Here is a 56,652-nt window from a genome sequence, read left to right as displayed (position 1 = left end):
CCGAGGTCGTGGCCGGCACGCTGGGCATCCGGGACGACGGGGCGCCGCCCGGCCGGCCCGCCCCCCTGGCCACGGACCGGCTGGCGGCGGCCCTGCGCGACCGTAGGACCCTGCTGATTCTGGACAACTGCGAGCAGGCCGTCGAAGCCGTCGCCGACCTCGCCGACCGGCTGCTGCGGGCCGCCCCCGGCCTGCGGCTGCTGGCCACGAGCCAGGAGCCGCTCGGCGTCGCGGCCGAGGTCGTGCGGCCGGTCGAGCCGCTGGCCGGCGACGACGCGGTGCGGCTGTTCGCGGCCCGCGCCGCGGCCGCCGACCCGGGCTTCGCCCTGGACGCGTCCACCAGGGACGCCGTCGAGGTGATCTGCCGGCGGCTGGACGGGCTCCCGCTCGCCCTGGAGCTGGCCGCCACGCGCGTACGCGCGCTGGGCGTGCGGCAGTTGGCGGACCGCCTCGACGACCGCTTCCGGGTCCTCTCGGGCAGCCGCCGGGGGGCTCCCGCACGCCAGCGGACCCTGCGGGCGGTCATCGACTGGAGCTGGGAGCTGCTGACCGCCCCGGAGCGCATCGTGCTGCGGCGCCTGGCCGTGCACACCGACGGCTGCACGCTGCGGGCGGCCGAGGCCGTCTGCGCGGGCGCCGGGGTGCCGCCGGGGGACGTGCTCGACCTGCTGGCCCGCCTCGTCGACCGGTCCCTCGTCGTGATGTCCGACGGCCCGCTCGGCCCCCGCTACCGCCTGCTGGAATCGGTCGCCGCCTACGCCACCGAGCGGCTGCACGAGATGGCGGACGAGGCCGCCGTGCGCGAGCGCCACCTGCGGTACTACACCGCCCTCGCCGAGCGCGCCCGCCCCGCCCTGCGGGGCCCCGGCCAGCACGAATGGCTGCGGCGCCTCGACGCGGACGGCGGCAATCTGCGCACCGCCCTCGAGACGGCGGTGCGCGGCGGGAGGCCGGAGGAGGCGCTGCGGCTGGTGGCGGCCCTGTCCTGGTACTGGCTGCTGCGCGGCCGCCTGGGCGAGGCCCGGCGCTGGGCGGAGGCCGCGCTGTCGACGAGCGATACGGGATCGGCCGGGCGTACGCCCCGGGCGGACGCCGGCGATCCGCGGGACGGCGACCTGGAGGACCTACGCGCCGAAGTACGCGCCCTGCACCAGGGTTTCGCACTGCTGACCGGCCGTCCCGCGCCCCTCGCGGCGCCCGCCGGCCCGGAGCCGGCGGACCCCGGCGTCCGGGCCAGGACGCGGTGGTTCCGGGCCTACGCCCTCTTCCACACCGGCAGCACGACGGCCGCCGAGGAGCTCACCGGCCGGGCCCTGGCCGGGTTCGAGGAGATCGACGACCGCTGGGGCGTCGCGGCGGCCCTCGGCCTGCGGGCCACCCACGCGCTGATCCGCGGCGAGCTGCCCGCCGTGCGGTCCGACGGCGAACGCAGCACCGCCCTCTTCCGCGAACTGGGCGACGGCTGGGGCACGTTGCAGAGCGTCGGCCCGCTGGCCACCCTCGCCGAGATCAGCGGCGACTACGCTCACGCCGAACGGCTCCTCCGCGACGCCCTGGAGCTGGCCGAGGGCCTCCATCTGGCCACGGAGATCAGCCGGTTGCTCTCCCGCCTGGGACGGATCGCGCTGCTCACCGGCGACCGGGACCGGTCGCGGGAGCTGCACGAGAGGGCCCGGAGCGGCGCCGTGGAGCAGGGCTTCAGGTTCGGGGAGATCCACGCCGAGCTGGGCCTGGCCCTGACGGCCCGCCGGTCCGGGGACCTCGCCACCGCCGAGGCGCTGCTGCTGCGCATCCGCGACTGGTACGCCGAGGTCTCCTCCGAGCCGGGCAACTCCCTGGTCCTCGCGGAGCTGGGGTTCGTCGCCGAGCTGCGCGGCGACGCGGAGGCCGCCGGCGCCCGCCACCGGCAGGCGCTGGCGATAGCCGCCGTCGGGGGCGACCCCCGGGAGATGGCCCTGCCGCTCGAGGGCCTGGCCGGCGCGGAGTCCCTCGCCGGCCGTCCGGAGCGGGCCGCGCTCCTGCTGGGCGCGGCCGCCGCTGCCCGTGCCGCGGTGGGCGCCCCGCTGGCGGCGGGCGAGCGAGGCGACGTCGACCGTGTGACGGAGGCGGCGCGCGCGGCCCTGGGCGAGCGCGGGTTCGACACGGCCTTCGGCCGGGGCGCCGGGCTGGGACCACGGGAGGCGGCGGAGGCGGCGGAGGCGCTGGAAGCGGGCCTGCCGGCGGGCCGGACGACGGCAGGGGGCTGAGCACCGTCGGCCACCCGCCGCATACGATTACCGCACATTCTTACGAATAGAGGTCGCCTTACATGAAGTTGTCCCGGATCACGGCGGTGGCCGCCGCTGCCGTCATAGCCCCGGCCGCTTTCCTGGCCGCCCCTGCCACCGCCGCCACGGGCACCGCCGCCGACGTCCAGAAGCCCGCCGTGACGGCCCCGGACGCCACGACCCCGGACCCGGCCACCGGCCCGGCCGCCCCCGCCGACGGCACGAAGAAGACCGACCAGGCCCCGGTCAAGGCCACCGTCAAACTGCTGGAGTACCCCCGGTCGTTCACCGCGGGCGGCGACTGGACCGAGTTCGGCTTCATCGTCGACAACACCGCCGGCAGCCAGGCGATCGAGCCCCTCCGCCTGACGTTCATGCTCAGCGGCAACGGCAAGAAGAAGATCAAGAGCACCCAGCGGATCGAGTACCGGGCCAAGGACGGGTCCTGGGTCCGCATCGACGACAAGACCCCGGGCTCGACGTTCGTCGGCAACGTCACGAGCGGCAAGGTCGAGAAGGGTCAGTCGGCCACCGTCGAGCTGCGCGTCAAGCTCGCCGCCGACTACCCCACGGGCCCGGCCCACGCCCTGGTCGACATCTCGGGCACCACGGTGCGTCAGCTCTCCCCGATCGAGGTCGTGGCCAAGGGCGGTGCCGCCAAGCCCTCGCCGTCCACCGGCACGGACAAGAAGTCCCCGTCCCCGACCGGCAGCGCCAAGCCGTCCCCCTCCACCAAGCCGAGCGCGAGCACCACGGCCCGGCCCTCGGCCCCGGCCTCGGCGCGGGCGTCCGCCGCGCCCTCCGCCTCCACCTCGTCGCCGGCGGCCGCCGTCGCCAACACCACCGCCCAGGGCGGCGGCGACGCGCTCGCCACCACCGGTGCCGGCAACTCCACCCCCTGGGTCGTCGGCGCCGCCGCCCTCGCCGTCGCCGCGGGCGCGGGCCTGGTCGTCATGACCCGCCGCCGCCTGTCCTCCGGCCGCTGAGCAACCCCCGGGCCCGGACCGGGTCCGGGGGCCGGGGGCCGGGCGGCAGCGAGCGGTCCGGCCCCCGCCCACGGGGTGAAGTGGCGTCAGGTCGGGTACAGTGACCGCCACCAGCAGTGCCACGACCGAGGAGGTGAGACCCATTACCGCTGCAGCAGGCTGGGTGCTCTCACCGCACGGTCGTACGGTCCCTCAGGCGTAGGTGACCGCGAGAGCACCCTTCGGTAACCCGAAAGGCTCTCTCCATGTCGGCATCACCCTCCCTCGCCTCCTCCTTCACCACCGTCGTCACCACGCTCCGCGCCGCCGGCTGCGTCTTCGCCGAGGACGAGGCGGAGCTGCTCCTGTCCACGGCCCGCACCCCGGACGAACTCGACACCATGGTCGGCCGGCGCGTCGCCGGACTCCCCCTCGAACACGTCGTGGGCTGGGCCCTGTTCTGCGGCCTGCGAATAGCCGTGGACCCCGGGGTCTTCGTCCCCCGCCCCCGCACCGAATTCCTGGTCCGCCAGGCCACCGCCCTGGCCGGCCCGCGCCCGGTCGTCCTCGACCTGTGCTGCGGCTCGGGCGCGGTGGGCGCCGCGCTGGCCACGACCCTGGACCGGCCCGAGCTGTACGCCGCCGACATCGACCCGGCCGCCGTCCGCTGCGCCCGCCGCAACCTGGCCGGCACCGGCGGCCTGGTGTTCGAGGGCGACCTCTACGATCCGCTGCCCGCGACCCTGCGGGGCCGCGTCGGCATACTGGTCGCCAACGCCCCGTACGTCCCCACCGAGGCCATCGGCCTGCTGCCCCCCGAGGCCCGCGTCCACGAGGCGCGCGTCGCGCTCGACGGCGGCGCGGACGGCCTGGACGTACAGCGCCGGGTGACCGCCGAGGCCCCCCGGTGGCTGGCCCCGGGCGGACACCTCCTGGTCGAGACCAGCGAACGTCAGGCCCCGCTGACCGCCGCCGCGTTCGCCCGCAGCGGCCTGGTCCCCCAGGTGATCGCCTGCGAGGACCTGGACGCCACGGTCGTCGTCGGCACCCTGCCCGCCTCTGCCGACGCCGACGCCTGACGCCTGACGCCTGATGCCTGACGCCTGATGCCTGACGAGGTTCCGGGGCTGCCGGGCTCTGCCCCTACTCGGCTACTCGGCTACTCGGCTACTCGGCCGCTTCGAGGGCGGCGCGCCACACCGGGCTGTCCACGTAGTGGTTGTCGAAGCGCTCGGACGACTCCTTGATCTCCTGCGGGCTCGCCTCGCCGCGCATCACGCGGTTGAGCAGCCGCAGGTAGTCGAAGCGCGGCATGCCGGGCGTGAAGACGAACAGCACGTCGGCCTCGGCACCGGGCGCCGCCGCGAAGGCGTGCGGCGTGTGCGGGGGCACGAGCAGGAAGTCACCCTCGTTCAGGATCTTCACCTCGTCGTCGACGAGCACCTGCAGGGAGCCGCCGATGACGAAGAAGAGCTCGGACGCCCGGGTGTGGAAGTGGGCCGGGGCGCCCACCGCCCCCTTGGCGAAGGACGAGCGGTAGCTGGTGATCGAGCTGCCGTCGGTGCCGCAGTCGGCGAGCAGGGTCATGACGCTGCTCGGGTCGCTGACGGTCTCGGCGTCGGCGGCACGGGTCAGAACCGGCTTGAGTGCGGTGGCGTCCATGGTGTGCTCCCCGTCGTGTGCGGCGGCCGTTGGGCTTCTGCCCCGGCTCGTTGATCACGACTCTATGGCGCCGATAGACCGAGCGAGAGGTGCAATTCCGCAGAGAAACGAGAGGTCAATTCGCGGGCTTCTTCCGAGGCCCGCGACTTGAGGCGGAGTGGAGTGAGGGGGCCTGGGATCGGCGACCGGTCAGCGGCGTCCCGACCGCTTCCAGATGATCACCATGCCGCCGGCGAGGACGAGCAGGGCGGCGACCACGATGCCCACCTTGCAGAGGTAGTCGAACAGCAGGTGGTGGACGAGTTCGTCGTCCCCGGCGAGGAGGTTCATCGCCGGGTCCCCCGCTTGCGTGCGGCCCGCGCGGCCAGCACCCGGACGCCCTCGCGGACGAGGGGTTCGGCCCGGCGCCTGGCCTCGTCGAGCCTGCCCCGGCGCTTGAGGTTGAGCGCGACGGCGAAGACGACGAGGGCGAGGATCACCAGGCCGCCGACGATCACCGCGAAGCGGATCAGCAGGAAGGTGAGGGCGGTCTCCATGGCACGGCCTCCCGGACGCAGTTTTATGTCACAGTCGAGATAAAAACCAATGTATCACGCCCGTGATAAAAAGAATGGGTGCCCAAACTCGTGGACCCCGCCGCCCGCCGCCTCGAAGTCGTCGACGCCGTCTTCCGCGTCGTCGTCCGGGACGGCCTCGCACAGGCCTCCCTGCGCAACGTCGCCGACGAGGCCGGCCTGAACATCGGCTCCGTGCGGCACTACTTCGCGGGACACCAGGAGCTGATGCTGTTCGCGATGCGTTCGATGCTCGACCGGGTCTCGCACCGTCTGGCCCGGCACATCGAAGAGGCACCCGACCTCGCGACGGCTTCCGGCGCCGAGCGCCGCGCCGTCATGGACGGACTGCTGTGCGAACTGCTGCCCCTGGACGACGTCCGGCGTGCCGAGGTGACCGTCTTCGTCGAGTTCATGACCGCCGCCAGAACCGACTCCGCTCTCGGCGACCTCGCACGGGAGGCGGCCGAGGGCAGCCGCGGCCTGATCACCCGGATCCTGTACCGGCTCTCGGCCCGCGGTGATCTACGGCCCGGCCTCGACCCGGACACCGAAGCCGTACGCCTGTGGGGCCTGATCGACGGACTGTGCCTCAACTCCGTACTGCATCCCGACCTGCTGAGCCCCGACGCCTGTGTGACGGCACTGCGCGGCCACCTCGCACAGATCACGACGGACTCTGACGCGGACGGCCATTCCACCCGGGGGCGGTGACGCTGCACCTCGACGGTTTCGTCGGCCCCCGTCGGGGCCGGGGTGTGCTTTAGAGGCTGCGGGCGGTGATGTCGCCGTAGGCGGTGGTGGCGTGGATGTTGAGGGTGGTGGTGTTGTTGGTGTTGGTGAGTGCGTTGTGGATGCGGCCGTAGGTGGTGCCGGCGTCGAGGGTGGCGGAGGCTCCGCGGGCGGCGCCGATGGTGATGTGGCCGTGTTCGGTGCGCAGTTCGACGGTGCCGTGGGTGGCTTCGGTGATGTGGAGGTCGCCCTTTTGCGTGCTGAGGTGGGCGGGGCCGTCCAGGAGGCCGATCTTGATGTCGCCGGCCTGGAGGGTGAGGTGGGCGCCGGCGGTTTCGTCGAGCTTGACGGTGCCCTGTGCGGCCTCGAAGGTGACGTCGCCGAGGCGTCCGACGCCGCGGAGTTCGGCGCTGGCGGTCTTGGCCTGGATGTGGGAGCCGGCGGGCAGCTGAACGGTCACCTCGACCGAGCCGGAGCTGCCGAGGATGCGGTTCTTGGCCGGTGCGGCCTCGATCCGCAGGACGCCGTCGGTGTAGGCGACCGTGGTCTGCTCCGCCGCCTTGACGTCACGGCCGCTCGAGGCGTTGACGGGCAGGACCTCGACGGTGGTGTCGGCGCGGTCGGCGGCGATGAAGCGGATGCGTCCGGCGGGGACGTCCAGGACGGCGGCGATGGGGGCGGTGGTGGTGAACTTCTGCATTGCGCTCTCCTTGAGCTCGTCGTTTCCGATGAGCGAAAAGCTACGTTGCATTCATAGATCCATCAACACACCCGTTGCACAGAATCGGCATTACTGCAGGTCAGACTCGTAAAATCGTTGCAACCGGCCTCTGGGTTAACGCAACGTCAGGCGCCTGTTCGTTGCAATGAGTTGAGGATGAACGCTATGCTGAAGACCTCAACGGGAGAACAAAGGAGATCGCGATGCCGGGAGGCAGGCTCACCCAGCCCGAACGTCAGCAGATCGCGCTGGGGCTGGCCGACGGCCTCGCCTACGCGGAGATCGCCAGACGTCTGGACCGCCCCACCTCGACGGTCACGCGTGAAGTGATGCGCAACGGCGGCCCCACCGCCTACCGCGCCGACCTGGCCCACCGCGCCACCGAGCGCCGCGCCCACCGCAGCAGGCAGACCGCACCCCGGGGCCCCAAGGCCCCCTCGCAGGCCTACGGACGCGACCCCGAGGCCGTGCGCGAGTACGAGGAGACGTTCACCACCGTCCTGATGGCTTCGGGCGTGCCCAAGATGATGTCCCGGGTGCTGGCCTGCCTCACCCTCACCGACACCGGCAGCCTCACCGCCTCCGAACTCGTCCAGCACCTCCAGGTCAGCCCGGCGTCCGTCTCCAAGGCGGTCGCGTTCCTCGAGAGCCAGGGGCTCGTCCGCCGGGAACGCGACGACCGCCGCCGCGAGCGCTACGTCGTCGACGACGACGTCTGGTACCAGTCGATGATGGCCAGCGTCCGCGCCACCGCCCACCTCGTCGAGATCGCACGGCAGGGCGTCGGCGTCCTCGGCCGCGACACCCCGGCCGCCACCCGCCTCGAGAACATCGCCCGCTTCTCCGACTTCGTCAGCGAGAGCATCGCCCGCGCCGCCGAGCAGGCCCGCGACATCCTCCACACGAAGGCCAAGACGCCCTCGGACGGCACCGCCGAGCCGAGTTCGGACCGCTAGAAGCGGGTAGCCGGTCACGGTCACCGCCTCGGCGGCAGCCCCCCGCATCCAAGAATGGCTACTTTTGCAAGCAGCTGCTTGCAAAAGTTAGCAGCCTCGGGCAGGATCGCGGCATGGCATCACTCAACGTCGGCAATCTCGGCGAGTACCTGCGGGAGCAGCGGCGCACCGCGCAGCTGACGCTTCGGCAGCTCGCCGACGCCGCCGGAGTGTCCAACCCGTACCTCAGTCAGATCGAGCGCGGCCTGCGCAAGCCGAGCGCCGAGATCCTGCAGCAGCTGGCCAAGGCGCTGCGGATCTCGGCCGAGACGCTCTACGTACAGGCCGGGATCCTCGACGAGCGGGACCGGGACGAGGCGGAGGTCCGCAGCGTGATCCTCGCCGACCCCTCGATCAACGAGCGGCAGAAACAGGTGCTGCTCCAGATCTACGAGTCCTTCCGCAAGGAGAACGGGCTCGCGACGGACGAGACGGACAAGACGAACGACCGCAGCACACCTTCGAGCTGATCCGGGAGACCATCGCATGGCCATCACTCAGGACATCCGCAAGGCCGCCACCGACACCGCCTACGCCGCGGCCGGCGCCGCCGACCTCACCGCGGAGAAGATCGGGCAGCTCGTCGTCGAGGCCCCCGAGCGCTTCGAGAAGCTGCGCAACACCGACCCGAAGGCCCTCGGCGAGCGGTTCACCCAGCAGGCCAAGCAGGTCCAGACGCAGGTGACCACGAAGTTCGGCGAGATCGTCGGCACCCTCGACGCCGACGCCAAGAAGCTGGGGCAGGCCGCGCAGGACCTGACGCTGCAGGGCGTCGGGCAGGCCGTCGCGCTCGCGGCGCAGGCGGGCGAGAAGTTCGAGGCGCTGGCCGACCGCGGCCGCGAGGCCGTGAAGACGTGGCGCGGGGAGGCCGCCGAGGAGCTCTCCGAGATCGCCGTCGCCGTCGAGCCGGACAGCGACGAGCAGGCGGCACGGGACAAGCAGGCCGCCGAGCAGGACAAGGCCGACCAGGACAAGAGCGAGCAGGACAAGGGCGGGCAGGCGGCCGAGGGTGACGCCGACGCCAAGCCGGCCGCCCGCAAGACCCCCGCCCGCAAGCCGGCCACCGCGAAGAAGGCGGACGCGAAGACCGGCGAGTGACCGCCGGCTCCTAGCGAGTACGAGCCCCCGTTCCGGGCACGGATGTTCCGGGCACGCCCGGCGTGCCCGGAACGTTCTCCCGGTACGGTGGGCGAGAGGCAATCCGACAGAAGGTGAGCGGCATGCTGGTAGAAGGCTTCGGCGAGGTCCTTTCCTGGGTGTCCGTCGGCTTGCTGCTGTTCACCCTGTTCGCGCTGATCGACGCCGCCGTCCGCCGCGAGGACGCCTATCGGGCTGCCGACAAGCAGACCAAGGCCTTCTGGCTGATCATCCTCGCCATCGCGGCCGCGGTGAACATCTTCTTCGGGATCCTGAGCTTCCTGCCGGTCCTGGGCCTGATCGCCACGATCGTCTACGTGGTCGACGTGCGCCCCGCCCTGCGCCAGGTCTCCGGCCGCGGCGGCCCCCGCCGGCGCGGCGGCTCCAGCTCGGACGGCCCGTACGGCCCGTACAACGGCGGCCGCTAGGGACCTGTCCGGCAGACGGGCCGAAGCCGGCCGGCGACGCCGGCCGAAGGGCCCGGGGTCAACGCCCAAGGACCAACCGCACCGCCCCGGGTCAGCCCCGCTCGAGGAGCAGCACGGCGAGGTCGTCGGTCAGCTCCTCGCCGTTGAGCGCCCGCACCTCCGCCACGGCCGCCTCCAGCAGGCCCTCTCCCCGCAGCCCCTCCTTCACCTGGCGCGTGATCATCTCGATCATGCCCTCCTGGCCCAGCCGCCGGTTGCCCGCGCCGATCCTGCCCTCGATCAGGCCGTCGGTGTACATCAGCAGGCTCCAGGCGTCGCCGAGCTCCACCTCCCGGCGCGGCCAGCGGGCCCCCGGCAGCAGGCCCAGCGCCGGGCCGCCGTCGTCCTGCGGCAGCAGGGCGGGTGCCTGTCCGGGGCGTACCAGCAGCGGGGCCGGGTGGCCGGCCAGGCACAGGGCCGCCGAGCGGCCGTCGGGCGATATGTCGACCGTGCACAGCGTCGCGAAGATCTCCTCGTCCGCCCGCTCGTGCTCCAGCACCTGCTGCAGGGTGTCGAGCAGCTCGTCGCCGCTCAGCCCGGACAGGGTCAGGGCGCGCCAGGCGATGCGCAGCGAGACGCCGAGGGCCGCCTCGTCGGGGCCGTGCCCGCAGACGTCGCCGATCATGGCGTGGACCGTGCCGTCGGGCGTGCGGACGGTGTCGTAGAAGTCCCCGCCGAGCAGGGCGCGGCTGCGGCCGGGGCGGTAGCGGGCGGCGAAGCGCAGGTCGGATCCGGCCAGCAGCGGGTGGGGCAGCAGGCCGCGCTCGAGGCGGGCGTTCTCCTGGGCCCGCAGCCGGGTCTCGGTGAGCTGGCGCTGCGCGAGGTCGGCGCGCTTGCGCTCGACGGCGTAGCGGATGGCCCGGCTGAGGACCCGCCCGTCGAGCTCGTCGCGGAAGAGGTAGTCCTGCGCCCCGACCCGTACCGCCTCCGCGGCCCGCTCGGCGTCCGCCTCGGCGGTCAGGGCGAGCACGGCGTGGCGCGGCGCGAGCCGCAGCACCCGCCGCAGCGTCTCCAGCTCGTCGGCCGGCGTCTCCTTCTCCTCGCACGGCCCGCCGGTCCGTGCGCCGGGGGCCTGCTCGAGGGGCGGCAGCTCCAGGTCCAGGAGGATGCACTGGACGTCGTCGGTGAGCAGCCGGGCGGCCTCGGTGAGGTTACGGGCGGTGCGGATGCGTACGGGCTTGCCCGCCGCTCCCGTCATGGCCGCCATGTCGGGGCCCGACAGCGTGCCGCCGGGGTCGTCCTCGATCACCAGCAGGGTCAGCCCGCCGTCGGGCAGGGCGACGGGCTGCTCCGCCGGCCTGGGCGCGGGTACGGGCATCACTTCGGTTTCCTTCCTCCCCCAGCGTTCCGCTGGGCGGGACCCCATCCCCCCGAGAGCACGGCGGCTCACCGGCAGGCGAGTACCGAGGGTGACCCTAGCGCCAGAGCCCGGCGAAACGGAATGGTACGGAGCCACCCGCCTCTGTCATATGCCCTAGCCGCAAAGGGAATTGACATGAAAAGCGACCCGGATGGGCGAACGCGCGATGACATACATCACGCCCTACGGTCCTATCGTCCTAACCGGCCGCACGAGCCCCTCCGGCGGCGGCTACCCGGGCCGTACGATCCCCAGGATCGGCATCGAGCCGGCCCCCGCGAGGGTCACCTGCCGCCCCGGCCGGGGCGCGTGGACGATCATGCCGTCGCCCGCGTACACCCCGACGTGGCTGGCGTCCGAGAAGTAGATCACCAGGTCGCCCGGGCGCATGTCCTTGACGTCGATCTTCGGCAGCTGCCGCCACTGCTCCTGCGAGGTGCGCGGGATCGCGCGCCCGGCCGCCGCCCACGCCTTGAGCGTGAGCCCCGAGCAGTCGTAGGTGTCCGGGCCCTCGGCGCCCCAGACGTAGTTCTTGCCGATCTGGGCGGACGCGAAGTCGACCGCGCGCTTGCCGTCGCCGGTGGCGGCCGAGCCCTTGTCGTTCATGACGCCCTTGCCGGCGGAGCTGGAGAGCCAGGTCGCCTGCGCCTGACGGGCCCGCTCCTCCTCCAGCTGCCGCAGCCGCTCGCGCTCCTTGTCGGCCAGCTTCGACTCGAGCTTCTTCGCGGCCTCCAGCCGGCTCTCGATCTCCTTCTTCGCCGCTTCCTTCTTCTTGCGGTCGCCCTCGAGCGTCTTGCGGCGGTCCTCGGCGGCCTTGGCGTAGCGCCCGAGGTCCGCGCGCGTGGCCGTGAGCTGCGTCAGCAGGTCCCGGGTGGCCTGCTCGCCCTTGCGGGCGAGACTGACGCCGTTGAGGAAGGTCTCGGGCGAGTCGCTGAAGAACAGCTGCGTCGGCGGGGTGAGCGCGCCGCTGCGGTACTGGGCGCGGGCGAGGGCGCCGGTCCTGCCGCGGAGCAGGTCCAGGCGCTGCTGGGTGTCCTTCACCCGGCGGGTGAGCTCCGCGACCGCCTTCTCCTGCAGGCGCTGCTGCTCGTTCGCCGCGTTGTAGGCGTCGGTGGCGGCCTCGGCCTTGCGGTAGAGGCTCTCCACCTGCTTGTGGACCTCCTCCAGGGAGCTGGCGGCCGGCGCCGCGGACGACGCGGCAGGCTGCGGGGGGCCGGGATCCGCGTGGGCGACGGCCGGGACGGCGAGCGCGCCCGCGCCCAGGGCGCAGACGAGCGCGACCGCGAGGGCGAGGCGCCGCGCGCCCGGGCCCGTAGCGCCGAAGGGACGCTTGACGTCCAGCGGGCCCGTAGCGCCGGCCAAACCGGCCGTATCGGCTCTTACGGCGCCAAAAGAACCCCGGGCCTCCCCGGCCACACCACTCGCGCCGTATGCGGGGCCTCCCCCGCCGGACGTGCCACCGTTCCGCCTCACAGAACCCCTCCGCGACTCCGCCCCCGCGCCTGACGTGCCGTCACGCGCGTTCGGATGCTGCCACGGCTGCCCGTAAATCGACAGAGACCTGCGTCACACTGGGGGCTGGAATCCGGCCGTCCGGAGAGCTACCACACCGACGGGTGAGGTTCACCCTCCGTTCACTCTGCCCCATCGACCGCTTCACCTGATCTGCCTAATTTCAGCCGTGGAGGGTGGGAGTCACACCATCCGGGTGAACCACCCGCCACCCGCCCCGCCCCACGGCGGAACAGCTCCACCGACCTCTCGCACGCCGCCCGAGCGGCGGCTCCCGGAAGGAACCCCCGAAAGTGAAGCTTCAGCGCAAGAACCGGCTTCGCACAGTCGCCCTCGGCGCCATCGCCGTCTCCGGTGCCCTGGTCCTCACGGCGTGCGGCTCGGACGACAACAGCGGCGGTGCCTCGGGCGGCAACGGCTCGACCAAGGCCGCCGGCAACATCAAGTGCGAGGGCAAGGGCCAGCTGCTGGCCTCCGGCTCTTCCGCGCAGAAGAACGCCATGGACCTGTGGGTGAAGAACTTCTCCCAGGCCTGCAAGGACATCCAGGTCAACTACAAGGCCACGGGCTCCGGCGCCGGCATCCAGGAGTTCCTCCAGGGCAAGACCGCCTTCGCCGGCTCCGACTCCGCGCTCAAGCCGGAGGAGGTCGCCAAGTCCAAGGACGTCGTCAAGGGCGGTCAGGGCATCAACCTGCCCCTGCTCGGCGGCCCGATCGCCATCGGCTACCACGTCCCGGGCGTGGACAACCTGGTGCTGGACGCCGACACCCTCGCCAAGATCTTCGACTCGAAGATCGAGAAGTGGAACGACGAGGCGATCAAGAAGCTCAACCCGGACGCCAAGCTGCCGGACCTCAAGATCCAGGCGTTCCACCGCTCCGACGAGTCCGGCACCACGGACAACTTCACCAAGTACCTCAAGGCGGCGGCCGACAAGTCCTGGCCGTACGAGCCCGCCAAGGCCTGGAAGGCCAAGGGCGGCCAGTCCGCCGACGGCTCGGCCGGTGTCTCCTCGCAGGTCAAGCAGACCGCGGGCGCCATCTCCTACTTCGAGCTGTCCTACGCCACCGCCAACTCGATCAAGACGGTGAAGCTCAACACCGGCGCCTCCGCCCCGGTCGAGGCCACCTCCGACAACGCCTCCAAGGCCATCTCCGAGGCGAAGATCGTGGGCACCGACAAGGACCTCGCCCTCAAGCTCAACTACACCACCAAGGCCGACGGCGCCTACCCGATCACCCTGGTGACGTACGAGATCGTCGGGGACAAGGGCAACAAGGCCGAGACGCTGCCGGCCACGAAGTCCTTCCTCACCTACATCGCGAGCGAGGACGGCCAGTCGGTCCTGAAGGAGCTCGGCTACGCGCCGCTGCCCGCCGAGATCGCCAAGAAGGTCCGCGAGACCGTCGCGACCCTCTCCTGACACGGATGCGGCCGGCCCCGGCCCACTGACCAGGGGCCGGCCGCACCGTCCGGTGCACCGCCGCGCCAGGAGCCCCGCCGCCGCCGAGAGGCGGCACCCGGCAGGACTCCGCAGACCGGAGAAACCCCATGGACATAACCCCAGCCACCGCAGCAAGCCCGCCGCCCCTCGCCGGCGGCCCGGCACCCGCCGAGCAGAAGGCCACCACGCGGCCCGGCGACCGGATCTTCCTCGCGCTCTCGCGCGGATCCGGCATCCTGCTCCTGGTGATCATGGCCGCCATCGCGGTCTTCCTCACCGTGCGGGCCACCAACGCCCTCTCCCACAACGAGGGCAACTTCTTCACGACCTTCGAGTGGAGCGCCAACTCCACCCCGCCGGTCTTCGGCATCGCCGTGCTGGCCTTCGGCACGGTCGTCAGCTCGCTGATCGCCATGCTCATCGCCGTGCCGGTCGCCATCGGCATCGCGCTGTTCATCTCCCACTACGCACCGCGCAGGCTGTCGACGCCGCTGTCGTACGTCATCGACCTGCTCGCCGCCGTGCCGTCCATCGTCTACGGCCTGTGGGGCGCCCTGTTCCTGGTGCCGCACCTGGGCGGGCTCTACGGCTGGCTGAACGACTACTTCGGCTGGACCGGGATCTTCGAGTACCACGACGGCGCCGCCCGCTCGCTCTTCACCATCGGCATCCTGCTGGCGATCATGATCCTGCCGATCGTCACCAGCGTCAGCCGCGAGGTCTTCCTGCAGGCCCCGAAGATGCACGAGGAGGCCGCCCTCGCGCTCGGCGCGACCCGCTGGGAAGTCATCCGGATGTCGGTACTCCCCTTCGGCCGTTCGGGTGTCATCAGCGCCTCGATGCTGGGCCTGGGCCGTGCGCTCGGCGAGACGATGGCCGTCGCGACGGTCCTCTCCCCCAGCTTCGAGATCGGCACGAGCCTGCTGGACCCCGGAGGCGGCACGTTCGCCCAGAACATCGCGAGCAGCTTCAAGGAGTCCGGCGAGATAGGCAAGGACGCCCTGATCGCCTCCGGCCTCGTGCTGTTCGTCCTGACCCTCCTGGTCAACGGCGCCGCCCGGCTGATCATCGCGCGCCGCAAGGAGTACACGGCATGAGCGGAGTGACCATGAACAAGCCCCTGGTCGCCGACAGCGCCCCGAAGGCCCCCTCCGGCCTGCACCAGCCCCGCCTGCCCCGCTGGGCCCCCGCGGCCCTCGCGCTCGGCGCGGCCGCCGTGGGCACCGGGATCGGCATCGGCGCCGGGCTCGGCAGCCACGTCCAGTGGGGCCTGCTCGCCGCCGTCCTCTACGTCGCCGGGATGTTCGCCCTCGCCGCCCGCGTCGAGGGCCGCCGGCAGGCCAAGGACCGCCTCGCCACCAGCCTCGTCTGGGTCTGCTTCCTGATCGCCGTCGTCCCGCTGGTCTCCCTGGTCTGGGAGACGATCGCGCGCGGCATCAAGGTGCTCGACGGCAACTTCCTCTCCCACTCCATGGCCGGCGTCCTGACCATCCAGCCCGGCGGCGGCGTCTACCACGCCATCATCGGCACCCTGGAGCAGGTCGGCATCGCCACCGCCATCGCGGCCCCCATCGGCCTGCTGACGGCGATCTACCTGGTGGAGTACGGGCGCGGGCGCCTGGCCAAGGCCGTGACCTTCTTCGTCGACGTCATGACGGGCATCCCGTCGATCGTCGCCGGCCTGTTCGTCCTCAGCTTCTGGATCCTGATGATGGACAACGGCTACTCCGGATTCGCCGGCTCCATGGCCCTGGCGATCCTGATGATGCCGGTCGTCGTCCGCTCCACCGAGGAGATGCTCAAGCTCGTCCCCAACGAGCTGCGCGAGGCCTCCCTGGCACTGGGCGTGCCCAAGTGGCGCACGATCCTCAAGGTCGTCCTGCCCACCGCCATCGGCGGCATCGCCACCGGCGTGATGCTCGCGGTCGCCCGCATCGCCGGCGAGTCCGCCCCGATCGTCCTGCTGGTCTTCGGGTCGCAGCTGATCAACAACAACCCCTTCGAAGGCGCCCAGTCCTCCCTGCCGTACTACATCTACGAGCAGTGGGCGGCCGGCAACGAGGCCAGCTACGACCGCGCCTGGGCCGCGGCCCTGGTCCTCATCGCCTTCGTCATGATCCTCAACCTGGTGGCCCGCGGCATCGCCCGCTGGAAGGCCCCCAAGGCCGGCCGCTGACGCGGTTTGATTCCTCGAAAGAAGTAGTGATCCCCATGGCCAAGCGAATCGACGTCAGCGGCCTGAACGCCTACTACGGCAGCCACAAGGCGATCGACGACATCTCGATGACCGTCGAGCCCCGCTCCGTGACCGCCTTCATCGGCCCCTCCGGCTGCGGCAAGTCCACCTTCCTGCGCACCCTGAACCGCATGCACGAGGTCACCCCCGGCGGCCGCGTCGAGGGCAAGGTGATGCTGGACGACGAGAACCTCTACGGTCCCGGCGTCGACCCGGTCTCCGTGCGCCGCACGGTCGGCATGGTCTTCCAGCGGCCGAACCCCTTCCCCACCATGTCGATCTACGACAACGTGGCCGCCGGCGTCCGCCTCAACGGCGACCGGGTCCGCAAGGCCGAGCTGGACGGCATCGTGGAGAAGTCCCTCAAGGGCGCCAACCTCTGGAACGAGGTCAAGGACCGCCTGAACAAGCCGGGCGCCGGCCTCTCCGGCGGCCAGCAGCAGCGTCTGTGCATCGCGCGGGCGATCGCGGTCGAGCCGCAGGTCCTGCTGATGGACGAGCCCTGCTCGGCGCTCGACCCGATCTCCACGCTCGCCATCGAGGACCTGATAGGCGAGCTGAAGGAGCACTTCACGATCGTCATCGTGACCCACAACATGCAGCAGGCGGCCCGCGTCTCGGACCGCACCGCCTTCTTCAACCTGGCGGGCGTCGGCCAGCCGGGCAAGCTGGTGGAGATCGACGACACGGAGCGCATCTTCTCCAACCCCTCGGTGCAGGCCACCGAGGACTACATCTCGGGCCGCTTCGGCTGAGCCCGCCCGGAAACCCGTCTCGCGGTGCTGCATGGCGGTGCCACCGCAAGGCGAAGGGCCCGCCCCCTGTTCGTACCAGGGGGCGGGCCCATCCGTTTACGGCTGCGCGCTAGCCGAACGCGAGGTTCACCAGCCAGAAGCTGAACGCGGCCACGATCGCCGCGGCCGGCATGGTGATGAACCAGCCCATCACGATGTTCTTCGCGACGCCCCAGCGCACCGCGCGCGTGCCCTTGGTGGAGCCCACGCCCATGATGGCGGAGGTGATCACGTGCGTGGTGGAGATCGGCGCGTGGAACATGAACGACGCCGTGTACATGACCGAGGCGGCCGTGGTCTCGGCGGCGAAGCCCTGCGGCGGGTCCAGCTCGATGATGCGGCGGCCGAGCGTCCGCATGATCCGCCAGCCACCCGCGTACGTACCGAGCGAGAGCGTGATCGCACAGGCGAGCTTGACCCACAGCGGGATCGCCTCGTTCTTGCCCTGCACATCGCCGATGACCAGGGCCATCACCACGATGCCCATGGTCTTCTGGGCGTCCTGCAGACCGTGGCCGAGCGCCATGCCGGCGGCCGAGACGGTCTGGGCGATGCGGAAGCCGCGCTTGGCCTTGTGCGGGTTGGCCCTGCGGAACATCCACATGATCGCGACCATCACGAGATAGCCGAGGATCAGGCCGACGAACGGCGAGAGGAACATCGGGATGACGACCTTCTCGACGACGCCCGACCAGATGACGGTCGTGCCGCCGGCGAGCGCCGCGCCCACCATGCCGCCGAACAGGGCGTGCGAGGAGGACGAGGGCAGGCCGAAGTACCAGGTGACCATGTTCCAGACGATCGCGCCGACCAGCGCGGCGAAGAGGATGCCCATCCCCTTGTCGCCCACCGGCGTCTCGATCAGGCCCTTGCTGACGGTCTTGGCGACTCCGCTGCCGAGGAACGCACCGGCGAGGTTCATCACCGCCGCCATCGCGAGGGCCGCGCGCGGGGTCAGCGCCCGCGTGGAGACCGAGGTCGCGATGGCGTTCGCGGAGTCGTGGAAGCCGTTGGTATAGGTGAATCCGAGCGCGACCACGATGGTCACGACAAGAGCGAAGGTGTCCACCGGAGGTCAGGACTCCTTGACGGCGATGGTCTCGACCGTGTTCGCCACGTGCTCGAACGCGTCGGCGGCCTCCTCGAGCACATCGACGATCTGCTTGAGCTTGAGCACCTCGATGGCGTCGTACTTGCCGTTGAAGAGGTGGGCGAGGAGCTTGCGGTGAATCTGGTCGGCCTGGTTCTCGAGGCGGTTGACCTCGATCCAGTACTCCGTGAGGTTGGTCATCGTCCGCAGGTTCGGCATCGCCTCGGCGGTCAGCTCGGCGGCCCGCGCGAGAACCTCGATCTGCTGCTCGACGCCCTTCGGCAATTCCTCGACCTGGTAGAGGACGACCAGGTCGACGGCCTCTTCCATGAAATCCATGATGTCGTCGAGCGAACCGGCGAGGGAGTAGATGTCCTCGCGGTCGAACGGCGTGATGAAAGAGGAGTTCAGCTGGTGGAAGATCGCGTGCGTCGCGTCGTCCCCGGCGTGCTCCGCTGCCCGCATACGCTCGGCGATCTCGGCCCGGGCGGAGCTCTCCGCTCCGAGCAGTTCCATCAGGAGCTTGGAGCCCGTGACGATGTTGTCCGCGGAGGCGGCGAACATGTCGTAGAAGCTCGTCTCCCTGGGGGTCAGACGAAAGCGCACGTGGGATCCTCGGGGTGCAGCGGATTCGGTCTCGTTGATGCTAGGCGCATCATCCAGCCACAGCTAACTGGCATTCCCTCAGTGTCGCCCATCGGGCAGAGTGCTCATGAAGGCGGTACGGGCCTCCGGCGGAGATTTTGGGTACGATATACCCGCCCGGGGTATGGGAAAAGGGTATCGCCGACATGCGGACCCCGGCGGACCCCGGTGCCGCCCGTACGCTCATCATCCCGCTGATTCCAGCGGCCCGGCGGCACGGGCAGGAACCCGCAGGACAACGGAGGACGCCATGACGGCCACGGATGCCACAGTGACCAGCACCACTGAGCCCCCCGCGGCCTCCTGCCACGGCGAGGCGTCCGCGCCCGGGGAGCACCCCGGACCGCACGGTTACAGCAAGCAGAAGGACCAGCACCTCAAGCGACTGCGCCGGATCGAGGGCCAGATCCGCGGCCTCCAGCGCATGGTCGAGGAGGACGTCTACTGCATCGACATACTCACCCAGGTCTCGGCGAGCACGAAGGCCCTCCAGTCCTTCGCCCTCCAGCTCCTCCAGGAGCACCTGCGCCACTGCGTGGCCGACGCGGCCCTCAAGGGCGGCGCGGAGATCGACGCGAAGGTGGAGGAGGCCAGCGCGGCGATCGCGCGGCTGCTGCGGACGTAGGCCTCTGCGGACATGGGCCTTTGTGGACATGGGCCTTTGTGGACGTGGGCCTCTGCGGACGTAGCCCTTTGCGGACGCAGGCCTCAGCCGTCCGCGTCCCCTTCCGGCCCGGACGGCCGGCGCCGGACGACCCGCAGCACCTCGTCGATCCGGTCGAAGCTGAGGCGTTCCTCCACCGCGCTGGACGCGGCGATCATCAGCTCGCCGTAGAGATCGATCTCGATGAGGGCCGCGGGGTCCGGCCCGCCGGACGAACCGCGTCGCGAAACCACGTGATTCACCTCCTCGGGGCTTCTCGGGACCGCTTTCCAGCGTAGTGATCGGTACACACGCCGCGCATGGCACAGAAGGACCATTTCCATGGCCAACTACGCCCTGCCGCGCTATTTCTGCGGCGAAGCGACCGTGCCCGCATAGATTTCGGCGGGTGCGGGCAGGGAGATGTCCGGCCGGAATCCGAACGAGAAGAGCTCGACCGTGGAGACCACGGTCATCGGCGACGGCGGGGCCGAAACGGTGGCCGCGGCCGTCGCCGGCGCGGCGGACACGGCGGCGGAGGACGCGGCGGACGCGGACGCCGCCGAGGCCATCGGCCGGTGGGCGACGCCCGCCTCGGCCCGCCCGGCCCCCTCCCGGTCCGCCACCCCGAAGCGGTAGCGCAGCAGCCGCGGCCGGCCCTGCCGGTCGAGATACGCGTCGAACGCGACGGTCCCACTGGAGAACCCTTTCGCCGCCGCCGTCAGCGCCGCCCTGTCCCGCGCGGGCGCGGCCCGCGCCGCCCGGGACAGGTCGACCGTGCCCCAGTAGTGATCCACCCGGTCCCCGCCGAGCCGCTCCTCGCCCGCGTACGCCGCCTCGCGCGCGCCGCCCAGCAGCTCGGCCGCCGCGAGGGGATCGGTGGCGCCGCTGGTGAGCAGGTCGCCGTCGGCGAGGGTGCCCGTGTCGAGGCGCACCCACTTGCCGGCGGGCACGCCCGCCCCGCGGTTCTTCATGTACAGCGCGCCCGGCGCGAACACCTCGGTGATCGGCCGGTGCCCGGCGCTGCCCGCACCGCCCTCGGGCAGCATCACCGTCAGCCGCCCGACGGGCCGCGCGAAGTCGTAGGCGCCCCGGCCGTGAATGGTCAGCCGCGTGCCGCCGCTGACGGTCTCCATGGACGTACGGACCTTCGCGCCGCCCGCCCGGGCCAGCGCGGCGGAGGCGTGCCGCACGGCGGCGAGCGCCCGGACGGGGTCCGCGGCGGCGGGAACGACGGCCTCGTGGGCCTGCCGGACCAGGCTGCTGCCGCCCGCGCCGGAGGCCGCGCCCTCCCCGGCCGTCTCCTTCTCGGCGCAGCCGGACATCACGAGCAGACCAAAGGCGAGGCCGCCCGCCACCGCACCGGCGACGACCGCGCTCCCGCGCCTGTGCCTGGGCACAGCCATGTCCGTAAGCCCCCTGCCGCACGCTAGTGGAACCCGTTCCTTCAACGACCGCCCAGGGGTGGCCGTCACGGCCCGGTAGCGTGGACCCGTGTCCGATCCATCCACCGCGCCGCACCGCGCGGACCACACCACCAGCACCAGCGAGCGCGGTTCCTTCTGCACGGCCCGCTGCAGCTGCGGCTGGTACGGCCCCGCCCGCCGGGCGCGCTCCCTGGCGCGCGCCGACGCCGACGCGCACCTGCACGACACCTCGGCCACCGGCTAGTCCCCCCCTGGTCCCCGCCCCGTCGCCCCCGGCCGGAACCGCCCGCCCCGCCGAGCCATCTGTTTGATCAACGGGGACTCGGGTCAGGCGCATCAGCGCACACGCGACAAACGGCACCAGGGGCGGAACGGCATGACCATCGGCAGGCGCACACTTCTGGCAGCGGGCACCGGACTGGCGGCGGGCGCCGCCCTGGGTGCCACGGCGACGACGGGCACGGCGACGGCGGCCACCAGAAAGGCCGGCAAGAGCGACTGGACCGCCCTCGGCAAGGGCCTCGCCGGCGGCCTCGTACGCCCCGGCGACGCCGACTACACCGCCGCCCGGCAGCTGTACAACACCCGCTTCGACGCGCTGCGCCCCGCGGCGATCGCCTACGTCGCCGGCACGGCGGACATCTCCGCGGCCCTGGCCTTCGCCCGCCGCTACTCCATACCCGTCTCCATACGCAACGGCGGTCACAGCTACGCCGGCTGGTCCAGCGGCAACGACCGGCTCGTCATCGACGTCTCGCGGCTGAGCAGCGTCCGGACGCCGTCCGCGTCCACCGCCGTCATAGGCGCCGGCGCCAAGCTCGTCGACGTCTACACCAGCCTGGCCGCGCACGGCGTGACCATCCCGGCCGGCTCCTGCCCCACCGTCGGCGTCTCCGGGCTCACCCTGGGCGGCGGCCACGGCATCCTCTCCCGCGCCTACGGCCTCACCTGCGACAGCCTCACCGGCGCCACCCTCGTCACCGCCGACGGCAAGACCGTCGTCTGCGACGCCACCCGCGAGGCGGACCTCTTCTGGGCCCTGCGCGGCGCCGGCAACGGCAACTTCGGCGTCGTCACCGAACTCCGCTTCCGCACCCGCGCCGTGGGCGAGGGGGTGACCGGCTACGTCTCCTTCCCCTGGTCCAAGGCCGCGGCCGTGGTGCGGGCGTGGCAGGAGTGGGGGCCGAGCCGGCCGGACGAGATCTGGTCGGCCTGCGACCTGTCGGCCGCGGGGGGCGGCTCGCCCCGCATATCCGTCGCCGCGTTCACGATCGGCTCGTACGGGGACCTGGAGAACGCCTTCGACGAGCTGACCGGCAAGGTGGCCAAGGCGACCGGCGGCAGCGCCGGCATCGGCACCGTGCGACTGCGGCGCCACTCCTACCTCGACACCGTGCGCGCCTACGCCGGCTGCGGCGACAAGTCCACCGAGCAGTGCCACCTACCGGGCGCCACGCCCGGCCGCGAGGCCTCCGGCAAGCTGGGGCGCGAGACGTACGCGGCGCGCTCGGACTTCTTCGACCGCTCTCTGGACGCGGCGGGCGTGCGGGCGCTGCTCGACCAGCTGGAACGTTTCGGGCGCGGGGTCAAGGGCGGCGGCGCCTCGGTGCAGCTGACGGCCCTGGGCGGCGCGGTCAACCGCGTGCAGCCGCTGGCGACGGCCTTCGTGCACCGGCGGTCGCGGATGCTGGCGCAGTACCTGACGTCGTGGGCGGCGGGCGGTGCGGGCACGGCGCAGACGGCCTGGCTGGACGGCGCGCACACGGCGATGCGCCGGTACGCCTCGGGCGCCGCGTACCAGAACTACACGGACCCGGGCCTGAAGGACTGGCGCAAGGCCTACTACGGGGACGCGGCGGACCGCCTCACGAAGCTGAAGCGGCGCTACGACCCGAAGCGCGTCTTCGACTTCCCGCAGGCGCTCTGAGTCCGATACGCCGACCGGCACGCGGTCGGCTGCCAGGCGGCCTGCTGTCAGGCGGCCAGGTCGCGGTCGTGGTGGCGCGGGCGGCCGGCGGTGCCGGGGCCGGTGAGGGCGGCGCCGTCGTCGGCGCCTTCACCGGCCCCGGCGGCGGGCACCACGGCCACGGGCGCGCCGGCAGACCGGACGAGCCGGCCCGCCCGCGTCCCGGCGATCCTCCGCGTCAGCGGCGTGAGCAGCATCATCGCGAGCGGGGCGAGGAGCAGGGTGACGGCGGTGCCGAGGGCGAAGCCTCCGATGACGTCCGTGGGGTAGTGCACGCCCATGTAGACCCGGCAGAAGCCCTCGAGCAGCGCCAGGCCGATGCCGACGAGCCCGTACTTCCGGTTGGCCACGAACAGGCCCACGCCCAGGGCCATGGTCAGCGTCGCGTGGTCGCTGACGAAGGAGAAGTCGGTCTTCCCCTTGACCAGGACCTCGAGCCCCTGGTGATCGAGGAAGGGCCGGGGGCGGCGGACGAAGCCGCGGATGGGGATGTTGACCAGGAGCGCGATGCCGGCCGCGACCGGCGCCCACAGCAGGGCCGCAGTCCCGGCGGGCGCGTCGTCGCTCCTGCGGACGCTCCACCACGCGCACAGCATCAGCACGGCGAAGCCGAAGACGATCCCGTACTCGCCGATGAACTCCATCGCGCGGTCCGCCCAGTGCGGCGCGGACTTCGCGAGACCGTTGATCTCGTAGAGCAGTCTGTCGTCGGGGTTCGAACCGCCCCCGGCCGCCGGCATGGAGTCTCCCGTCACGAGTCCAGCCATTGCCCCGGCCCCTATCTGTCGCCTGTCGCCACGTCCAGCTACCGACCCCCGTGGTCCGTGCGCCGCAGCCTGCGGCGCTGCTCACCCACTTCATTGGAACGCCCTACTCCAGTAGAGCGTTCCACTCTCTACCCAATGATCACTAGGACGTTATCGAAGGGTGACCCATCGTCCCAGCCCGGGCTGTTCCGGTCAGGCGGACTTGGGTTTGGGGAGCGCTTTTGCGCCATCCTGCGTCACCCGTGTCGCACCGATGTAATCCGGTGAATCAATCTTGTCGAACCTGATCACAGCTCCGGTGTACGGCGCGTTGATCATGTACCCTCCGCCCACGTAGAGGCCCACGTGGTGGATGCTGCGCGGATCCTTCAAGTCGTGCGCGAAGAAGACCAGGTCGCCGGGCAGGAGTTCGTCCCGCTTGGGGTGCGGCCCCGCGTTCCACTGGTCGTTGGCCACGCGCGGCAGTTCGATGCCCACGGACTCGTACGCCGCCTTCGTCAGGCCCGAGCAGTCGAAACGCCCGTTGTCCTCCTTGGTGCCGTCACCGCCCCAGAGGTAGGGCGTGCCCAGCTTCTCCTGGGCGAAGTAGATCGCCCCGGCCGCCGCCTGCGACGGCGCAACCCTGCCGACCGGCCGCGCGAAGCTCTTCTCCAGACTGCGGATCGACTTCACATAGCCCTGCGTCTCGTTGTACGGCGGAATGCCGCCCGCCCTGATGACGGCGTACGAACCGGCGTTGTACGAAGCGAGCATGTTGTCCGTGATGTCGCCGGGGACGTTCTTGACGTACTTGGCGAGGTCGCAGTCATAGGTGGCGGCGGAGGGAATCGCGTCCTGAGGATCCCAGATGTCCCGCTTTCCATCGCCGTTGCCGTCGACCGCGTGCCCGGCCCAGGTCTCCGGGATGAACTGCGCTATCCCCCGGGCATCGGCGGGACTGACGGCCCTGGGGTTCCAGTTGCTCTCGGTGTAGAGCTGCGCGGCGAGGATCGCCGGGTTGAGGGCGGGGCAGAGGTTGCCCCACTGGGCGACGAGCGCCTGGTACTGATCCGGAACCGCCCCCTTGGCCAGCCCGACCGTCCCCCTGCCCCCGCCGCCGCCCACGATGTTCCCCGCGGCCACGTACACACCGACAAAGAGCAGCCCGACGAAACTCAGGCACAAGCCGATACCGGCACCCACGCCCAACCAGAGCTTCCGCACCCCGCAATCCTCCCCCAAGGGCCCACCGCGTATCCGGACTTCCGTACGGTCCGTCAGCCTCCGTCGTCCCCCGACGCTTTAGCCTGCATCACCCTACGAGCGGGAACCAGACGGCCTCGCCCCGCCACCGGCCCGGACCCGGCGGCGCGACGCTAGGGTGAGCGCCGGCGTTCATCCGAACATCCCATCTCAGGAGGGGGCGGCACGTGCCCGAGATTCCCGCCGGTCTCAAGTGGATCCCGGCCACCGACGACGAGAAGATGACCGAGTATTTGGAGGTCGCCTTCGGGAACGACGGCAACGTCTACATCCGGGAGAACATCAACCCCGAGAAGGTCGTGGTGACGACCGACGCCAAGTGGGACGCGTTCGTCCTCGGCGTCCAGGCGGGCGAGTTCGACCACTTCGTCGAGGGCATCGAGGACTGACCCTCCACGCCCCGGCCGCCCGGCAGCCGCCGTCTGTCAGCCGTCACCGTGCCGGCCGTCGTCCCGTCAGTCGTCGTCCCGCTCGCGCGGCTTCTTCGGCTTGCCCGCCGAGGACGAGGGCCGGGGCGAGGACGACGAGGACGGGCGCGCCGAGCCGTCCGCCGGCCCCGCGGACTTCGCCGGCTTCGGCGACTTCCCGGACTTCGGCGAGCGGGTGGCCTTCGCGGTCCGCGAGGGCACGGCGTCGACGTCGACGCCCGGAGGCTTCGCGTCCCCGTCCTGGCTCGCCTCGGCAGCGGGGACGGCCGACGGCGAGGAACCGCCCTTGCCGCCACCGCCACTTCCGGACTCGAACATGCTGACCCCGATCAGGGCCGCGACCACGAAGGCGGCCGCCCCGGCGACGACGCCGAGCAGCGTCTTCCGCTTCCGCGCGGGCGGTGGCACCGCGGCATAGGTGGTCGTGCTCTCCCGCTGCGGGCCGAACCGGCCGGGCGACGGGGGCGGCACGAACGGCGGCGGCGGAGCGCCCGGAGCCGGCGGGACGGCGGCCGACACGGCCGTCGGAGCCATGCCTGCGGGGCCCATGCCGGGAGCACCCATTCCGTTGGGGCCCATGCGGTTGGCTCCCGTGCCGTGCGGGCCCCCGGCCATCGGGCCCATGGCGTGGGGAGCCGTGGCGTTCGGCAGCGGCTGCGCCCGGTCCTCCCAGGAGCCGTCGGCGAAGAAGTCCGCGACCTCCTGGGCCGACGGCCGCTCCTCCGGCTGCTTGGCCAGCATGCGCAGCAGGAAGGCCTCGAACGCGTACGGGATCTCGCCCCGCTGCAGCCGCGGCGGCTCGGGCGTGCTGTCCACGTGCATGTAGAGCAGCGTCGTCGGGCTCTCGGACCAGAAGGGCGGCCGGCCGATCAGCAGCTGGTACAGCACGCACCCCAGGGCGTACACGTCCGACTCCGGGCCGGCCGTCCGCCCCAGCGCCCGCTCGGGGGCGAGGTAGGTGCTCGTACCGACGATCTGCCCGGCCCGGGTCAGCTGGGCCGAGGTCTCGTCGACGAACCGCGCGATGCCGAAGTCGCCGATCTTCAGGGCGCTGCTCGCGGCGTCCACCATCAGGTTTCCGGGCTTCACATCGCGGTGGACCACCCCCTGCGCGTGCGCGGCAGCCAGGCCGGACGCCGTCTGGGCGGCGATGTCGGCCACGCGGCGCACGGCGAGCGTCCCCTGGGCCGCGAGCTCGCCCTGCAGGCTCGGCCCCTGGACAAGTTCCATGACGAGATAGAAGCGGCCGTCCCACTCGCCGAAGTCGTACACGGCGACGACCTGAGGGTGATTCAGGCGCGCGGCCGTCTGGGCCTCCATCCGGAAGCGCATAGCGGAGGACTCGTCGGAGTCGTCCCCCAGGAGCAGCTTGACCGCCACCTGACGGCCCAGCACCTCGTCGTGCCCCTGCCAGACTTCGCCCATTCCCCCACGGCCGAGCGGCTCCCCCAACCGGTAACGACCGGCAACCAGCACGCGTACCACCCTTGATCTCGAACCGTGCGCGGCTCCATGCGCAGATCAGGAAGAGTACCCACCGAACACACTGTCGTTTGAACATCTCCGCGCCCCCCTGTATCGCCGCTCATTGCTCGGCGTCCATACGCGTGATACACAGAGTCACCCTAGGACCCCCCACTGACAACGGGGCTTCGCCGCAGGTCAGGGCGGCACCACCGCTCACTCGTACGGGTTCCGGCAAAAAATGCCGCCAAATCGACATGCGGGGCGGCATCGTCGGCGAAGATAGGTCCTGACCTTTGCCGTGCGGCGGAGGGGATACAACTACCCATAAGGGGCGGTGAGTTAGAAATGTTTTTGGCTGCCGGCAACAAGGGCGACATCAACACCATCATTGGCGGAATCGCCCCGAAATGGGGCCCGTTCGGTGAACTCGGGCGCGAAGCACGCGTGATGATCGAGGTCATCATGGCGGCGGCGATCCTGCTCTGCCTGGCGATCGCGATCTGGGGCGCGGCAAAGCAGCGCATCGGCGCGACGGCACTCCGGGACACGTTCAGCGCCGAGCAGGGCAAGGGCCTGATCGTGGCGGGCCTGACGGGGGTGTTCATCATCGGCTCGCTCGGCACGCTGTTCACGATCGTCTACGGCATGGCCGTCTGAGCCCCCCTTACGCGCCCCCAGTCCGCCCCTTCCGCTTCCGTCCGTTTCCGTCCGGTCCCGCCGCGCATCACTCCCGCGCAGACCCTCTCGTCCCCGAGTCCCCCCGCACCGAGGCTGCCACCTGATGCCCCCTCACACCCCTTCGCCCACCCCCCGGATTCCCTTCCCACCGCTACCGTCATATACGGGCGGCAAGCCGGCCACGACGTATGAGGGAGCAGGCGGAGCATGAGTCTCGGCGACGACGGCTACGGCAGCGGCCAGGGCGACTACGGCGACAACCGCCACCACGGGACGCGCACGCGCCTCCCGGAGGGCGAGGTCGACCCGTACGCCCCACCCCGGCGCGGCAGCGGCCGCGCCGGCCGCACGGGCCGCCCCTCCGGCCGGAACCTGATCACTGTCGTGGGCGTCGTGGTGCTGCTCATCGCCGCCATCGCCTTCGCCAACCGCGGCGGCGACTCCGGTTCCTCCTCCGACAACGGCGACGGCTCCCACCGCACCCCCACCGGCGGCCAGGCGACGGCCCCCACCGGCACCAAGCCGGTCGACGGCAAGACCGGCCAGATCGCCTCGGGGTTCGCCCATTCGGAGCAGGGGGCGCAGAGCGCCGCGGCGAATTTCGCGGTGGCGTTGGGGGGTGACGGGATGTTCAAGGCGGACAGTCGTCACGCGATCGTGGATGCGATCTACACCACTGACGCCGCTGCCAAACTCAAGGGCCCGCAGGACCAGGCGTACTCGGCAGACTTCCTGAAGAGGCTCGGCCTCGACGCGGCAGGCAACCCGCCAAAGGACAAGACCTTCATCTCACGCACTATCCCAGTGGGCACCAAGGTGGTGGCGTTCAACGCTGACAGCGCCAAGGTCGCCGTCTGGTACACCGGCTTGATCGGCATGGCAGGAACCGGTTCGACCGACCCCGTGCGTACGGATTGGAAGACCTGGACCTTCGAACTGAAGTGGGTCGGTGCCGACTGGAAGATCGAAGACGATTCCCAGACGGACGGCCCAGCACCTGTCGCCGGCGACATCCCTGCTTCCGGTTCCGAGGACATCACAAAAGCCGTCAAGGAGTACGGAGGCTTCACTTATGCCCGGTAGGCCGCGCCGACGTGCCCTTACCCTCGCCGGTGCCCTGGCGGGCGTTCAAACAGCCGTCGTTCTCCTGGCCACACGTGTGGCTGCCGCTCCTACGCCGACACCGGGCGGAAGCACCACCCCGACGCCGGCTGGAAGCGCCACCCCGACCCCCGGCGCGACCGGATCACCCACGCCGACGGCAAGTCCCAGCAACAATCCCTGCGACTTGCTCATCGGCCCGGCAAAGAAGTACTGCGACGGCAGCAAAGCCGGAAGCGGCGCCGGAGGCGGTAGCACCACCCCCGCCGACCCCCCCAACGCCCTGGACCCCCTGGCCTCACTGGCAAAGGGTTGCGCCGAGGCCGGTTCGTGGATCATCAACAAGCTGTCCGACGCCGTCCAGAACACCGGCAACGTCGACTTCACCAACGCGCCCTTCCTCCGCCAGTACGCGGTGGTCTTCGCCGCGTCCACCATCCTCACGCTCATCCTGTGGCTGCTGGCCGTCGCCAAGCGGGCGGTGCGGGGCGTGCCGTTCTCGGAGGCGGTCACCGAGGCGGTCGGGTTCCTGTGGCTGACGGTCCTGGCATCGGCGTTCACGCCGCTGATCCTCTACACGGTCGTCTCGGCCACCGATGCCGTGACCGAGGTGATCGCCGCCGGTTCGGGGGCCAACAACGACGCGTTCTTCGGCGGGTTCGCCGACGCGCTCAAGAAGGGCAACGGCATCGGCGGCGGGCCGATCATGCTGATCGTGGTCTCGCTCGTGTCGGTGCTCGCCGCGGGCGTGCTGTGGCTGGAGCTGGTGATCCGGGCCGCGCTGCTGTACGTCGGGGCCATCCTCGGCACGGCGGTGTACGCGGGGCTGGTCGACAAGAACATGTGGGGGCACGTCCGCCGCTGGGCGGGCATCATGATCGCCGTCATCCTGGTCAAGCCGATCATCGTGATCGTCCTCGGCCTGGCCGGCGCGCTGTCCAACGGGACCGGCCCGACCGCCTTCTCCGCCGTCGTGTCCGGCCTCGCCATCATCATTCTCGCGATCTTCGCCAGTGCGATGATCTACCGCTTCGTGCCCGGCTTCGGCGACGAGATCGTCAGCAGCCGCGCCGCCAGCAACGACGCGGCCTCCCGGCAGGCCGCCGCAGTGATCTCCTCGCCTGCCGCCCTGGTCAAGCAGGGCATCACCACCCACAGCGCCCGCGGCAACGGCGGCGGAGGGTCGTCTCACCAGGCCCGTCCCGCCAGTGCCATGTCCGGCGGTGTGGCCGCCCACAGCGCACGCCCCGCGGCCCCGAGCGGCGGCGGCAACGGAAGCGCTCCCTCCGCAGCACCGGGCCCGGCGCCCCGCGCGCAGAACAACAGCAAGAGCAATACATCCGGAGGTGAGCGGAGTTGACGATCCCGGCCCAGTCCCAGCCGATCGCGGCCCGCCGTACGTATCTGATCGGCCGCGCGCGCCCCAACGCGGTCGTGGGCAAGAACCGGGAGACCGGCGAGATCGCCCTGATCATCGCCGGGGCGTTCCTGGGCATGATGTGCGGCCTCCTGGTGCCCTTCCTCCCGCTGCGGATCGTCACCCTCACCGGCTTCCCCGCGCTCTCCCTCGCGGCCGTCTACGTGCCGTACAAGAACCGCACCTTCTACAAGTGGTTCGAGATCAACCGCTCGTACAAGCGCACCCTCCGCCGCGGCGCCACGTACCGCTCCTCGGCGACCGAGGCCGGCACCCGCCTGGACGGGCGGGAGGTCGAGGTGGGCCCGCCGCCGGGCATCGGGCGGATCAACTGGCTCTCCGCGCCCTTCGGGCCGGACGAGATCGCCGTGCTGCTGCACGCGGACCGCCGCACCGTGACGGCCGCGATCGAGATCGAGGGGCCGGGCGTCGGGCTGCGCGACTCGGAGGACCAGGAGGCGCTGGTCGAGCGGTTCGGCACGCTGCTCAAGCACGTCGCCAACGGCGACGGCTACGTCACCCGCATCCAGATGCTCGCCCGTACGCTGCCCGCCGACCCCGACGCGCACGCCAAGGACGTCGAGCGGCGCGGCGACGACAGCGCCCCGGACTGGCTGAAGGAGTCGTACGACCAGCTGCAGTCGATGGTCTCGACGTCGTCCGAGCAGCACCGCGCGTACCTCGTGGCGTGCATGCACTACAGCCGCGAGCTGGCCGCCGAGGCGCAGGCCATCTCCCGGGCCTCCCGGCACGAGGGCGGCGGCAGGCAGCGGCTGGACCGGGACGCGGGCCTGGCCGTGGTCATGGCGCGCGAACTGACGGACATCTGCGCCCGGCTCGCCGAGGCCGACATCCGGGTGCGGCAGCCGCTCGGTCAGGGGCGGCTGGCGTCGCTCGTGCACTCGATGTACGACCCGGACCACCCGATCGACCACATCCAGGCGATGACCAAGCGCAACGCCTGGCCGGCCGAGCTGGACGCCATGGAGCCCACCTACCTCCAGGCGAAGACCCGGGAGTCGTCCACGCGCGCGCCCTGGTGTCACGCGACGGCGTGGGTGAAGGAGTGGCCGATGACGCCCGTGGGCGTCAACTTCCTCGCCCCGCTCCTCGTGCACACCCCGGACGTGATCCGTACGGTCGCGGTCTGCATGGACCTGGAGCCGACCGACGTGGCCATCGAGCGGATGCTGACCGAGAAGACGAACGACGACGCGGACGCCTCGCGCGCCGCCAAGATGAACCGGGTCGTCGACCCCCGCGACGTCGCCCACCACTCCCGCGTCGACCAGCGCGGCGAGGACCTCGCCAGCGGCGCGGCGGGCGTCAACCTGGTCGGTTACATCACCGTCTCGTCGCGCTCGCCGGAGGCGCTGGCGCGCGACAAGCGGACCATAAGAGCTTCGGCGGGCAAGAGCTACCTCAAGCTCGAGTGGTGCGACCGCGAGCACCACCGGGCGTTCGTCAACACGCTGCCGTTCGCGACCGGCATCCGACGATAGGGGCAATGCCGTGCTCGATCCCCTGGCCACCCTCACCGACGCCTTCACCAGTTTCCTCTTCGGGAAGGTGGAGACGACCCGGTTGCCCGTACGGACCTCCACCGGTCAGGCGCAGGCCGTCTACCTCCCCACCGCGGCCCCCGGCCTCGGCGACTCGGGCGTGGTCATCGGGCGCGAGGTGTACTCCGGCAAGGGCTACATCTACGACCCCTTCCAGCTCTACGGCCAGCAGCTGCCCGCCCCGCACTGGCTCGTCCTCGGCGAGTCCGGCAACGGCAAGTCGGCGCTGGAGAAGACGTACGTCCTGCGCCAGCTGCGCTTCCGCGACCGGCAGGTCGTCGTCCTGGACGCCCAGGGCGAGGACGGCGTCGGCGAGTGGAACCTCATCGCGCAGCAGCTGGGCATAACCCCCATCCGGCTGGACCCGACGGCCGCGCTCAACGGCGGCATCCGGCTCAACCCGCTCGACCCGGCGATCACCACGACCGGCCAGCTCGCCCTCCTCCGCACGATCATCGAGGTCGCGACGGGACGAGGACTGGACGAGCGGGCCGGTTTCGCGCTCAAGGTCGCGCACGCGTACGTCAACGAGACCATCGTGGGCCGCCAGCCGGTGCTGACGGACATCGTCGAGCAACTGCGCCACCCCGAGGCCGAGTCGGCGGAGTCGATGAACGTCGACATAGACGACGTACGGGCCTGGGGCCTGGACGTCGCGCTGGTGCTGGACCGGCTGGTGGACGGTGACCTGCGGGGCATGTTCGACGGGCCGACGACGGCCGGCATCGACCTCGACGCCCCGCTGATCGTCTTCGACCTCTCGCACATCGACCGCAACTCCATCGCCATGCCCATCCTCATGGCGATCGTGGGCGTCTGGCTGGAACACACCTGGATCCGTCCCGACCGGAAGAAGCGGATCTTCCTGGTCGAGGAGGCCTGGCACATCATCAACTCGCCGTTCGTGGCGCAGCTCTTCCAGCGGCTGCTGAAGTTCGGCCGACGGCTGGGCCTGTCGTTCGTGGCGGTGGTCCACCACCTGTCGGACGTGGTCGACGGGGCGGCGGCCAAGGAGGCCGCGGCGATCCTGAAGATGGCCTCGACGCGGACCGTCTACGCCCAGAAGGCCGACGAGGCGCGGGCCACGGGCCAGGTGCTGGGCCTGCCGCGCTGGGCGGTGGAGATCATTCCCACGCTCACCCCCGGCATCGCGGTCTGGGACGTCAACGGCAACGTCCAGGTCGTCAAGCACCTGATCACCGACGCCGAACGGCCGCTGGTCTACACCGACCGGGCCATGACCGAGGACGGCGACGACCTGGCCCGCGAGCTCGCGGCGGAGGCGGCGGCCGCCGAGCGGGCCGCGGCGGCGATGGAGGTGTACGGGCCGGGCGATCCGGCCGGCGCGGCCGAGCCCTCCGAGTCGACGGTGGCGTGACATGACGCCCGCACGGGACCGGGACGGCCGGAGCCACGGCTCCTCGGAGCGCGGAATTCCGGACGGCCTGCTGGTCAGCGTCCTCGCCTTCCTGCTGGGCATGACCCTGCTGGTCTGGACGGCCACCGGCATCGCGGCCTTCTTCGCGAACGGCGCCTGGCCGGACGGCGTGACGTTCGTCCGTACCCCCCAGGCGCTGCGCCACCTCATGACGCAGCCGCGCGACCTGCCGGCCGCGTGGCCGGAGGCGGAAGCGGAGGCGCTGTCGGGGTACGGGCTGTTCTGGGGCGTGCTCATCAGCGAGGTGCTGGTGGCCGTGGTGCTGATGACGTTCGCGATCGGGACGGTGGCCCGGTGGCGGGCGATGCGGGCGCGGCGGGAGCAGGGGGTGGGGGTCGGGGTGCCGGCGCAGGCCGCGCCGGTGGAATCCGTAGCAGTGCAGCCCGTAGCGGAGCAGGAGGCGGTGGTGTCCGTCCCCGGGCCGCGTACGCCCGCGCCCGCCACCGCCGCCCCTGTCCCCACCACTACCGCCACCACGGCCTCTCCCGCCCCCTCCGGCCCTCAGCGCCTCGTCTACGCAGCCGACCGGAGCGCCCTCGCCGCCCAGGCCGTCCTCGAGGCCGCCGGGCCCGTGCTCGTCGTCACCAGCGACCCCGGCCTGTGGGCCGGCACCAAGGCCGCCCGCGCCAAGCTCGGGCCTGTGCACGCGTTCGACCCGAGTCATCTCCTCGACACCCCCGACCGTCTCCGCTGGAACCCGGCCGCCGGCTGCGAGTCCCGCGACACGGCCGCTGCCCGCGCGGCCGCGCTCCTCGCGCCCGTACGCCCCCTCAGCGCCCTCGACTCCGCCACCGCCGACACGGCCGAGACCCTGGTGCGCTGCTGGCTGCACGCGGTCGCCGTCGACGGCCGCCCCTTCCGTCAGGTGCACCGCTGGGCCCAGGGGACGTCGGCGCACGAGCCCGTACGGATCCTGCGGACGAACCCCAAGGCGGTCGGCGGCACGGCGGGCGAGCTGGAGTCGGCGCTCACCGGGCACCCCGAACGGCGTGACATGGCCTTGCAATTGGCCGCGAGCGCCCTCACCGCCCTCACCTCCGTTCACATCCGCGACGCCTGTAACCCCAATCGAGCCAATTCCTTGGCGGTGGAATCATTCATCGCCGAAGGGGGAACCCTGTACGTGGTGGGTGAGGCGATTGAGGATCCCCGAACCCGCCCGGGTGCGATGCCGCTGCTCACCGCACTCGCCGCAAGCGTGGTCGAGCACGGCCGCCGCATGGCCGCACGGTCATCCTCCGGCCGGCTCGACCCACCACTGACCCTCGTCCTCGACGACGTCGCCGCCGTGGCCCCCATCCCGGCCCTCCCGGACCTGCTGGCGGCCGGTGAGGCACAAGGCCTGCCCACGTTCGCCCTGATGCGCTCGGAGGAACAGGCGAGGGCCCGCTGGCCGCGCCACACGCTGTCACCCGGCTGAAGCTGTCGCCCGGCTGAAGCTGTCAACTGGGCAGAGCTGCCTACAGCCCACCGGCCCGCCGCTGCGCCACAGTGAGGAACGAGGACGTTCGTCGACGGTAGGCACAGCGGAAGACACGCGGAAGACACAGCGGACGGGGGCGGGACAGATGTGTGGACACCACCCATCGCACGGCAGCGGCGGGCCCACAGTGGCCGGTGCGGCGGCAGCGACCGGAGCGTCGGCCGGCGAGACCCTGGCGCTGACCCACGCCACGCTGATCGCGGCGCCCGGCTCCCGCCCTCCCGAGCACGACAGGACCGTCCTCGTCCGCGGCGGCCGCATCCTGGCCGTGGGCCGGACCGCCGACACCGCCGTGCCGGACGGGGCACGGACGGTGGACCTCACGGGCAAGTACGTCATTCCGGGCCTGATCGACGCGCATACCCACAGCCTCGGCGTGACCGCCTTCGCCTCGCCGCTCTACCCCCTGACGGGGGTGACGACCGTCCGCGAGATGTGGGGCACGCCCGCGATCCGCGCCTGGCGGGACCGGACCGAACGCGGAGAACTGCTCGGCCCGCGCTGGGTGATCGGCAGCACCCTCGTCGACGGCACGCCCAGCCTGTGGACGAGCGACCTCTCGCCGGCGCCGGTCCTCGAGGTGGGTACGGAGGCGGAGGCGCGGGAAGCGGTGCGCCGGATCGCGGCAGACGGTTCGGGGGGCGGTTCGGCGGGCGGTTCGGCGGGCGGTTCGGCCGGCCGTTCGGGGGACTTCATCAAGGTCTACTCCCGCCTCACGCGCCCCGCTTACCTCGCCCTCGCCGGCGAGGCCCGGCGCCAGGGCATCCCGTACGCCGGCCACGTCCCCGACGCCGTCCCCGTGACCGAGGCCTCCACCGCCGGCCAGCGCACCATCGAGCACCTCCACCCCCTGGCGCTGTCGGCATCCGGCCGCGAGGAGGAGCTCCGGCAGGCCCTCTCCGCCGTCCGGGTCGACCCGGACGAGCCAAGCTCGGCCCGGCGCTTCCGTAACTGGCAGCAGGAAATCCACCGCCTGGAGTCGGCGGCCGTACGCTCCTACGACCCCGACCGCGCCCGGCGCGCCTTCGACGTCCTCGCCCGCAACGGCACGTACGTCACCCCCACCCTCGGGATGCACCACGCCCTCGAACGCACGGACGCGCTGCCGGACCGGGAGGAGGAGTGGAGGTACCTCCCGGCCTGGCTCACCAGCGGCTGGCGGCAACAGCTGACGGACATCACCGGCACCCGCACCCCGCAGCAGACCGCCCGCGCCCACGAACTCGACGACCACCGCCCGCGCCTGGTCGACGCCCTGCGACGCAGCGGCGTCCCCCTCCTCGCCGGCACCGACTCCGGCGCCCCCTACCTGGTCCCCGGCTTCGCCCTGCACGCCGAACTGCGCCGCCTGGTCGCCGCCGGCCTCACCCCGGCCCATGCCCTGCGGGCCGCGACGGTCGAGGCGGCGGCCGCCCTCGGCCAGGGCTCGGTCCTGGGCGCGATCGCCCCCGGCCGGGCCGCGGACCTGGTGGTCCTGAACGCGGACCCCCTGACCGACATCGGCAACACACGACGCGTGGAGGCGGTGGTCACCCGCGGGCGACTGATCGACAAGGAGGAGCGGGAACGCCTCCTCGAGGCCCTGGCGAAGGCGGCGGCCGCCGCCTAGCGCTCCTGCCCGCGCGTACGGTCCTCGCGGCGCTTGTCATCGCGCTGCGGGGCCTTGGCCGGGACCGCCCGGGTCTGGTTCTGGGCCTGGGCCTGCGAGGGGACGGAGTTGGTCCTCGCCGCGCCGGGCGTCCTCGGCTCGGCCGCCGCCTCGCGACCACCGACCTTGTTGCGCAACGCCTCGATGCTGCTCTGCCCGGCGACGCTGCGGACCTCGCGGGACTGGTCCCTGCCCTGTTCCTTGCCCTGTTCCTTCTGCTGCCCCTGCTCCTGCTTCTGCGGGTTGTCGTACGTCCGGTGCGTGACCTTCCCGTTCTCGTCCCGCTGCCAGCTCTCCACACGCTCCGCCCCGCTCTGTGCGTTCGGGGTGAAGTAGCGGTCGACCTCCTGGACGGCAGGGTGCTTGTGGATCAACGCCTCGGCGTTGTCGGCACAGATGCTGTACGGGCTGTCCTCTTTGCTGAACATGAAGTCGACGACTTCGCTGTTCACCCAGCGGCCGCCGAGCTCCTTCGAGACGTCCTCGCCCCGCTCGGCCTTCTCCTCCGCCTCTATGTAGGGCTCCTGCCAACGCCCCATGACACGCTCGCGGGAGACGTCGGCGGTGGTCTCGACATCGACGACGTGGATGGTGTAGCCGGCTTCGGTGAGGCTCTGGGCGATCCGGTCGGGCTTGTCACGGCCTGCGAGGGTGCCGTCGATGACGACGTTCTCACCGGCCGCTATCGCCTGGGCCTGCGCCTGTTCCGCGAGACGGACGGACTCGTCATGCACCAGAGGAGCCAGCTCGCGCGGATAGAACCGCTCACCGCTCTCGCGCACGCTCTCCGGGACCAGGTCCTGGAACGTTCCGTCGTCCAGCGCTTGCCGAAGGAGGTTGTCCTTGAACTCGTCCGGGTCGATGACCCGCCAGCCTTCGGGACTCAGGCGCTCCTGCACGCTTTCCCGCGCCGACGTCTTGCCCGCACCCGGCGGACCGGCCGTCATGATGGCAATTTTGTCCTTGCCGGGGTTGGGTACCTGGTTCTTCCAGTCGTTCAGAATCCTGTCGTGGAGAGCACGGCGCTCCTGGGTGGGTCGCTGCTTGGTGCCCGTGTGAACAAACCACTTGGGGTTGTTGATCGAGGCTGTCGGAGCCTTGGCCCCGAGCCACTTGTCCTTTTCAGCCTGTCGCAGCGCCTGGCGGTGCGCCTCTACCTTGTCGGCATCCACTGGTTCTTCCCCCCGACCGCGCTCTTACTGGTACCGCAGCGCATAACGCTGCAGAATCACTTCGTACGTGTCGTCGTCGATGTACGACAGATTGGCCGCCTTCTCCACTTCGTCGAAGCTGCCAGGTGTGAACGACGCGTAGTCGTCGTGCAGTCCTTCAGTGATGGGCTGGGCCTGCACGTAGGGCCAAGTGGCCAGTGTCTCGATCAGCTCCTCGCGACTGATCTCACCAGCGGCATAGCGCATGATGACGTGCTCGGGGCTACGGCCGGGACGGCCGGGCAACGCGGGGGCGAGCTGCCGCGCTTTCTCGATCAGCTCGGCAGCGTTCGTCGGGTGCAGGCCGATCGCCCGTCCGACCTCGTTCAGGTCCTCCCCGGCCTCGACGGCGGCCAGCGCCGCCAGGGCGAGGCGTTCGTGGGCAAGGGCCGTACGTGCCCTGTTGCCCGCCAGAACAGCCTGCTCGGACTTGTAGGCCTCACGAGCCTGCTCAAGATGCGTGGACATGGTTCCTCCGGTGAATGCCTGTGGTCACGGACGTCAGCGCTCCTGACCGCGAGCGCGATCCTGACGGCGCTTGTCGTCGCGCTGCTGCGCGGCCTGCTGGGTTCCGCGCTGCGCCTGGGGCTGATTCTTCCCCTGCCCCTGCGACTGCTGCGCGGAAGCCCTGCCGCCGGCGACCGTCCTCGGCTCCGTCTCCCGGCCGCCGACCTTGTTGCGCAGCGCATCGATCCTCGACTGCCCGGCGACGCTCCGCGCTTCCTTCGACTGCTCTTTCGACTGTTCCTTGGTCTGCGAGTTCTCGTAGGCCTTGTGGGTGACCTTGCCGCTCGCGTCCCGCTGCCAGCTCTCGACGCGCTCGGGGGCGGCCTTGGAGTGCGGCGTGTAGTAGCGGTCCACTTCCTTGACCGCGGCATGGTTCTGGATCAGCTTCTCGGCGTTGTCGGCGGATATCGCCCGGCCGTCGTTGCCGTTCGGGTACATGTACCCGACGACCTCGTTGGGCACCCAGCGGCCGCCGAGCTCCTTCGAGGTGTCCTGGCCGTTCTCGGCCTTCTCCAGGACTTCCTCGTACGGCTCCTGCCAACGACCGTTGACGCGCTCCTGTGCGACGTCCTTGGACGTCTCCACGTCCACGACGTGGACCGTGTAGCCGGCCTCGTCGAGCATGCCGACGAGGTCGTTCGACCACTGTTCGTTGGCGAGGGTGCCGTCGATGACGACGTTCTCGCCGGCCTGGAGCGCTTGCGCCTGGGCCTCCATGGCGAGCATGCCGGACTCGTCGTGCACCAGGGCGGCCAGCTCGCGCGGGTAGAACTGCTCGCCGGGCTGCCCCATGCCCTCCGGGACCAGCTTGCTGAACGAGCCGTCCTTCAGGGCCTGCTCGAGCAGCTTGTCCTTGAACGCGTCAGGGTCGACCTGCCGCCAGCCTTCGGAGCTCAGGCGCTCCTGTACGCCCGGCAGAACCGACGACTTGCCGGCGCCGGGCGGCCCGGCGGTGACAATCGCGATCTTGTCCTTGCCGGGATTGGGAACCTTGTTCTTCCAATCGGCAAGGATCTCCTTGTGAACGGCGCGCCGGGCCTTGGTGGGGATCAGCTCGCCATTGGCGCGAGTGAACCATTCCGGATTGTTGGTCGTCGCCGTCGGGGCCTTGAGGCCGATCTTCCCGTCACGGGCGGCCTTCTCCAGCGCTTCGCGGTGCGCTTCGACCTTCTCGGGATCCACGGTATGTGCCTGCCCTTGCCGTTACTGCTGCGGGCCGGCGGCGAAGCGCTCGACGATCGTGTCGAACGCGTCGTCGTCGATGTAGCCCTGGTAGACCGCCGACCGGACGTCGTCGAAACTCCCCGACACCCGCGGCCGGAAGTCGTTCAGCAGGTTCTCGGCGATCGGCCCGGCCGGCGCGTAGGGCCAGGTGGACAGGGTCTCGATCATCTCGTCGCGGCTGATCTCGCCCGCCGCGTACCGCATGACGACGTGCTGGGGGCTGCGGCCGGGACGGCCGGGGAGGGGCGACGCCAGCCGGCGGGCCTCCTCGACCAGCTCGGCGACGTTCGTGGCGTGCAGCCCGATGGCGCTGCCGATCGCGTCCAGGCTCTCGCCCGCCTCGGCGGCGGCCAGGGCCGCCAGCGCCTTCCGCTCGTGGGCCAGGGTCTCCCGGGCCTTGTTGGCCGCCTGGATGCGCCGCTCGGCCTCGTAGGCCTCGCGGGCCTGGTCAAGGTACGCGGACATGGTTCCTCCAAGTTGTTGCTGTACGAGTGGTCACGTCACCGCGGTTGCGGTACCGGCTGCGGCAGCAGGCCGCGGTCCGTGACCGGCAGCGGGCGCGCCGCCGTGTGGCCGGTGTTGCGGCAGGCGTTGGGGACCGCCCGGCTGACGCGGCCCAGCGTGTCCCACAGGCTGCGGTCGTGCCAGTAACCGGACTGGTCGCCCGTGCCCTCGGCCCGCTCGTCGGCGAGCATCGCGGCCTTCCAGGACGAGTGGAGCCCGGCCAGCTCCTCGATCGCCCCGCCGTGCTGCGGCCAGCAGACGGCTATCTGGTTCTCGCCCTTGAGCTGGTAGTAGTTCTGCAGCCAGTCGACCCAGTCGGCGAGTTCCGTCCACTCGGCGGCCGTGGCGCGCACCGCCCACGGGCGCGCCACGGGCGTTTCCTCGCCGTCCGTGCCGCCGCCCTGCGGCAGCGGGACGCCGCCGCTCGCGCCGGGTCCGCCCGTGCCGCCGGTGAGTTCGTCGATCTGCTCCTGCAGGCCGGCGATCAGGCCCTCGAGCCGCTGGGCGCGGTCGTAGTCCTGGTCGGCGATCTGTCCGACGAGCTCGACCACCTCGATCAGCTGGGCCTCGAGGCCGCCGATCGTCACTTCCTCGCTCACAGCTGCTTCTCCATGGGGAAGGGCGGTACGGGGGGCCCGGGGGGTACGGGAGGTGCCGAGGCCGGCGCCTGTGGGATCACCGGCGCGGCCTGGGCCCCGTACAGCCGCTTCGACTCCTCGATGATCGCGCCCTGGTCGGTCTCCCAGTACGGCTCCGCCTCGATGACCATCGGGCGTATGCCGTGCATCATGATCACCATCCGCCGCTCCGGCAGGGCCGCCAGGTCGGCGACGGACAGGATGTCCTCGCGGCGGGTGGTCTCGGAGGTCGACTGGGTGCCGACGAACGAGCGGCTGTCCTTGTTGCGGGTGAGCTGCGGGGCCTCCCACTGGCCGACGAGGTCGGAGACCTTCTTCAGCAGGCCGTCGGTGTCGGACGAGCCGCCGCCGTAGGTCTTGCAGGCGGCCGCGTCCCACAGGGTCTTCATGCCGAACTCGCCGAAGGTGTCCACGCCCTGGGCCCAGGACTGCAGCCAGGCCATGACGATGATGCCCTTGGAGCGGTAGTGGGTGTAGAGGTCGGGCAGCTGGCTCCAGCGGCAGGTGTTGGCGACCTCGTCGAGGGCGGCCAGCAGCGGCGGGTTGAGCCGTCCGCCCGGAGACTTCTCCGACGTCCGGTCGGCGGTGGTGAGGATCGCGGCGGACAGGGCGGTGGTCAGCGGGGCCGCCGAGCCGACGCCCTTGCGGGAGAGGAGGTAGATGGTGTCGGTGGACAGCACGAACTCGTCCGGGCGGAACTCGCGGCGCGTGGCCAGCTCCTCCGGCCTGCAGGTCACCCAGCGGGTGATCTGGTCGTTCGTCAGCCAGCGGACGAAGATCTCGGCGGTTGCGAAGATCGACTCACGGGTCTTGTCCGGCAGCCGCCGCATCGTCTCCAGGCCGGTCGCGGCGACCGCGGCGCCGTGGGCGCGCAGGATGTCGTCGGGTTCGGTGTTCTGCGAGTCGGCGAGCCAGAGGTAGACGTTCGTCATCTGCTGCCCGTCCAGCGCGGCGGCCAGCAGGCACCAGCTCAGCAGCTGCTGGCCCTTGGGGTCGAAGAAGCCGTCGGAGCGGGCCTTGGCCTCGGCGTCCTTGCCCGCGTCGACCAGGGTGCTCATCAGCTCTTCGGCGTCCGAGAGGGTACGGATCTGGCGCAGCGGGTTCCACCACCAGCTCGCCGGTTCCTCGGCGATCTGCTGCGGGTCGAAGACCCAGGTGTTGCCCTTGTAGGAGCGGGCGAGGCGGGTGAGGGTGACGATGTCGTTCTTGTTGGAGGAGGCCACGCAGGCGCCCGGGGCGCTGAGGATCGAGGGGATGACCTGCGCCACGGACTTGTGACGGCCGGGGCCGGCAATGGTCAGGTGGAGGTACTCCCACGGCGCGTAGACGCGCTGCCCGGTCGTCACGGACCGGCCCATGCGGATGCCGGGCTCGGTGGTGTCGATCTGCAGGCGCTGGGCCGTGCGCTCGGCGGCGGCCTGGAGGGCGACCTGGTCGCGGCGGGTGGTCATGCGGCGGGCGGCGTCGTCGTTGGACTTCTTCGACACGCCGGCGCGCCAGCCCTGCCGTACCCCCCGTACGACCGCCAGGGCGATGCCGGCCACCACGGCCAGCTCGAGGAGGACGATCACCGTGGCGGCGGTCGTCCACTGCCAGTCGCCGGTGGCCAGACCGAACAGCGGCGCGAAGGGGCCCACGGCCTCCCAGGTGCCGGTGGCCCACCACTGGGCGCCGACCAGGGCGACGTAGCTGCCGCCGATGAGCAGCAGGAGGGCTCCGACGCCGGCGAGGGCGAGGGCCGGGCCGGAGCTGTTCTGGCCGGGGCCGCGCGTGTTCAGCGGGCTCATCGCTTCGCCCCCGCTCCGGACATGCCCCTGAGGCCGTCGGCCGGCTCGTCGTCGTCGGCGATGCGGTTGGCCCAGCGCTCGTTGGTGTCGTTGAGCTTGATCTCGGCCTGGGTGAGCGCGGTCTGGATCGGGATGCCGGCATTGGCACCGGCCTTGACCAGGAACTTTCCTCGGCCGGGCGGCGGCATCTCCTTGCCGGTCTTGTTGTCGATGCCCGGCGGGATGGACCACTCGACGATGAGCTCGCGCTCGCGGCTGGAGAGCGGGACGATCGCGTTCAGCGAGTCCATCTCCGCGCGCGGCAGGCCGCCCAGGAAGACCATGCCGCTTCGCTCGACGAAGCCCTTGGCCTTCTCGCGGTCCTCCGGGTTGGGCAGGGAGAGCAGGTCGGCGGTGGAGTGGGTGGTCATCGACTGGCCGATGCCGATCTGGCGGTTGAGTCGGGTGAGCTCGTCGACGCGGTCGACGAGGCCGACGCCGGCCCGCAGGATGCGCCAGAGCTCGTCCAGGACGAGGAAGAAGTTCCGGCGCGGTTCCAGCCCGGCCGCGGTGAGCCGGTCGTGGGCCTCGATGGAGGCGAACGCCTCCGCCCAGCAGGTCAGCAGGACGGCGCCCTCGAGCGTCTTCTCGCTGGCGGGGATGGACGACAGGTCGATGGACACCGGCCGGTCCAGCGAGAGGCGCTCGCTGGTCTGGCGGTTGAAGGTGTTGGCGAGGGGGCCCTCGACCAGCGACATCAGCGACTTGAGCAGCGGCTCGATGGCGAGGCGGTACTTGTCGTCGTTGCCGTCGGCCAGCACCATGCGGCGCAGCGCCTCCGGGCCGTCCTTCAGCAGCTGCGCCAGGTCGCCCAGGATCGGCGGGCGGCCGAGGTCGGTGTCGTCGAGCAGCTCGATGGCGCGGCCGAGCAGGGCCTCCTCGTCACCGGTGATCAGCGACTTGCGGACGATGGCGATGAGGGCCGCGACCATGGTGGAGCGGCGGCCGGTGGCCTCCTGCAGGAGGCTGTGCCGGGCGCTGCCGACGAGCCGGGACGCGGCCGAGCCCATCTCGCCCAGGTCCAGCGGGTTGAGCGCGCCCATGCCGCGGCCGAGCTGGATGACCTGGCCGCCGAGCGCGCGCATCAGGGCGGTGTACTCGCCCTTGGTGTCGCCGGGTACGAGCGAGACGGTGCCCCGGAAGTCCAGCCCGACGATCATGCGCCGGTTGATCGTGGACTTGCCCAGACCGGGCTTGGCCAGCGTGAACATCGACGGGTTGGAGATCAGGTTGGCCCGCTCGAACCACGCGATGGGGTCGCAGCACAGGGTCGCGCCGGTGATGATGTTGCGGCCCAGGGGCACCCCCACCATGGGGGTGCCCGCGCCGACGACGTACGGCCACAGGCCGCACACCTGACGGCTGGTGCCGCGGTATTCGGTGGGCACGTCCAGGTAGGAGACCCGCCCACCGCCCGGCCCCTGCATGCCGCGGCTGCCGATGCGGGGCACCTGGCCCCAGTTGCGGCCGCTCAGCACCGGGCCGCCGGCCGTTCCGGCGGAGCCGTCTCCGGCCACCTCGTCGGACTTCTTCGAGCGCCGGAACATCAGCGCACTCCCCCTTACGTACGTACGAACCAGTTGTCGGGCCCGGGACGGGTCACTTGAGCGTCTTGGGCAGCTTCATCGCCACGTGCTCCGGCAGGATCACGCCGATCGGCAGGGCGGCGAGGAATCCCGCGTCCTGGCTGCCCCAGGCGTAGCGCAGGGCGATGCGGGCGGGCGCCGAGAGGTTCTCGACGGCCACCTCGGCGGCCTGCATCCGGTTCTTGCCGCCGCCCTCGCCGCCCTGCCCGTCCGCCTCGTCGTCGTTGTCGAGCACGGTGGCCGTGACGACCAGGCCGAAGAGGGTCAGACCCGCGCCGCGGGCCTCCTCCTGACGGGTCTGGGCGGCGGCGATGTACTCGGCCTCGGCGTGGGCCTGGCCGTTGCGGGTCGTCTCCGTGCGGCTGCGGGCCGCGCGGAAGTCCCGGTCGGCGATGGTGGCGGCCTCGGCCGGCGAGTGCGGGCGGTAGATGAGGCTGACCCGCTTGCGGTCGATGTCGCCGTGGGCGGAGAGCAGGTTGCGCAGCACGTCGGAGAAGACCTCGCCGCGCGGCGCCTCGCCCATCATCCAGGTGACGCTGGTGGCGCCGTCGTGCCAGTACGACTTGGACCTGGCGACGTGCGTCGTCGGCCCGGCCTGCGACCAGGTCAGCCCCGAGTCGCGGCCGGCGGCGCGCGCCTGGTCGATGAGCTGGGAGACCCCCGGCTCGTACGCCGTGCGCACGACCTCGGCGATCTCCGTCGCCGACAGCGGCGCGCACGCCCCGGCGCCCGTGGTGGCCAGGCGCGCGGTCAGCGACGGCAGGCGGCGGCCGATCTCGACGGCCATGTCACTGGCGGCCCGCTTGCTGCGGCCGATCGCCGAGGAGGCGTCGTACACCAGCGAGAGGTAGGTGTTGATGGTCGGCGAGCCGGACGGGTAGTCGCGGTCGATGTCGGCCATCACCTGGCGGGCGAGCCGCGAAGCGGTGTCCGAGGCCTGGTGGGTGATCTCGTTGTGCAGCTTCTCGCCGCTGTCCGGGGCCACCTCGACGACGACCTGGAAGCCGACCAGGCTGGGCTCGCCGCTCATGGTGCGCATGAACTGGCCCCAGTTGGCGACCCAGGAGTCGATGTCGCCCTGGTCGACGAGGCTGCCGCCCTGGGAGCTGCAGGCGATGGTGACCGCGTAGTGCTCCACGTCGTGGTAGTGGATCATCCCGAAGGGACGGCCGAGGCCGTCCGTGGCCTCGTACATGTCACTGGCCATCGCCAGGCCCGGCAGCAGCGACTTGCCGCCGGGGACCTTGGAGAGCACTCCGGAGCGGTACACGTTCTGACCTTTCATCACTCCCACGCCCCACGCGAGGCGCGAATACATCAGCGTGCCCAGGTGCCGCCCGTACCGGTCGCGGATGGCGAGCGGTGCGAGCACCACGACACCCACGAGCGCCACCAGGCCGGCGAGCATGAAGTCGAGCGGCGCCAGGGTGCCCGCGATGGCGAGAAACACGAACAGCACCGCGGTGGGGACGAGCCCCAGGCCGCCGAGGCCGGCGGAGCGAGGCCGCCGGAAGTTGCCATAAGTGCGAAGTTGCTGCACTTCAGGACCCACTTGGGCCTCCATCCAGTTCCTGATGCAGACCGGCTGCGGAATCGTTCAGGCCGTTGATCATCTGGGCCTTGGCGGTGTCGACCGCCTTCTTGGCGACGACGGCCGCCGCACCGACCGGACCGGCCGCGGCACCCGCACCGGCACTGGCCGCAGCGCCTGCGCCCGCACCGGCACCCGCACCCGCACCTGCGCCGGCGGCCGCGCCGCCACCGGCAGCAGCACCCGCACCGGCGCCGGCACCAGCGCCCGCACCTCCGGCGGCGCCACCGGCGGATCCGCCCGCGGCACCCGAGACGTTGCCGCCGAGACCACCGCCGCCCGAGATGCCGGACGACCCTCCGGACAGACCGGCCTGGCCCGCGCCACTCGGCGAGCCTCCGCCGGACGACGCCTGGCCACCGGACGGGGACGACGAGGAGCCCGAGGGGCCCTTGCCGGAAGAGCTCGAGGGGCTGCTGTCGCCGCCGCCACCGCCACCGCCGAAGCCGCCGCCACCGGCCATGGCGACACCGGCCGGCTGGAAGAGCTTGAGCAGCGCGGGCAGAACGGCCACGGCACCGGCCAGCAGGACGAAGCCCGTGATGCCGGACCCGAGGTCCTTGTCGACGCCCGAGCCCAGGAGCCGGTACGCGGCCGCGTAGATGGTCGCGGCGGCGGGCTTGAGGCACAGGAAGGCCAGCACCCACGTCAGCCAGCGGCTCAGCCAGCGCGAGCCCATGCTGGTGAACGCGGTCGCTGCCGGGATCGCGATGGTGCCGGCGAGCAGCACCAGGATGGCGGCGCGGAAGTACATGAGGATGAGCTGCAGCAGGGACGCGCAGACACAGACGATCACCAGCAGCAGCGGCACGACCGGCCCGCCGAGAGCACCGGACAGTCCGCCGATAGCCGCGACAGCCGCGCCCAGTTTCGCGTCGGCGTCCCCGCCGAGCGACTCCTTGATGATCCACTTGCTGTAGGCGTCACCCGCCTCGATGGCCAGCTGCACGCCCAGGGTGAAGGTGCCGTTGAGCAGCACCAGCTTGACCATGCCCTGGCCGATGTTGCGCAGTTGGTCACCGGCTCCCCGGAGCTCGATCGCCATCTTGACTCCGGCGAACGTCAGGGACATCACGGTGAGGATGAGGGTGAGCCACAGGGTGTGATCAGCCAGCCACTTGGCCACATCGGCGGCCCCGGTCGGGTTGATGGGCTTTCCCTCGCCGTCCGTCGAGGCCACACCGGGAGTCGGGGCGTAGACCCAGAACGAGGTCATGGCGGCGACGATCTTGCCGAGGCCCGCGGCGAACATCTTCAGCAGGTCTTCGACGAAGCCGCCGACCACGCCGCCGACGGCGTCGGTGACCGTGTCGGCAGCGTCACTGACGACCTCCTTGACCTTCTTGCAGCCGGACTCGACGTACTTCCAGTCGCAAGGATTAAGACTCGGCATCACAGCCCCCTGAACTGGGTGTAGCCAGTCATGTCACTGATGGAGTTGATCGATGACGTCAGATGGCCGTCGTCGGCGGGAACCACCTTCCAGTCCCCGTCCGCCCAGCGCACCGTCACCTGGAAGACCTTCAGCGTGCGGCCGGCCGCCTCGCCGTTGACCAGGGACACGACCGCGGTCTCCGCGGTGTACGTCACCACCTGGAATCCGGCGAGCTGCGCCAGGTCACCGGTGGGAACGGGCTGCGTGATCTGCTTCGCGCCTTCCAGCAGCTTGTCGCGGCCGGGACCGGGGAGCAGCATCTCCTTCATCGGCTTGCTGTCCGGCAGCGCGACGATGCTGCGGTAGTAGCCGTTGATGGACGCCATCAGCGCACCGCGCGGTGTGTGCGCGTAACAGCTGGCTGTCAGGCCGTCGAACTTCATAGGCCCCGCGCTCTTCGAGCGCGGCAGCACCGCGGAGTTGACGATCTCCCAGGTGACATCCTTGGGAGCCACCGTGGGCACCTTGGAGTCGGTGTCCGTGGGTGCGCAGCTGCCATCCGCGGGCTTCTGCGGCGCGGACGACGAACCGTTGCCGCCCCCGGAAGCAGGCGGTGCCGGAGTGGCGGACGCCCCCGAAGCGGCGCTGTTGCCACCCTTGGCGTCGTCGTCATCCGTGACGACCACGAACACGCCGAGCACAACCACCAACAAGATGAACACGGCGCTTGTGATGAACAGGCCGCCGCCGAGTTTTCCCCGGTCCTGCCCGTCTTTCCTGTCAGCCATCTGAACTCCCCCTGGGCGTCACTTACGCCAGCAGCGCGTTGGCCAGGGCGGACGCGGCCGAGATGACGATGCTGCCGCCGCAGGCGCCGCCCAGCGCCTTCATCGCACGGGACGAGCCGTGGCCCGAGAAGTAGGCCCAGCACAGGATCGCGCCGGAGATCACGAACGCGACACCGGCGGCCCAGGCCGCGAGGAAGGTGATCCAGGAACCGATGGTGTTGATCTTGTTGCAGGCGCCGGGCGGGCAGGTGCCGAGAGCCAGGGCGATCTTGTCGTTCAACGCTTTCCTTCCGAGGTCGGGTGGGTGGCGGGCCAGGCGGCCAGGCGGGTCGCCGGGTCCGGTGGAGGCAGTACGGCCTCGTCGGCCGCGGGCGGCGCGGTGCGCGCCGGGGGCGCCGAAGTCGGTGGGTACTGGTGCTGCTGGGGGTGCGCCTGCTGCACGGGCGGCATCGGCTGCGGTACGTACACGGCCGGCGCGGGCTGCGCCGGGGGCGCGGCCGGGCCGGGCTGTACGGGCTGAGCCTGGTGGGCCTGCTGAGGCTGTTGCGGCTGCTGAGTCTGCTGCACCGGCTGGCCCTGATACATGGGCTGCGGCTGGTGTGCCGAGTGCGACGCATGTTGCTGCGGCCCCGGCTGGGGCAAGTAGTAGTCACCGGGGACGGCTTGGTGCGCCACCGGCTGCGCGGGCACCGGCGCAGGGGACGGCATCGGCCCGGGCGCGTGCCCGGCCGAGGGGCCGACGGGGCGCTCGGTGGCCGACGGGCCGGGCGGCAGGGCCAGGGTGATGTGCGGCGGCGGGAGCTGCAGCAACGTTTGTTCAAGGACTTCGAGTTCCTTGACGCGCTTGCGCGCCTTGCCGCCCTCGCGCCATTCCTCGACCCACGGCACTTCCCAGCTCTGCGGGACGGCGCCGGTCAGCACGCGTATGCGGTCGCGGACCGAACGCGGCGGCTTGGTCGGCGCGTCGGCCATGAGCACCAGGCCCACGACGTTCGTGCTCGCCGGGGCCTGACCCGAGTGCCACTCCTGCAACGCGGCCTGAGCGGCGGCGAGTCCGTGTGCGTCCGCCCGGGCGACCAGCACGATGTGCACGCCCGACACGGCGCCGTGGATGTCCGGCCACCGCCGCTGAGCGTCGCCGCCACCCCCGATGGTGCGCAGCAGCGTGGAGACCCCGGCACCCCCGTGCACGCCGAGCGCCCACCAGAGCACGCCCTGAGCAGGCGGCATCGGCAGCGTGCCGAGCTGCACCTGCGGAGCCTGAACGGAACCGAGCTGACGCCGGCTCGGAACCGGCGGCGGAACCGCCGGACCGGTCACCTGGTGTGCGGCGGGCTGGTGCTGCGGCACGGGCTCGGACTCGGCGGTCGCCTGTGGTGTGACCCAAAGGTTCGGTATCTCGTCCGCCATCCCCGTTTTCCCCCTCTCCGCGGTCACCAGGCTGGATCGCGGAGGTTTACAGTACCTGAGCAGTCGTCAATGTGTGCCATAAATTCGAACAGCAGCGAACAGTACTTGATAGCGTGCGATCTTCCCGGCCAGGAGATCGCCCGGGGGGAGGGTTGGGTGGAGCGACCGAGTGCCTACGGAGATCCGCTGGCAAAGTATCCGGACGTCATGAAGCCCCGAGAGGTTGCAGATGTTCTGCGAGTCGAGGCTTCGACCCTGGTCAGGTGGTTAGGGGACAACCACATCCCAGGGTTCCAAATCGGACCAAAGCAGGAATGGCGGATCTGGCGGGAAGAGTTGCGCGAATACCTGCATTCGCACCGCAACACCCCTCAGCAATTCGAACAATTTAAGCAAGTCGACTAAATACACCTAGATGACATGGCATTCGAACGGGGGGTCGTGAGGATGCGTCTGCGCCGTAAGGCTCGGGCGGGCTGGGCCATAGTGCTGAGCCTGGTTCTGGCCGGCTGTGGAGTGGGCGGCGGTGGCGGCTGGGGAAGCATCGGTGGCGGTCTGAAGGACGGCTCGGTGCCACCCCAGTACGTCTCATGGATATTGAAGGCCGGGGCTATCTGTCCTCAGATACCCCCGGCCATCATCGCCGCCCAGATCGAAGCCGAGAGCAACTGGAACCCCAAAGCCGTGTCGCCGGCCAACGCCAAGGGACTGAGCCAGTTCATCCCCGGCACCTGGGCCACCTACGGCGTCGACGGCGACGGCGACCACATAGCCGACCCGTTCAACCCGTTCGACGCGATCATGTCGCAAGGGACGTACGACTGCGTCATCGCCAAGGATCTCGCGGACGACGTCGCCAGCGGCAGGGTCAAGGGCGACATCGTCTCGGTCACGCTCGCCGGCTACAACGCCGGTCCCGGTGCGGTGACTGAGCACCACGGCATCCCGCCCTACCGCGAGACCCAGAGCTACGTGGCCGCCATTCTCAAGAGTGCCGCGAAATACCAGGGATCCCTCAGCGGTGGCGGAAACGTTCCTTCGGGCGGTGGTGTCGGAGGCAGCATCGTCGCCGCCGCGCGCCGGGGCCTCGGTCTCCCCTACATCTGGGGCGGCGGCGGAAGCCACGGACCCACCGGCGGCGGCTTCGACTGCTCCGGACTCACCCAGTACGCGGTCTTCGCCGGCACCGGTGGACGCGTCGAGATTCCGCGTACCTCGCAGACCCAGCGCGGCGCCGGGCATTCCATACCCTCCACCCCCCAAGCGATGCAGCCGGGTGACGTCATCGTCATCAACAACGACGGCAACTGGGGCCATGTCGGCCTCTACATCGGCCGCGGGCAGATGATCCATGCCCCCAGGCCCGGCAAGACGGTCGAGATCGTCGACCTGGACCCGTACTGGACACAGTTCCCGTGGGATGTCAGGAGAATGGCATGAGCAAACGATCCCGTTGGGCCGTGGTCGCGACCAGCACCGCCATGGCCGTCGCATTGACCGCCTGCGGAAGCGACAACTCCCCCAAGGATTCCGGCGCCACCGCCAAACCCTCCCCTCCCCCGCCCACCGCGCGTCCCAACGCCACCTACTCCCCGCCCAAGCCCCTCCCCAAGGGCAAGGAGGGCACCCCCAAGGCGGGCCTGCCCCAGGGCGTGGACGAGAAGGACGCCACCGCCGTCGCCGAGGCGATCGCGGTGACCGACTGGACCTTCGACACCGACCTCGACTCCAGCCCCTCCGACGCCCAGCGCCGCACCATGCCATGGCTGGCCGACTCCCTCGCCAAGGACGTTGCGAACGCACAACCGCTGGCCCAGCCCGATGCCGCCTGGCGGAAGATGGCCGAGCACCACGGCTACACCGTCGCCACCGCCAAACGCGCGTACGACGACCAGCAGATGGACCTCGACACCGAGGCCTACCGCCAGTTCGAGGTCACCGTGAAGACGCTCGGCCGGGACGACTGGAAGGGCCCGACCGACACCTGGGTGCAGTGGATCCACCTGACCCGCACCGACAAAGACCAACCGTGGAAAGCCGACACGATGCGAGTGGCCAAGTGACGACCGGCACCGATCCCAGCACCGTCCCCGACTGGCCCGCTCCCGTCGTACGCCTCACCGGCCAGGGCACCGTCGAGGTCGACGGGGCCGTACTGCCCCTGCCGCCGGGTCTCGACGGCGCCGATGCCCGTCAGTGGGCGGTCAAGAACGTCGCCGAGCGCTATGCCCGCCTCGGCCGCGCGATCAGGGTGACGGCCATCGAGGCCGACGGCACCACCTTTCCTCTGATCGTGCACCCCGACGGAACCGTCGAGGCACTGCCCGTCGAGGCCGCGGGCGGCCGGCGCGGCAAGCGCCGACCCCGCCCGGCAGCGTCGGGTGCCAAGGGCGCCGCTCCCCGGGGCGGAAAGAGCGCACCGGGCGCAAAGGGTGCCAACGGCCCGGGCCAGGGCGGAAAGTCGCAGACCAAGGGTCTGATCGCGGCAGGCGCCTTCCTGGGCGTCATCGTGCTCGGCGCAGTCGTCGTCTTCACGGGCGGCGGCGGTGATCCCGCCTCCGCCCCGCACTCCGTCGCCACCACCCCCTCCGCCAAGCCGACACCTCCCCCGCCGGCCAACCTTCCGCGCCCGGCCCCCGACGGCTGGACGACGCGGGCCGCCTGGGCCGTGAAGATCAGCGGTCAGATCAGTCCGGCGGTCGACGAGGACGGCACGATCGCCGCGGTCACCGACAAGGGCCGGCTCGTCATCCTCGACGGGGCCTCCGGAGTGACCAAGTGGTCCGCGGACGTCCCCAACGACGGCTCCGGAAGCCTGGTCTTCACCCGGATCGACGGCTGGCGCGTCGTCGCCGTCTCCACCGGTCAGGCCCTGCACTACTGGGTCGTCGACGGCGATGAGCACGCCCACCACAGCGTCAACATCCCCAACTCCGGCACCGTGACGTTCCTGGGCCCCTCCCCTCTGATCTCGCTGCGCGACGCCACGGCCGCCGTCATCGCCGACGGCAAGATCCAGAACGTCGACCTGCCCGTACGCACCACCGCGCTGGCCGCCGACCAGCAGACGGTCCTTGCTGCCGACCCCTCCGGCCACTGGTGGCGCCTGGCCCCCGGCAAGCAGCCGGACAAGGGCCTGGAGATGAAGTCCCCCGAGGACAAGGCCCAGCTCAACACCGTGCTCGGCGTGGACGGCGGCCGGCTGGTCGGTGTCTGGAAGAAGGGCGACACCACCTGGGCCACCGCCTACGACGCCACCACGGGCAAGCCCCTGGCCACCGGCAAGGCCGCGAAGGACCCCGGCACACTGACCGTGCGCTCCGCCGGCCCGCTCGTCGCCGTCGGCCCGCTCCTGCTCGACACCCAGCGCGGCAGCAGCCGCGAGGTCACCGGCGCGACCCCCAAGAGCGCCACCGCCGGACGCATCTACGCCCTCGACCAGCAGCAGCGCTGGCACACCCTGACCACGGGCGCCGACGTCGTGATGACCAGCAAGGAGGTGGCCATCCCGCTGGGGGTGTCCGCCAAGCGCGCCCTCGTCGTCGCCGACAAGCTCGGGGAGAAGCTGCTGTACGCGCTCACCCCCAGCACCGGCGGAGAGCAGCAGCCCGCCCCGGACGGCTCAGGACAGGTCGTGGTACCCGAACCCCCTGGTCAGGGCTCGTCCTGACCAGACAGTGGAGGGACCAGGCGGAGGAAGACTGCTCGGGCTACTTCCGCCGGTCCTTGCCGTCCGCCTTCGCACCGAAGGCGCTGATTATCTTGACGACGGTCGGGTCCATCTTCTTCTCCCCCTTCTCCCCCTTCTCTCCCTTCGCGTGCGTGGAGGCGACCGAGTAGACGATGGTGCGGGAGAGGTCACGGGTGGCGGCGAAGCCGCTCAGGTAGCCGAAGCGGCCACCCGTCTTGCCCCACACGACCGTGCCGTCGGGGAGCTTGTCGGTGCTCAGACCGCTGGAGTACCTCGCCTCCGCCGTGTCGTCGCCGTACACGGGCACCCTGGGCACCGTGAACATCAGCTCCAGCTCGGGCCGCGGGACGATGCGCCCGCTGAAGAGGGCGGTGGTGAAGCGCTCCAGGTCCGGGGCGGTGGTGACGAGGTCACCGGAGGCCCAGGTCACCGACTGGTTCCAGGCGGTGACGTCGACCAGCGCGCCCTTGTCCTGCTGGTAGCCGTGCAGGTGCCGGCCGTGGATGCGGGGGTCGTTGCCGGGGCTGTACGTGTCCTTGAGCCCCGCGCGGTTGATGACCCGGTCCCGTACCTCCTGCTCGTACGAGTGGCCCGTCACCTTCTCGATCAGCAGACCGAGCACGTTGTAGCCGATGTTGGAGTAGTGCTGACGCTTGCCCGGCGTGAACTCCATGGGCTTGTGGAAACCGCGCTGCACCATCGCGCGGTGGTCCCATGTCGTGTACCGGCCCTTGAGCTGCTCGGCGAAGTCGCTCTGGTCGTCATCGGCGCTCGGCAGGCCGCTGGTGTAGTTCAACAGGTGTCTGACCTGCACGTCCGGGTAGCCGGCGGGCAGCAGGCCCGGCAGGTAATGCTGCACGGTCCCGTCCAGGTCCACCTTCCGCTCGTGGACCAGCTGCAGCACGACCGCCGCCGTGAACGCCTTCGTGACACTGCCGGCACGGAAACGCTCATCACCCTTCGCCGCGCGCTCCGTACGGACGTCGGTCACGCCCGAGGTGGCCTGCCATCTGCCGTCCTCCCCGCCGAGCCGGACGTGAGCGGCAGTGGCGGTGTCCGCATCCGGCAGGCCCGCTATGGCCTCCCGCATCGCCTTCCGTACGGCCTCGGTGGGGGCGGACACCCTCGAAGACGACGACGGCGAAACGCTCTGCGAAGAACCCTGCGGAGAACTCTGCGCAGAGCCGTGCGCAGGGCCCTGCGGAACGGCTGCGACGGCCGGAGCGGCCACCCCGACGCACAGAGCGGCGACGGCGGTCGCGATCACCGCGATCGCAGGACGGCAGTAATAATAGCGCTGGTGATGACGACGGTGATGCATGACGGCTTCCCCCGGAACTCGAGCGGATCACTGCTGACGTGATCCATCCTGGATTCCGGCACGCTCCGGCGAATCGCCGACGCGAGTGGTCTTGTCAACCGCCGTACTCCCCCGCACGAGGGAGTCGCCTAGCGCACACCCGGCGCGATCAGCCCGCTTTCGTACGCGCAGATGACCGCCTGGATACGGTCCCGCAGGCCCAGCTTCGACAGCACGTTGCTCACGTGCGTCTTCACCGTGTGCTCGCTGACCACCATCTCGGCGGCGATCTCCGCGTTCGACAGCCCCCGCCCGAGCAGGACGAGCGTCTCGCGCTCACGAGCGGTCAGCGCCCCCAGGTCCGGCCCCGCGCCCACCTGGCCACGGCTGGTGAAATCCGCGACCAGGCGCCGTGCCACCGAGGGCGCCAGCAGCGAGTCACCGGCGACCACCACCCGTACCGCGTGCACCAGATCATCCCGGCGCACGTCCTTGAGCAGGAAGCCGCTGGCCCCCGCGTGCAGCGCCTCGTAGACGTAGTCGTCCTGGTCGAAGGTGGTCAGCATGACGACCTTCGTGCCCGACTCCGCGCACACCACGCGGGCCGCCTCGATGCCGTCCATCCGGGGCATCCGGATGTCGAGCAGGACCACGTCGGGCGCGTGCCGCCGCACGGCCTCCACGGCCTCGATGCCGTCACCGGCCTCGGCCACCACCTCGATGTCGGGCTGCGCCCCCAGGATCATCGCGAAGCCCCCACGCACCAGCTCCTGGTCGTCCGCCACCACCACACGGATCGTCAACTCCCCACCTCCGTCGGCGAGGAGATCACGACCGGCAGCCCGACCGCAACGCGGTACCCGCGGCCGTCCGGGCCGGGACCGGCCGTCGCCGTCCCGCCGTGGGCCGCGGCGCGCTCCCGGATGCCGATCAGTCCCCGTCCGCTTCCGGCGACGGACGACGGGCCGCGCGTGGCTGCCGGGCCCTCCCCGTCGTTCTCCACCTCGACGGTCAGACGACCGGGCGTCCAGGTGAGACGTACGGCCACCAAGGTGGCGTCGGCATGCTTGAGTACGTTCGTCAGCGCCTCCTGAACCACCCGATACACCGTCACCTGGGCATCGGCCGCGAGGGGCTGGGACGGGCCGTGTGCGGCGAGGGTGACGGCCAGGCCGGTGCGCCGCACGTCGGCGACCAGGTCCTCGAGACCCGCGAGTGTCGGCTGCGGGGTACGGGCGGCCGGGCCCGGCTCCTCCTTCAGCACCCCCAGCATCCGCCGCAGCTGCACCATCGCGTCGCGGCCGGCGCCCGCTATGGCGTCGAAGGCCGCCTCAGCCCGGTCGGGATCCGACCGTACGACCAGGGGGCCGGCCTCCGCCTGGACGATCATCAGGCTGACGGCATGGGAGAGAACATCGTGCATCTCGCGCGCGATCCGGGCCCGTTCCCGCTCGGCCGCCCGTTCCACCTCCGCCTGCCGCGCCTTCTCCAGCTCGGCCGCGCGCAACTCCACCGCCTCGGTGTACGCCTGGCGGGTACGGGCGAGCACGCCGAGGACGTAGACCATGCTGAAGAGGAAGAAGGCGAAGAGGTACTCGCGCGCGGTGTTCGTACGGAACGCCACGGCCAGGGCGACGAGCGGGAGACCGAGTACCACCGTGATCCGCCGCTGCCACAACCCCGCCTGAGCGGCGACGGTGAAGAGCGCCACGAGCGGGCTGTAGGGCATGGGCTGCCCGGGCCCGTGAAACGGGAGGTAGGCGATGCCCGCCGCCGTGATCAACAGCAGGGCGGTGAGCGGCGCGCGGCTGCGCCACAGGAGCGGCAGGACGGACAGGGACGTCATCGCGTACGACGACCAGGTGGCGGGCGGTACGTCCGCCGAGCGCGGCACGACGAACGGGATCGTCACCGCAGCCTGGACGACGCCGGTGATGATCGCGTCGATGGTCCGGGGACTGGCCTCACGGAGTCTGTGTATGAGGGACGCGGGCACGGTGTTTTTCTCTCTCCAGGGACGGGCATGTGGGTGCGCGTGAGCGATGGCGAACCGGTGGTGGTGACGGCGCTGGATGCGGAGACGGCGGCATCCGTTCTCCCAGGGGATCTGCGCGAGCGGCTCGGGGAATTCACCGAGTGGGGTGGCTCCACGGAACGGGAAGGGTCGGCGGGGCTGGCCCGAGCCGACCTTCTCATCACCGGGTGGGGAAGTCCGGCCCTGACCGGAGAATTTCTCGCGGCGGCACCTCGGCTCCGCGCGGTATTCCATGCCGCGGGTTCGGTCAAATGGCTGGTCACACCGGCGGTTTGGGAACGGGGCATCGTCGTCTCGTCGGCTGCCGAAGCCAATGCGGGACCAGTGAGCGATTATGCCTTCGCTTTGATCACTCTCGCCGCGAAGAGGGCTCTCGCCACAGTCGCCGCTTATGCCACGCACGGCCGCGACGGCTGGCCCGACAGCCGCGAACGTCGCGGTGGCGACGGTCTGACGGTCGGCGTCATCGGGGCCTCGCGCATCGGCCGGCGCGTGATGGACCGGCTACGGGCGTCGGATGCCGGGTACCGGATTCTGCTGCACGACCCCTACGCGGCGGGCTCCGTGGACCTCGAGACGCTGTGCGGAAACAGCGCGATCATTACGCTCCACGCGCCCGAACTCCCCGAAACGCGGCACCTGCTGAACGCCGAACGCCTTGCCCTCATTCCGGACGGTGGCACGGTCATCAATACGGCACGGGGCTCACTCATCGATACGGACGCCCTGACCCGCGAATGCGCTTCGGGCCGGCTGGACGCCTTCCTGGACGTCACCGAACCCGAACCGCTGGAACGTGGACATCAGCTGTTGAGCCTGCCCAACGTGATGGTCACGCCGCATATCGCGGGAGCGCAGGGAGGCGAGGTACGCCGGCTCGGAGCGTGGGTGGTGGAGGAAATCGAGCGCTGGGTGCGGGGATTGCCGCTGTCGGGACGGGTGGAGAGAAGTGAACTCCACCGGCTGGCCTGAGATTTCAGAAAAAGGCTCTGAACGCAAAAATGCCGTAGGCCCCGAACCATTCCTGGTCCAGGGCCTACGGCTAAAAACAGTTCGGCGGCGTCCTACTCTCCCACAGGGTCCCCCCTGCAGTACCATCGGCGCTGAAAGGCTTAGC

The 56,652-nt window shown here is 71.1% G+C and carries 56 protein-coding genes and 1 rRNA gene (1 of these 57 only partly in view); 28 read left to right on the top strand and 29 right to left on the bottom strand.

The window, feature by feature from the left end:
* From IE295_RS16820 to IE295_RS16810, 3 genes are all read left to right on the top strand, one after another.
* On the top strand, window positions 1–2,246 hold the 3' portion of the coding sequence (locus tag IE295_RS16820; protein ID WP_190064473.1) for an AfsR/SARP family transcriptional regulator. The gene continues 997 nt to the left of window position 1, outside the view; only the last 2,246 of its 3,243 coding nucleotides appear in the window; its start codon lies beyond the left edge, outside the window; its stop codon occupies window positions 2,244–2,246.
* 62 nt (window positions 2,247–2,308) lie between these two features.
* Complete coding sequence (locus IE295_RS16815) at window positions 2,309–3,253, top strand: LAETG motif-containing sortase-dependent surface protein (RefSeq protein ID WP_190064472.1); 945 nt, start codon at window positions 2,309–2,311, stop codon at window positions 3,251–3,253.
* A 245-nt stretch (window positions 3,254–3,498) separates the two neighbouring features.
* A complete protein-coding gene (locus IE295_RS16810) occupies window positions 3,499–4,311 on the top strand; it encodes a putative protein N(5)-glutamine methyltransferase (RefSeq protein ID WP_190064471.1) in 813 nt (270 codons plus the stop codon).
* Between the two features lie 88 nt (window positions 4,312–4,399).
* Here IE295_RS16810 and IE295_RS16805 read toward each other — a convergent pair whose 3' ends face one another.
* From IE295_RS16805 to IE295_RS16795, 3 genes are all read right to left on the bottom strand, one after another.
* Entirely contained in the window at window positions 4,400–4,894 is a 495-nt protein-coding gene (locus IE295_RS16805; protein ID WP_190064470.1) for a cupin domain-containing protein, read from the bottom strand.
* 189 nt (window positions 4,895–5,083) lie between these two features.
* Window positions 5,084–5,224: a hypothetical protein gene (locus IE295_RS16800; RefSeq protein ID WP_190064469.1), complete on the bottom strand. Its 141-nt coding sequence runs from the start codon at window positions 5,222–5,224 to the stop codon at window positions 5,084–5,086.
* Window positions 5,221–5,430, bottom strand: a complete 210-nt coding sequence (locus IE295_RS16795; protein WP_190064468.1) for a hypothetical protein — start codon at window positions 5,428–5,430, stop codon at window positions 5,221–5,223. Before IE295_RS16795 ends, IE295_RS16800 begins: the two co-directional genes overlap by 4 nt.
* A gap of 78 nt (window positions 5,431–5,508) precedes the next feature.
* Here IE295_RS16795 and IE295_RS16790 point away from each other — a divergent pair, with 78 nt between their 5' ends.
* Window positions 5,509–6,162, top strand: a complete 654-nt coding sequence (locus IE295_RS16790) for a TetR/AcrR family transcriptional regulator (protein WP_190064467.1) — start codon at window positions 5,509–5,511, stop codon at window positions 6,160–6,162.
* Between the two features lie 49 nt (window positions 6,163–6,211).
* On the opposite strand, the gene IE295_RS16785 is transcribed toward IE295_RS16790, so the two are convergent.
* Window positions 6,212–6,880 carry a DUF4097 family beta strand repeat-containing protein gene (locus IE295_RS16785; RefSeq protein ID WP_190064466.1) on the bottom strand — a complete coding sequence of 223 codons (669 nt, stop codon included), beginning with the start codon at window positions 6,878–6,880 and terminating at the stop codon, window positions 6,212–6,214.
* 224 nt (window positions 6,881–7,104) lie between these two features.
* Here IE295_RS16785 and IE295_RS16780 point away from each other — a divergent pair, with 224 nt between their 5' ends.
* The 4 genes from IE295_RS16780 (at window position 7,105) to IE295_RS16765 (ending at window position 9,461) form a co-directional block, all read left to right on the top strand.
* Window positions 7,105–7,857 carry a GbsR/MarR family transcriptional regulator gene (locus tag IE295_RS16780; RefSeq protein WP_190064465.1) on the top strand — a complete coding sequence of 251 codons (753 nt, stop codon included), beginning with the start codon at window positions 7,105–7,107 and terminating at the stop codon, window positions 7,855–7,857.
* 113 nt (window positions 7,858–7,970) lie between these two features.
* Window positions 7,971–8,366, top strand: coding sequence for a helix-turn-helix domain-containing protein (locus tag IE295_RS16775; protein ID WP_086568554.1), 396 nt, complete (start codon window positions 7,971–7,973; stop codon window positions 8,364–8,366).
* 16 nt (window positions 8,367–8,382) lie between these two features.
* Window positions 8,383–8,994, top strand: coding sequence for a hypothetical protein (locus tag IE295_RS16770; protein ID WP_190064464.1), 612 nt, complete (start codon window positions 8,383–8,385; stop codon window positions 8,992–8,994).
* A gap of 122 nt (window positions 8,995–9,116) precedes the next feature.
* Window positions 9,117–9,461, top strand: coding sequence for a DUF2516 family protein (locus tag IE295_RS16765; RefSeq protein ID WP_190064463.1), 345 nt, complete (start codon window positions 9,117–9,119; stop codon window positions 9,459–9,461).
* Between the two features lie 91 nt (window positions 9,462–9,552).
* Here the strand turns inward: IE295_RS16765 and IE295_RS16760 are convergent, their stop codons facing one another.
* Together IE295_RS16760 and IE295_RS16755 are read right to left on the bottom strand one after the other, a co-directional pair.
* On the bottom strand, window positions 9,553–10,818 hold the full coding sequence (locus tag IE295_RS16760; protein WP_190064462.1) for a PP2C family protein-serine/threonine phosphatase: 1,266 nt from the start codon (window positions 10,816–10,818) through the stop codon (window positions 9,553–9,555).
* Window positions 10,819–11,091: 273 nt separating this feature from the next.
* Complete coding sequence (locus IE295_RS16755) at window positions 11,092–12,222, bottom strand: C40 family peptidase (RefSeq protein ID WP_224323637.1); 1,131 nt, start codon at window positions 12,220–12,222, stop codon at window positions 11,092–11,094.
* Window positions 12,223–12,665: 443 nt separating this feature from the next.
* On the opposite strand from IE295_RS16755, the gene pstS reads away from it, so the two are divergent.
* From pstS to pstB, 4 genes are all read left to right on the top strand, one after another.
* Window positions 12,666–13,796 carry a phosphate ABC transporter substrate-binding protein PstS gene (gene pstS, locus IE295_RS16750; protein ID WP_190064461.1) on the top strand — a complete coding sequence of 377 codons (1,131 nt, stop codon included), beginning with the start codon at window positions 12,666–12,668 and terminating at the stop codon, window positions 13,794–13,796.
* Window positions 13,797–13,924: 128 nt separating this feature from the next.
* The gene (pstC, locus tag IE295_RS16745) at window positions 13,925–14,914 is read left to right on the top strand and encodes a phosphate ABC transporter permease subunit PstC (RefSeq protein ID WP_190064460.1); all 990 of its coding nucleotides are present in this window, start codon (window positions 13,925–13,927) and stop codon (window positions 14,912–14,914) included.
* Complete coding sequence (pstA, locus tag IE295_RS16740) at window positions 14,911–15,993, top strand: phosphate ABC transporter permease PstA (RefSeq protein ID WP_372479963.1); 1,083 nt, start codon at window positions 14,911–14,913, stop codon at window positions 15,991–15,993. Before pstC ends, pstA begins: the two co-directional genes overlap by 4 nt.
* A 35-nt stretch (window positions 15,994–16,028) precedes the next feature.
* Window positions 16,029–16,808, top strand: a complete 780-nt coding sequence (pstB, locus tag IE295_RS16735; protein WP_190064459.1) for a phosphate ABC transporter ATP-binding protein PstB — start codon at window positions 16,029–16,031, stop codon at window positions 16,806–16,808.
* Between the two features lie 109 nt (window positions 16,809–16,917).
* Here pstB and IE295_RS16730 read toward each other — a convergent pair whose 3' ends face one another.
* The gene (locus IE295_RS16730) at window positions 16,918–17,916 is read right to left on the bottom strand and encodes an inorganic phosphate transporter (protein ID WP_190064458.1); all 999 of its coding nucleotides are present in this window, start codon (window positions 17,914–17,916) and stop codon (window positions 16,918–16,920) included.
* 6 nt (window positions 17,917–17,922) lie between these two features.
* Entirely contained in the window at window positions 17,923–18,543 is a 621-nt protein-coding gene (locus IE295_RS16725; RefSeq protein ID WP_190064457.1) for a DUF47 domain-containing protein, read from the bottom strand.
* Between the two features lie 289 nt (window positions 18,544–18,832).
* Here IE295_RS16725 and IE295_RS16720 point away from each other — a divergent pair, with 289 nt between their 5' ends.
* Window positions 18,833–19,207: a metal-sensitive transcriptional regulator gene (locus IE295_RS16720; RefSeq protein WP_190064456.1), complete on the top strand. Its 375-nt coding sequence runs from the start codon at window positions 18,833–18,835 to the stop codon at window positions 19,205–19,207.
* Between the two features lie 83 nt (window positions 19,208–19,290).
* On the opposite strand, the gene IE295_RS16715 is transcribed toward IE295_RS16720, so the two are convergent.
* Both IE295_RS16715 and IE295_RS16710 read right to left on the bottom strand, forming a co-directional pair.
* Complete coding sequence (locus IE295_RS16715; protein WP_190064455.1) at window positions 19,291–19,479, bottom strand: hypothetical protein; 189 nt, start codon at window positions 19,477–19,479, stop codon at window positions 19,291–19,293.
* Between the two features lie 111 nt (window positions 19,480–19,590).
* A complete protein-coding gene (locus IE295_RS16710; protein WP_190064454.1) occupies window positions 19,591–20,631 on the bottom strand; it encodes a hypothetical protein in 1,041 nt (346 codons plus the stop codon).
* 88 nt (window positions 20,632–20,719) lie between these two features.
* Here IE295_RS16710 and IE295_RS16705 point away from each other — a divergent pair, with 88 nt between their 5' ends.
* Together IE295_RS16705 and IE295_RS16700 are read left to right on the top strand one after the other, a co-directional pair.
* Window positions 20,720–20,896 (top strand): hypothetical protein, encoded by a 177-nt coding sequence (locus tag IE295_RS16705; RefSeq protein ID WP_190064453.1) that lies wholly within the window; start codon window positions 20,720–20,722, stop codon window positions 20,894–20,896.
* Window positions 20,897–21,028: 132 nt separating this feature from the next.
* Window positions 21,029–22,579, top strand: a complete 1,551-nt coding sequence (locus IE295_RS16700) for an FAD-binding oxidoreductase (RefSeq protein ID WP_190064452.1) — start codon at window positions 21,029–21,031, stop codon at window positions 22,577–22,579.
* A 47-nt stretch (window positions 22,580–22,626) separates the two neighbouring features.
* Here the strand turns inward: IE295_RS16700 and IE295_RS16695 are convergent, their stop codons facing one another.
* A complete protein-coding gene (locus IE295_RS16695) occupies window positions 22,627–23,385 on the bottom strand; it encodes a phosphatase PAP2 family protein (RefSeq protein ID WP_224323638.1) in 759 nt (252 codons plus the stop codon).
* A gap of 192 nt (window positions 23,386–23,577) precedes the next feature.
* Window positions 23,578–24,588, bottom strand: coding sequence for a bifunctional lytic transglycosylase/C40 family peptidase (locus IE295_RS16690; protein WP_308013225.1), 1,011 nt, complete (start codon window positions 24,586–24,588; stop codon window positions 23,578–23,580).
* Window positions 24,589–24,794: 206 nt separating this feature from the next.
* Between IE295_RS16690 and IE295_RS16685 the strand changes: the two genes are divergently transcribed.
* Window positions 24,795–25,016 carry a DUF397 domain-containing protein gene (locus IE295_RS16685; RefSeq protein ID WP_190064450.1) on the top strand — a complete coding sequence of 74 codons (222 nt, stop codon included), beginning with the start codon at window positions 24,795–24,797 and terminating at the stop codon, window positions 25,014–25,016.
* 66 nt (window positions 25,017–25,082) lie between these two features.
* Here the strand turns inward: IE295_RS16685 and IE295_RS16680 are convergent, their stop codons facing one another.
* Window positions 25,083–26,531 carry a serine/threonine-protein kinase gene (locus IE295_RS16680; protein ID WP_190064449.1) on the bottom strand — a complete coding sequence of 483 codons (1,449 nt, stop codon included), beginning with the start codon at window positions 26,529–26,531 and terminating at the stop codon, window positions 25,083–25,085.
* Between the two features lie 336 nt (window positions 26,532–26,867).
* Here IE295_RS16680 and IE295_RS16675 point away from each other — a divergent pair, with 336 nt between their 5' ends.
* The 7 genes from IE295_RS16675 (at window position 26,868) to IE295_RS16645 (ending at window position 35,810) form a co-directional block, all read left to right on the top strand.
* Window positions 26,868–27,179: a DUF8827 family protein gene (locus tag IE295_RS16675; RefSeq protein ID WP_086568524.1), complete on the top strand. Its 312-nt coding sequence runs from the start codon at window positions 26,868–26,870 to the stop codon at window positions 27,177–27,179.
* A gap of 228 nt (window positions 27,180–27,407) precedes the next feature.
* Window positions 27,408–28,283 (top strand): hypothetical protein, encoded by an 876-nt coding sequence (locus IE295_RS16670; RefSeq protein ID WP_190064448.1) that lies wholly within the window; start codon window positions 27,408–27,410, stop codon window positions 28,281–28,283.
* On the top strand, window positions 28,273–29,661 hold the full coding sequence (locus IE295_RS16665; protein WP_190064447.1) for a hypothetical protein: 1,389 nt from the start codon (window positions 28,273–28,275) through the stop codon (window positions 29,659–29,661). Before IE295_RS16670 ends, IE295_RS16665 begins: the two co-directional genes overlap by 11 nt.
* Window positions 29,662–29,663: 2 nt before the next feature.
* The gene (locus IE295_RS16660) at window positions 29,664–31,220 is read left to right on the top strand and encodes an SCO6880 family protein (protein ID WP_190064794.1); all 1,557 of its coding nucleotides are present in this window, start codon (window positions 29,664–29,666) and stop codon (window positions 31,218–31,220) included.
* Window positions 31,221–31,230: 10 nt separating this feature from the next.
* Window positions 31,231–32,658: an ATP-binding protein gene (locus tag IE295_RS16655; RefSeq protein WP_190064446.1), complete on the top strand. Its 1,428-nt coding sequence runs from the start codon at window positions 31,231–31,233 to the stop codon at window positions 32,656–32,658.
* A 1-nt stretch (window position 32,659) separates the two neighbouring features.
* Entirely contained in the window at window positions 32,660–34,138 is a 1,479-nt protein-coding gene (locus IE295_RS16650) for a type VI secretion protein (protein ID WP_190064445.1), read from the top strand.
* A gap of 148 nt (window positions 34,139–34,286) precedes the next feature.
* Window positions 34,287–35,810 (top strand): amidohydrolase family protein, encoded by a 1,524-nt coding sequence (locus tag IE295_RS16645; protein ID WP_190064444.1) that lies wholly within the window; start codon window positions 34,287–34,289, stop codon window positions 35,808–35,810.
* Here the strand turns inward: IE295_RS16645 and IE295_RS16640 are convergent.
* Genes IE295_RS16640 through IE295_RS16585 form a run of 12 tightly spaced genes read right to left on the bottom strand, consistent with a single transcriptional unit; the run spans window position 35,807 to window position 48,350 of the window.
* Window positions 35,807–37,021: a zeta toxin family protein gene (locus tag IE295_RS16640; protein WP_190064443.1), complete on the bottom strand. Its 1,215-nt coding sequence runs from the start codon at window positions 37,019–37,021 to the stop codon at window positions 35,807–35,809. The genes IE295_RS16645 and IE295_RS16640 overlap by 4 nt on opposite strands.
* A 24-nt stretch (window positions 37,022–37,045) precedes the next feature.
* Window positions 37,046–37,528, bottom strand: a complete 483-nt coding sequence (locus IE295_RS16635) for a hypothetical protein (protein ID WP_190064442.1) — start codon at window positions 37,526–37,528, stop codon at window positions 37,046–37,048.
* Between the two features lie 33 nt (window positions 37,529–37,561).
* Window positions 37,562–38,749, bottom strand: coding sequence for a zeta toxin family protein (locus IE295_RS16630; protein WP_190064441.1), 1,188 nt, complete (start codon window positions 38,747–38,749; stop codon window positions 37,562–37,564).
* A gap of 21 nt (window positions 38,750–38,770) precedes the next feature.
* Complete coding sequence (locus tag IE295_RS16625; protein WP_190064440.1) at window positions 38,771–39,256, bottom strand: hypothetical protein; 486 nt, start codon at window positions 39,254–39,256, stop codon at window positions 38,771–38,773.
* A gap of 35 nt (window positions 39,257–39,291) precedes the next feature.
* On the bottom strand, window positions 39,292–39,894 hold the full coding sequence (locus IE295_RS16620; RefSeq protein WP_190064439.1) for a hypothetical protein: 603 nt from the start codon (window positions 39,892–39,894) through the stop codon (window positions 39,292–39,294).
* Complete coding sequence (locus IE295_RS16615) at window positions 39,891–41,720, bottom strand: type IV secretory system conjugative DNA transfer family protein (RefSeq protein ID WP_190064438.1); 1,830 nt, start codon at window positions 41,718–41,720, stop codon at window positions 39,891–39,893. The genes IE295_RS16620 and IE295_RS16615 overlap by 4 nt, the downstream gene beginning before the upstream one ends.
* A complete protein-coding gene (locus IE295_RS16610) occupies window positions 41,717–43,306 on the bottom strand; it encodes a putative type IV secretion/conjugal transfer ATPase (protein WP_224323639.1) in 1,590 nt (529 codons plus the stop codon). Before IE295_RS16610 ends, IE295_RS16615 begins: the two co-directional genes overlap by 4 nt.
* A 52-nt stretch (window positions 43,307–43,358) precedes the next feature.
* Window positions 43,359–44,897, bottom strand: coding sequence for an SCO6880 family protein (locus tag IE295_RS16605; RefSeq protein WP_190064437.1), 1,539 nt, complete (start codon window positions 44,895–44,897; stop codon window positions 43,359–43,361).
* Window positions 44,887–46,329: a hypothetical protein gene (locus IE295_RS16600; RefSeq protein ID WP_190064436.1), complete on the bottom strand. Its 1,443-nt coding sequence runs from the start codon at window positions 46,327–46,329 to the stop codon at window positions 44,887–44,889. Before IE295_RS16600 ends, IE295_RS16605 begins: the two co-directional genes overlap by 11 nt.
* The gene (locus tag IE295_RS16595; protein ID WP_190064435.1) at window positions 46,329–47,099 is read right to left on the bottom strand and encodes a DUF8175 domain-containg protein; all 771 of its coding nucleotides are present in this window, start codon (window positions 47,097–47,099) and stop codon (window positions 46,329–46,331) included. Before IE295_RS16595 ends, IE295_RS16600 begins: the two co-directional genes overlap by 1 nt.
* Before the next feature lie 22 nt (window positions 47,100–47,121).
* Window positions 47,122–47,379 carry a hypothetical protein gene (locus tag IE295_RS16590; protein ID WP_190064434.1) on the bottom strand — a complete coding sequence of 86 codons (258 nt, stop codon included), beginning with the start codon at window positions 47,377–47,379 and terminating at the stop codon, window positions 47,122–47,124.
* Complete coding sequence (locus tag IE295_RS16585; RefSeq protein ID WP_190064433.1) at window positions 47,376–48,350, bottom strand: DUF6668 family protein; 975 nt, start codon at window positions 48,348–48,350, stop codon at window positions 47,376–47,378. The genes IE295_RS16590 and IE295_RS16585 overlap by 4 nt, the downstream gene beginning before the upstream one ends.
* 228 nt (window positions 48,351–48,578) lie before the next feature.
* On the opposite strand from IE295_RS16585, the gene IE295_RS34440 reads away from it, so the two are divergent.
* The 4 genes from IE295_RS34440 to IE295_RS16565 are packed head-to-tail and all read left to right on the top strand — an operon-like array spanning window position 48,579 to window position 52,179.
* Window positions 48,579–48,914 (top strand): helix-turn-helix domain-containing protein, encoded by a 336-nt coding sequence (locus IE295_RS34440; protein ID WP_373314165.1) that lies wholly within the window; start codon window positions 48,579–48,581, stop codon window positions 48,912–48,914.
* Between the two features lie 15 nt (window positions 48,915–48,929).
* A complete protein-coding gene (locus IE295_RS16575) occupies window positions 48,930–49,949 on the top strand; it encodes a bifunctional lytic transglycosylase/C40 family peptidase (RefSeq protein ID WP_190064431.1) in 1,020 nt (339 codons plus the stop codon).
* On the top strand, window positions 49,946–50,572 hold the full coding sequence (locus IE295_RS16570) for a hypothetical protein (protein ID WP_190064430.1): 627 nt from the start codon (window positions 49,946–49,948) through the stop codon (window positions 50,570–50,572). The genes IE295_RS16575 and IE295_RS16570 overlap by 4 nt, the downstream gene beginning before the upstream one ends.
* On the top strand, window positions 50,569–52,179 hold the full coding sequence (locus IE295_RS16565; protein ID WP_190064429.1) for a PQQ-binding-like beta-propeller repeat protein: 1,611 nt from the start codon (window positions 50,569–50,571) through the stop codon (window positions 52,177–52,179). Before IE295_RS16570 ends, IE295_RS16565 begins: the two co-directional genes overlap by 4 nt.
* A 40-nt stretch (window positions 52,180–52,219) precedes the next feature.
* Here IE295_RS16565 and IE295_RS16560 read toward each other — a convergent pair whose 3' ends face one another.
* The 3 genes from IE295_RS16560 to IE295_RS16550 all read right to left on the bottom strand — a co-directional run bounded on the left by IE295_RS16560 (window position 52,220) and on the right by IE295_RS16550 (window position 55,496).
* On the bottom strand, window positions 52,220–53,323 hold the full coding sequence (locus IE295_RS16560) for a serine hydrolase domain-containing protein (protein WP_224323640.1): 1,104 nt from the start codon (window positions 53,321–53,323) through the stop codon (window positions 52,220–52,222).
* A 326-nt stretch (window positions 53,324–53,649) separates the two neighbouring features.
* Window positions 53,650–54,303 carry a response regulator gene (locus IE295_RS16555; RefSeq protein WP_190064427.1) on the bottom strand — a complete coding sequence of 218 codons (654 nt, stop codon included), beginning with the start codon at window positions 54,301–54,303 and terminating at the stop codon, window positions 53,650–53,652.
* Window positions 54,300–55,496, bottom strand: coding sequence for a sensor histidine kinase (locus IE295_RS16550; RefSeq protein WP_224323641.1), 1,197 nt, complete (start codon window positions 55,494–55,496; stop codon window positions 54,300–54,302). The genes IE295_RS16555 and IE295_RS16550 overlap by 4 nt, the downstream gene beginning before the upstream one ends.
* Window positions 55,497–55,535: 39 nt before the next feature.
* On the opposite strand from IE295_RS16550, the gene IE295_RS16545 reads away from it, so the two are divergent.
* Entirely contained in the window at window positions 55,536–56,507 is a 972-nt protein-coding gene (locus IE295_RS16545; protein ID WP_308013228.1) for a hydroxyacid dehydrogenase, read from the top strand.
* 79 nt (window positions 56,508–56,586) lie between these two features.
* Here IE295_RS16545 and rrf read toward each other — a convergent pair.
* Window positions 56,587–56,652 (bottom strand): 5S ribosomal RNA (rrf, locus tag IE295_RS34640); the annotation flags it as partial.

The sequence above is a fragment of the Streptomyces griseocarneus genome, assembly GCF_014655595.1.
In the GTDB taxonomy this organism is placed as follows: domain Bacteria; phylum Actinomycetota; class Actinomycetes; order Streptomycetales; family Streptomycetaceae; genus Streptomyces; species Streptomyces griseocarneus.
Note: the sequence above shows the minus strand (reverse complement) of the source record. Positions and strands in the feature narration are given on the sequence as shown.

Coding starts and splice junctions, on each gene's coding strand:
- IE295_RS16710 (WP_190064454.1), bottom strand. CDS start 20,631: ATGGCTGTGCCCAGGCACAGGCGCGGGAGCGCGGTCGTCGCCGGTGCG.
- IE295_RS16810 (WP_190064471.1), top strand. CDS start 3,499: ATGTCGGCATCACCCTCCCTCGCCTCCTCCTTCACCACCGTCGTCACC.
- IE295_RS16570 (WP_190064430.1), top strand. CDS start 49,946: ATGAGCAAACGATCCCGTTGGGCCGTGGTCGCGACCAGCACCGCCATG.
- IE295_RS16670 (WP_190064448.1), top strand. CDS start 27,408: ATGAGTCTCGGCGACGACGGCTACGGCAGCGGCCAGGGCGACTACGGC.
- IE295_RS34440 (WP_373314165.1), top strand. CDS start 48,579: ATGTGTGCCATAAATTCGAACAGCAGCGAACAGTACTTGATAGCGTGC.
- IE295_RS16625 (WP_190064440.1), bottom strand. CDS start 39,256: ATGTCCGCGTACCTTGACCAGGCCCGCGAGGCCTACGAGGCCGAGCGG.
- pstC (WP_190064460.1), top strand. CDS start 13,925: ATGGACATAACCCCAGCCACCGCAGCAAGCCCGCCGCCCCTCGCCGGC.
- IE295_RS16600 (WP_190064436.1), bottom strand. CDS start 46,329: ATGCCGAGTCTTAATCCTTGCGACTGGAAGTACGTCGAGTCCGGCTGC.
- IE295_RS16650 (WP_190064445.1), top strand. CDS start 32,660: ATGACGCCCGCACGGGACCGGGACGGCCGGAGCCACGGCTCCTCGGAG.
- IE295_RS16575 (WP_190064431.1), top strand. CDS start 48,930: ATGGCATTCGAACGGGGGGTCGTGAGGATGCGTCTGCGCCGTAAGGCT.
- IE295_RS16700 (WP_190064452.1), top strand. CDS start 21,029: ATGACCATCGGCAGGCGCACACTTCTGGCAGCGGGCACCGGACTGGCG.
- IE295_RS16675 (WP_086568524.1), top strand. CDS start 26,868: ATGTTTTTGGCTGCCGGCAACAAGGGCGACATCAACACCATCATTGGC.
- IE295_RS16795 (WP_190064468.1), bottom strand. CDS start 5,430: ATGGAGACCGCCCTCACCTTCCTGCTGATCCGCTTCGCGGTGATCGTC.
- IE295_RS16815 (WP_190064472.1), top strand. CDS start 2,309: ATGAAGTTGTCCCGGATCACGGCGGTGGCCGCCGCTGCCGTCATAGCC.
- pstA (WP_372479963.1), top strand. CDS start 14,911: ATGAGCGGAGTGACCATGAACAAGCCCCTGGTCGCCGACAGCGCCCCG.
- IE295_RS16770 (WP_190064464.1), top strand. CDS start 8,383: ATGGCCATCACTCAGGACATCCGCAAGGCCGCCACCGACACCGCCTAC.
- IE295_RS16615 (WP_190064438.1), bottom strand. CDS start 41,720: ATGAGCCCGCTGAACACGCGCGGCCCCGGCCAGAACAGCTCCGGCCCG.
- pstB (WP_190064459.1), top strand. CDS start 16,029: ATGGCCAAGCGAATCGACGTCAGCGGCCTGAACGCCTACTACGGCAGC.
- IE295_RS16775 (WP_086568554.1), top strand. CDS start 7,971: ATGGCATCACTCAACGTCGGCAATCTCGGCGAGTACCTGCGGGAGCAG.
- IE295_RS16760 (WP_190064462.1), bottom strand. CDS start 10,818: ATGCCCGTACCCGCGCCCAGGCCGGCGGAGCAGCCCGTCGCCCTGCCC.
- IE295_RS16645 (WP_190064444.1), top strand. CDS start 34,287: ATGTGTGGACACCACCCATCGCACGGCAGCGGCGGGCCCACAGTGGCC.
- IE295_RS16720 (WP_190064456.1), top strand. CDS start 18,833: ATGACGGCCACGGATGCCACAGTGACCAGCACCACTGAGCCCCCCGCG.
- IE295_RS16695 (WP_224323638.1), bottom strand. CDS start 23,385: ATGGCTGGACTCGTGACGGGAGACTCCATGCCGGCGGCCGGGGGCGGT.
- IE295_RS16800 (WP_190064469.1), bottom strand. CDS start 5,224: ATGAACCTCCTCGCCGGGGACGACGAACTCGTCCACCACCTGCTGTTC.
- IE295_RS16635 (WP_190064442.1), bottom strand. CDS start 37,528: ATGTCCACGCATCTTGAGCAGGCTCGTGAGGCCTACAAGTCCGAGCAG.
- IE295_RS16785 (WP_190064466.1), bottom strand. CDS start 6,880: ATGCAGAAGTTCACCACCACCGCCCCCATCGCCGCCGTCCTGGACGTC.
- IE295_RS16765 (WP_190064463.1), top strand. CDS start 9,117: ATGCTGGTAGAAGGCTTCGGCGAGGTCCTTTCCTGGGTGTCCGTCGGC.
- IE295_RS16665 (WP_190064447.1), top strand. CDS start 28,273: ATGCCCGGTAGGCCGCGCCGACGTGCCCTTACCCTCGCCGGTGCCCTG.
- IE295_RS16805 (WP_190064470.1), bottom strand. CDS start 4,894: ATGGACGCCACCGCACTCAAGCCGGTTCTGACCCGTGCCGCCGACGCC.
- IE295_RS16595 (WP_190064435.1), bottom strand. CDS start 47,099: ATGGCTGACAGGAAAGACGGGCAGGACCGGGGAAAACTCGGCGGCGGC.
- IE295_RS16780 (WP_190064465.1), top strand. CDS start 7,105: ATGCCGGGAGGCAGGCTCACCCAGCCCGAACGTCAGCAGATCGCGCTG.
- IE295_RS16610 (WP_224323639.1), bottom strand. CDS start 43,306: ATGTTCCGGCGCTCGAAGAAGTCCGACGAGGTGGCCGGAGACGGCTCC.